51 protein-coding genes, 5 tRNA genes and 1 pseudogene (2 of these 57 running past the window's edge) are annotated in these 57,671 nt (G+C 51.3%); 25 read left to right on the forward strand and 32 right to left on the reverse strand.

What is annotated here, in order from left to right:
- Positions 1-2,578: the 5' portion of an efflux RND transporter permease subunit gene (locus U0026_RS08780; protein WP_062778261.1), read on the reverse strand. It extends 485 nt beyond the left edge of the window; only the first 2,578 of its 3,063 coding nucleotides appear in the window; the start codon lies at positions 2,576-2,578; its stop codon lies beyond the left edge, outside the window.
- Entirely contained in the window at positions 2,578-3,663 is a 1,086-nt protein-coding gene (locus tag U0026_RS08785; RefSeq protein WP_174525776.1) for an efflux RND transporter periplasmic adaptor subunit, read from the reverse strand. Before U0026_RS08785 ends, U0026_RS08780 begins: the two co-directional genes overlap by 1 nt.
- A 502-nt stretch (positions 3,664-4,165) precedes the next feature.
- Here U0026_RS08785 and U0026_RS08790 point away from each other — a divergent pair.
- The 4 genes and pseudogenes from U0026_RS08790 to U0026_RS08805 all read left to right on the forward strand — a co-directional run bounded on the left by U0026_RS08790 (position 4,166) and on the right by U0026_RS08805 (position 8,329).
- Positions 4,166-4,598, forward strand: a pseudogene (locus U0026_RS08790) (universal stress protein).
- 47 nt (positions 4,599-4,645) lie between these two features.
- Entirely contained in the window at positions 4,646-7,336 is a 2,691-nt protein-coding gene (locus tag U0026_RS08795) for a cation-transporting P-type ATPase (protein ID WP_062778259.1), read from the forward strand.
- A gap of 332 nt (positions 7,337-7,668) precedes the next feature.
- Positions 7,669-8,022 (forward strand): type II toxin-antitoxin system RelE/ParE family toxin, encoded by a 354-nt coding sequence (locus tag U0026_RS08800; protein ID WP_062778257.1) that lies wholly within the window; start codon positions 7,669-7,671, stop codon positions 8,020-8,022.
- A 4-nt stretch (positions 8,023-8,026) separates the two neighbouring features.
- Positions 8,027-8,329, forward strand: coding sequence for a helix-turn-helix domain-containing protein (locus tag U0026_RS08805; RefSeq protein WP_062778255.1), 303 nt, complete (start codon positions 8,027-8,029; stop codon positions 8,327-8,329).
- Positions 8,330-8,396: 67 nt separating this feature from the next.
- Here U0026_RS08805 and U0026_RS08810 read toward each other — a convergent pair.
- Positions 8,397-8,472 (reverse strand) — tRNA-Asn (locus U0026_RS08810).
- A gap of 6 nt (positions 8,473-8,478) precedes the next feature.
- On the opposite strand from U0026_RS08810, the gene U0026_RS22760 reads away from it, so the two are divergent.
- From U0026_RS22760 to U0026_RS08820, 3 genes are all read left to right on the forward strand, one after another.
- Positions 8,479-8,658 carry a DUF5951 family protein gene (locus tag U0026_RS22760; protein ID WP_373859632.1) on the forward strand — a complete coding sequence of 60 codons (180 nt, stop codon included), beginning with the start codon at positions 8,479-8,481 and terminating at the stop codon, positions 8,656-8,658.
- Positions 8,634-10,106 (forward strand): EmmdR/YeeO family multidrug/toxin efflux MATE transporter, encoded by a 1,473-nt coding sequence (locus tag U0026_RS08815; RefSeq protein WP_062779916.1) that lies wholly within the window; start codon positions 8,634-8,636, stop codon positions 10,104-10,106. Before U0026_RS22760 ends, U0026_RS08815 begins: the two co-directional genes overlap by 25 nt.
- A 133-nt stretch (positions 10,107-10,239) precedes the next feature.
- Positions 10,240-10,315: transfer RNA gene (locus U0026_RS08820), tRNA-Asn, on the forward strand.
- Positions 10,316-10,433: 118 nt separating this feature from the next.
- Here the strand turns inward: U0026_RS08820 and U0026_RS08825 are convergent.
- A complete protein-coding gene (locus U0026_RS08825) occupies positions 10,434-11,882 on the reverse strand; it encodes an AMP nucleosidase (RefSeq protein WP_062779814.1) in 1,449 nt (482 codons plus the stop codon).
- A gap of 193 nt (positions 11,883-12,075) precedes the next feature.
- On the opposite strand from U0026_RS08825, the gene ldtA reads away from it, so the two are divergent.
- Positions 12,076-13,008, forward strand: coding sequence for a L,D-transpeptidase (gene ldtA / locus U0026_RS08830; RefSeq protein WP_062779812.1), 933 nt, complete (start codon positions 12,076-12,078; stop codon positions 13,006-13,008).
- Between the two features lie 95 nt (positions 13,009-13,103).
- Positions 13,104-14,045: a Gfo/Idh/MocA family protein gene (locus U0026_RS08835; RefSeq protein WP_062779810.1), complete on the forward strand. Its 942-nt coding sequence runs from the start codon at positions 13,104-13,106 to the stop codon at positions 14,043-14,045.
- Positions 14,046-14,085: 40 nt separating this feature from the next.
- Here U0026_RS08835 and U0026_RS08840 read toward each other — a convergent pair whose 3' ends face one another.
- Positions 14,086-14,976 (reverse strand): DMT family transporter, encoded by an 891-nt coding sequence (locus U0026_RS08840; protein WP_062779809.1) that lies wholly within the window; start codon positions 14,974-14,976, stop codon positions 14,086-14,088.
- Positions 14,977-15,078: 102 nt separating this feature from the next.
- Here U0026_RS08840 and U0026_RS08845 point away from each other — a divergent pair, with 102 nt between their 5' ends.
- Positions 15,079-16,416, forward strand: a complete 1,338-nt coding sequence (locus U0026_RS08845; RefSeq protein ID WP_062779807.1) for an aminotransferase-like domain-containing protein — start codon at positions 15,079-15,081, stop codon at positions 16,414-16,416.
- 87 nt (positions 16,417-16,503) lie between these two features.
- Here U0026_RS08845 and U0026_RS08850 read toward each other — a convergent pair.
- Positions 16,504-16,579 (reverse strand) — tRNA-Asn (locus U0026_RS08850).
- Positions 16,580-16,883: 304 nt separating this feature from the next.
- Here U0026_RS08850 and nac point away from each other — a divergent pair.
- Both nac and cbl read left to right on the forward strand, forming a co-directional pair.
- On the forward strand, positions 16,884-17,801 hold the full coding sequence (gene nac / locus U0026_RS08855) for a nitrogen assimilation transcriptional regulator NAC (RefSeq protein WP_062779829.1): 918 nt from the start codon (positions 16,884-16,886) through the stop codon (positions 17,799-17,801).
- 102 nt (positions 17,802-17,903) lie between these two features.
- The gene (cbl, locus tag U0026_RS08860; protein WP_062779825.1) at positions 17,904-18,854 is read left to right on the forward strand and encodes an HTH-type transcriptional regulator Cbl; all 951 of its coding nucleotides are present in this window, start codon (positions 17,904-17,906) and stop codon (positions 18,852-18,854) included.
- Between the two features lie 44 nt (positions 18,855-18,898).
- On the opposite strand, the gene U0026_RS08865 is transcribed toward cbl, so the two are convergent.
- The 3 genes from U0026_RS08865 to mtfA form a co-directional block, all read right to left on the reverse strand.
- Positions 18,899-21,499, reverse strand: coding sequence for a translocation/assembly module TamB domain-containing protein (locus U0026_RS08865; protein ID WP_062779827.1), 2,601 nt, complete (start codon positions 21,497-21,499; stop codon positions 18,899-18,901).
- 369 nt (positions 21,500-21,868) lie between these two features.
- Positions 21,869-21,944: transfer RNA gene (locus tag U0026_RS08870), tRNA-Asn, on the reverse strand.
- Between the two features lie 100 nt (positions 21,945-22,044).
- The gene (gene mtfA / locus U0026_RS08875; RefSeq protein WP_073971205.1) at positions 22,045-22,842 is read right to left on the reverse strand and encodes a DgsA anti-repressor MtfA; all 798 of its coding nucleotides are present in this window, start codon (positions 22,840-22,842) and stop codon (positions 22,045-22,047) included.
- 90 nt (positions 22,843-22,932) lie between these two features.
- Between mtfA and U0026_RS08880 the strand changes: the two genes are divergently transcribed.
- A tRNA-Ser gene (locus U0026_RS08880) sits at positions 22,933-23,022 on the forward strand.
- A 423-nt stretch (positions 23,023-23,445) separates the two neighbouring features.
- The gene (locus U0026_RS08885; RefSeq protein ID WP_062778116.1) at positions 23,446-24,027 is read left to right on the forward strand and encodes an outer membrane beta-barrel protein; all 582 of its coding nucleotides are present in this window, start codon (positions 23,446-23,448) and stop codon (positions 24,025-24,027) included.
- 50 nt (positions 24,028-24,077) lie between these two features.
- Here the strand turns inward: U0026_RS08885 and U0026_RS08890 are convergent, their stop codons facing one another.
- From U0026_RS08890 to U0026_RS08915, 6 genes are all read right to left on the reverse strand, one after another.
- Positions 24,078-24,461: a YdgH/BhsA/McbA family protein gene (locus tag U0026_RS08890; RefSeq protein ID WP_062778118.1), complete on the reverse strand. Its 384-nt coding sequence runs from the start codon at positions 24,459-24,461 to the stop codon at positions 24,078-24,080.
- A gap of 155 nt (positions 24,462-24,616) precedes the next feature.
- Entirely contained in the window at positions 24,617-25,597 is a 981-nt protein-coding gene (locus U0026_RS08895; protein WP_062778120.1) for a LacI family DNA-binding transcriptional regulator, read from the reverse strand.
- A gap of 21 nt (positions 25,598-25,618) precedes the next feature.
- Positions 25,619-26,518 (reverse strand): ROK family protein, encoded by a 900-nt coding sequence (locus U0026_RS08900; protein WP_062778122.1) that lies wholly within the window; start codon positions 26,516-26,518, stop codon positions 25,619-25,621.
- A 182-nt stretch (positions 26,519-26,700) separates the two neighbouring features.
- Entirely contained in the window at positions 26,701-27,261 is a 561-nt protein-coding gene (locus tag U0026_RS08905) for an Ail/Lom family outer membrane beta-barrel protein (RefSeq protein ID WP_062778124.1), read from the reverse strand.
- Positions 27,262-27,798: 537 nt separating this feature from the next.
- On the reverse strand, positions 27,799-29,448 hold the full coding sequence (fumA, locus tag U0026_RS08910; protein ID WP_062778126.1) for a class I fumarate hydratase FumA: 1,650 nt from the start codon (positions 29,446-29,448) through the stop codon (positions 27,799-27,801).
- Positions 29,449-29,504: 56 nt separating this feature from the next.
- The gene (locus tag U0026_RS08915) at positions 29,505-31,019 is read right to left on the reverse strand and encodes an anion permease (protein WP_194841758.1); all 1,515 of its coding nucleotides are present in this window, start codon (positions 31,017-31,019) and stop codon (positions 29,505-29,507) included.
- A gap of 626 nt (positions 31,020-31,645) precedes the next feature.
- Here U0026_RS08915 and U0026_RS08920 point away from each other — a divergent pair.
- Entirely contained in the window at positions 31,646-34,450 is a 2,805-nt protein-coding gene (locus U0026_RS08920) for a flavocytochrome c (RefSeq protein WP_062778128.1), read from the forward strand.
- Between the two features lie 68 nt (positions 34,451-34,518).
- Positions 34,519-35,484 carry an FAD:protein FMN transferase gene (locus U0026_RS08925; protein WP_062778130.1) on the forward strand — a complete coding sequence of 322 codons (966 nt, stop codon included), beginning with the start codon at positions 34,519-34,521 and terminating at the stop codon, positions 35,482-35,484.
- On the opposite strand, the gene dcuR is transcribed toward U0026_RS08925, so the two are convergent.
- Positions 35,465-36,184: a two-component system response regulator DcuR gene (gene dcuR / locus U0026_RS08930; RefSeq protein ID WP_062778131.1), complete on the reverse strand. Its 720-nt coding sequence runs from the start codon at positions 36,182-36,184 to the stop codon at positions 35,465-35,467. The two genes, U0026_RS08925 and dcuR, sit on opposite strands and share 20 nt — an antisense overlap.
- Positions 36,177-37,793, reverse strand: coding sequence for a sensor histidine kinase (locus U0026_RS08935; RefSeq protein ID WP_062778133.1), 1,617 nt, complete (start codon positions 37,791-37,793; stop codon positions 36,177-36,179). The genes dcuR and U0026_RS08935 overlap by 8 nt, the downstream gene beginning before the upstream one ends.
- Before the next feature lie 166 nt (positions 37,794-37,959).
- Between U0026_RS08935 and U0026_RS08940 the strand changes: the two genes are divergently transcribed.
- Positions 37,960-38,856 carry an N-acetylmuramic acid 6-phosphate etherase gene (locus U0026_RS08940; protein ID WP_062778135.1) on the forward strand — a complete coding sequence of 299 codons (897 nt, stop codon included), beginning with the start codon at positions 37,960-37,962 and terminating at the stop codon, positions 38,854-38,856.
- Positions 38,857-38,915: 59 nt separating this feature from the next.
- On the opposite strand, the gene ompC is transcribed toward U0026_RS08940, so the two are convergent.
- The gene (ompC, locus tag U0026_RS08945; RefSeq protein WP_062778137.1) at positions 38,916-40,070 is read right to left on the reverse strand and encodes a porin OmpC; all 1,155 of its coding nucleotides are present in this window, start codon (positions 40,068-40,070) and stop codon (positions 38,916-38,918) included.
- 725 nt (positions 40,071-40,795) lie between these two features.
- Between ompC and drpB the strand changes: the two genes are divergently transcribed.
- Genes drpB through U0026_RS08965 form a run of 4 tightly spaced genes read left to right on the forward strand, consistent with a single transcriptional unit; the run spans position 40,796 to position 43,769 of the window.
- Entirely contained in the window at positions 40,796-41,077 is a 282-nt protein-coding gene (drpB, locus tag U0026_RS08950) for a cell division protein DrpB (RefSeq protein ID WP_062778138.1), read from the forward strand.
- Positions 41,078-41,121: 44 nt separating this feature from the next.
- Positions 41,122-41,832, forward strand: a complete 711-nt coding sequence (locus U0026_RS08955) for a phosphohydrolase (RefSeq protein WP_062778140.1) — start codon at positions 41,122-41,124, stop codon at positions 41,830-41,832.
- 40 nt (positions 41,833-41,872) lie between these two features.
- Positions 41,873-43,294, forward strand: coding sequence for a DNA cytosine methyltransferase (locus tag U0026_RS08960; protein ID WP_062778240.1), 1,422 nt, complete (start codon positions 41,873-41,875; stop codon positions 43,292-43,294).
- Entirely contained in the window at positions 43,275-43,769 is a 495-nt protein-coding gene (locus tag U0026_RS08965; protein WP_062778141.1) for a very short patch repair endonuclease, read from the forward strand. Before U0026_RS08960 ends, U0026_RS08965 begins: the two co-directional genes overlap by 20 nt.
- Here U0026_RS08965 and yedA read toward each other — a convergent pair.
- On the reverse strand, positions 43,744-44,655 hold the full coding sequence (gene yedA, locus U0026_RS08970; RefSeq protein ID WP_062778143.1) for a drug/metabolite exporter YedA: 912 nt from the start codon (positions 44,653-44,655) through the stop codon (positions 43,744-43,746). The genes U0026_RS08965 and yedA overlap by 26 nt on opposite strands.
- 176 nt (positions 44,656-44,831) lie before the next feature.
- On the opposite strand from yedA, the gene U0026_RS08975 reads away from it, so the two are divergent.
- From U0026_RS08975 to dgcQ, 3 genes are all read left to right on the forward strand, one after another.
- Entirely contained in the window at positions 44,832-45,743 is a 912-nt protein-coding gene (locus U0026_RS08975; RefSeq protein WP_062778145.1) for a DUF808 family protein, read from the forward strand.
- A 78-nt stretch (positions 45,744-45,821) separates the two neighbouring features.
- Complete coding sequence (locus U0026_RS08980) at positions 45,822-46,004, forward strand: YodC family protein (RefSeq protein ID WP_062778147.1); 183 nt, start codon at positions 45,822-45,824, stop codon at positions 46,002-46,004.
- 158 nt (positions 46,005-46,162) lie between these two features.
- A complete protein-coding gene (gene dgcQ, locus U0026_RS08985; protein WP_156484217.1) occupies positions 46,163-47,881 on the forward strand; it encodes a cellulose biosynthesis regulator diguanylate cyclase DgcQ in 1,719 nt (572 codons plus the stop codon).
- Positions 47,882-48,198: 317 nt separating this feature from the next.
- On the opposite strand, the gene U0026_RS08990 is transcribed toward dgcQ, so the two are convergent.
- Positions 48,199-48,405 (reverse strand): YodD family protein, encoded by a 207-nt coding sequence (locus U0026_RS08990; protein WP_228552188.1) that lies wholly within the window; start codon positions 48,403-48,405, stop codon positions 48,199-48,201.
- 173 nt (positions 48,406-48,578) lie between these two features.
- Here U0026_RS08990 and dsrB point away from each other — a divergent pair, with 173 nt between their 5' ends.
- Entirely contained in the window at positions 48,579-48,767 is a 189-nt protein-coding gene (gene dsrB / locus U0026_RS08995) for a protein DsrB (protein ID WP_062778149.1), read from the forward strand.
- Between the two features lie 51 nt (positions 48,768-48,818).
- Here the strand turns inward: dsrB and rcsA are convergent, their stop codons facing one another.
- The 12 genes from rcsA to fliH form a co-directional block, all read right to left on the reverse strand.
- Positions 48,819-49,442: a transcriptional regulator RcsA gene (gene rcsA, locus U0026_RS09000; protein ID WP_062778151.1), complete on the reverse strand. Its 624-nt coding sequence runs from the start codon at positions 49,440-49,442 to the stop codon at positions 48,819-48,821.
- 276 nt (positions 49,443-49,718) lie between these two features.
- Positions 49,719-50,513 carry a flagellar biosynthetic protein FliR gene (gene fliR, locus U0026_RS09005; protein ID WP_062778152.1) on the reverse strand — a complete coding sequence of 265 codons (795 nt, stop codon included), beginning with the start codon at positions 50,511-50,513 and terminating at the stop codon, positions 49,719-49,721.
- A gap of 6 nt (positions 50,514-50,519) precedes the next feature.
- A complete protein-coding gene (gene fliQ / locus U0026_RS09010) occupies positions 50,520-50,789 on the reverse strand; it encodes a flagellar biosynthesis protein FliQ (protein WP_062778154.1) in 270 nt (89 codons plus the stop codon).
- 9 nt (positions 50,790-50,798) lie between these two features.
- Complete coding sequence (gene fliP / locus U0026_RS09015; protein ID WP_062778156.1) at positions 50,799-51,536, reverse strand: flagellar type III secretion system pore protein FliP; 738 nt, start codon at positions 51,534-51,536, stop codon at positions 50,799-50,801.
- Positions 51,536-51,892 carry a flagellar biosynthetic protein FliO gene (gene fliO, locus U0026_RS09020; RefSeq protein WP_062778246.1) on the reverse strand — a complete coding sequence of 119 codons (357 nt, stop codon included), beginning with the start codon at positions 51,890-51,892 and terminating at the stop codon, positions 51,536-51,538. The genes fliP and fliO overlap by 1 nt, the downstream gene beginning before the upstream one ends.
- A gap of 76 nt (positions 51,893-51,968) precedes the next feature.
- Complete coding sequence (gene fliN, locus U0026_RS09025) at positions 51,969-52,385, reverse strand: flagellar motor switch protein FliN (RefSeq protein ID WP_062778157.1); 417 nt, start codon at positions 52,383-52,385, stop codon at positions 51,969-51,971.
- A complete protein-coding gene (fliM, locus tag U0026_RS09030) occupies positions 52,382-53,386 on the reverse strand; it encodes a flagellar motor switch protein FliM (RefSeq protein WP_062778159.1) in 1,005 nt (334 codons plus the stop codon). The genes fliN and fliM overlap by 4 nt, the downstream gene beginning before the upstream one ends.
- A gap of 4 nt (positions 53,387-53,390) precedes the next feature.
- Positions 53,391-53,858 carry a flagellar basal body-associated protein FliL gene (gene fliL, locus U0026_RS09035; protein ID WP_062778160.1) on the reverse strand — a complete coding sequence of 156 codons (468 nt, stop codon included), beginning with the start codon at positions 53,856-53,858 and terminating at the stop codon, positions 53,391-53,393.
- A gap of 100 nt (positions 53,859-53,958) precedes the next feature.
- Entirely contained in the window at positions 53,959-55,164 is a 1,206-nt protein-coding gene (locus U0026_RS09040) for a flagellar hook-length control protein FliK (RefSeq protein WP_062778162.1), read from the reverse strand.
- The gene (gene fliJ / locus U0026_RS09045; RefSeq protein WP_062778164.1) at positions 55,161-55,604 is read right to left on the reverse strand and encodes a flagellar export protein FliJ; all 444 of its coding nucleotides are present in this window, start codon (positions 55,602-55,604) and stop codon (positions 55,161-55,163) included. Before fliJ ends, U0026_RS09040 begins: the two co-directional genes overlap by 4 nt.
- 21 nt (positions 55,605-55,625) lie before the next feature.
- Entirely contained in the window at positions 55,626-56,996 is a 1,371-nt protein-coding gene (fliI, locus tag U0026_RS09050) for a flagellar protein export ATPase FliI (protein WP_062778165.1), read from the reverse strand.
- Positions 56,996-57,671, reverse strand: partial view of a flagellar assembly protein FliH gene (gene fliH, locus U0026_RS09055; protein WP_062778167.1) — the 3' portion only. 23 nt of this gene lie beyond the right edge of the window; the window shows 676 of its 699 coding nt (coding positions 24-699); its start codon lies beyond the right edge, outside the window; the stop codon is at positions 56,996-56,998. The genes fliI and fliH overlap by 1 nt, the downstream gene beginning before the upstream one ends.

Raw genomic sequence — 57,671 nt, forward strand, 5'->3', positions numbered from 1 at the left:
GTTGCGCTTCGCGGGAATTTTCGGCGTCGCCTCCCCATTCAATATGATAACCCTGGGGTAGGGCGAGGGCGTCGATTTGCGGCTTCACGCGGGCGAGAATATCCCCGGATGTTTGCTGGCTTAACGGATTGGGATCGGTCTGAACGGTTAGCACCCGCATGCGGTCGCGGCGCAGAATCAGCGGGTCTTCCCACTCCAGCGAGAACCCGCTAACCACATTACTCAGCGGAATATATTGTTGCCGACTCTGACTCCACACCAGGACGTTATTGAGATGATTTGCATCCTGGCGTTCACTTTCCGGTGGGCGAACAATAACCGGTAGCAGGTCGCTGCCTTCGCGATAAAGCCCGGCACGGCTACCGGAGAAATTCATCTCCAGCGCGTTGTCCACATCCTGTTTATCCACGCCCAGCTCGCGACCTAAAGCGGCAACATATTGCGGCCTGATGACTTTGCTGCGGTTCTGCCAATCATTTCTCACGCTGTCGGTGGCCGGATCGCGGCTGAGAATATCATCAACCTGGCTGGCAATCAGGCGCAGCTTATCGGGGTCTGGCCCCTTAATGCGTACCTCAATAGCGCTGTCGCCAGAAGGGCCAAACATCACCCGCTTGGTGCTGGCATTGACCTGCGGATAATGACGCGCAATATACTCGTCAACGTGGCGGGTGAGCGGGGAGATATTACGCTGGTCATCCATTCGCACCATGATTTGTGCATAGTTGCTGTATTGGCGCTGCCCGCTGTAGGTCAGAATAAAACGCATACTGCCCTGACCAATGGTCGATACCGTGGTTACCACGCCGGGCTGTCCATTGATGGTTTTTTCGATATCGCTGGTCATCTTTTCGGTCCATTGAATATCAGTACCGTAAGGCAGCCAGAGGTCGACAAAGAAAATTGGCGTATTTGACGATGGGAAGAAGTTTTGGCGTACTGAACCAAATCCCCAGACAGACGCGGCTAGCAGTGCGGCCATGACCACAAGCGTTGGTGCTTTATGCTGTAATAGCGTATTGAGCAGGCGCTGATAGAGACGATAAAACGGTTTGTTATAAGGATCGGTATCGGGACTTTTTTCCGGCGTATTGTCATTTTTGAACAGCCACCACTTAATCAACACCGGCGTGATGGTAAGCGCTGAAAACCAGCTCAACATCAGCGAAATCAATAGGACCTGGAACAGGGATTTACAGTACTCTCCGGTGGAGTCCTGCGACAACCCGATAGGTGCAAACGCCAGAATAGCGATAATCGTCGCCCCCAGCAGCGGCAGCGCCGAGCGGCGGATAATGTAATTTACGGCAGTTAAAAGCGATGAACCCTGCTGGCGGGCAATCAGCACCCCTTCGACAATCACGATAGCGTTATCGACCAGCATACTGAGAGCGATGATCAGCGCTCCCAGTGAGATACGCTGTAGCTCAATGCCCCACAGGTACATGATAAGCAACGTTCCCAGCACGTTGAGCGCCAGCGAGAAGGCGATAATAATCCCGCTGCGCACGCCCATAAAAATAAGCAGTACGCCGATAACAATGGCCAATGCCATCAGGAAGTTAACGATAAATCCATTCACCGAATGCCCGACTTCTGCGGCCTGATCGTAAAACAGATCGATATGGATCCCCGCCGGTTTTTCTGCCGACATCTGCTTGAGCTTCGCCTCCAGCGCATGTCCTACGTCGATAACGTTAACGCCTGGGATAAAGGAGACACCCATGGTGACGGCTTTTCGACCATTAGCATGGTAAATACTGGAAGGGGATTCATTTAGCCCGCGTGACAGGGTAGCGATATCACGCAGGCGCGTCGCGGCACCCGCACCTGAAGGGGTGATAATCAGGTCGGCCAGTTCATTAATATTTTCAAACTCACCGGTAGGATGCAGGCGAATGGACTCGGTTCCTGACGTTATTTCTCCCGCGCTGGAGACCACATTCAGGCGGGCCAGCAGCGTGGAGAGTTGCGTCAGCGTAATACCGCGCGCGGCCATTTTGGTCAGGGAAATATCAATATTGATCTGCTGCTGTTGCGCACCGCCAATCGCCACTTTTCCAACCCCGGGCACCAGAACCAGCTCGCGACGCAATTGTTCGGCATAGCGCACAAGCTCAGGGTTACTAAACTCGTCCCCTGATAAGGCAAAGAAAAAGCCAAACACATCGCCAAAATCGTCATTCACAAAGGGGGTAACGACACCCGGTGGAAACTGACGGGAGGCATCACCGACGCGGCGGCGCAGTTCATCCCAGATTTGTGGCAATTCATCGGAATGATGGTGCGAGGCAATATTGACGGTGATTTGTGATAAGCCGTTGGACGAAATCGAACTGACGTTATCCAGGTAGGGTAATTGCTGAAGCGCATTCTCTAGCGGCAGGGTGACTTCTTCCTCCACCTGTTGGGCAGAGGCACCGGGATAATGAGTGATGACAACTGCAGTTTTAATGGTAAAGGCGGGGTCTTCCAGCCTGCCAATATTCAACAGCGCGAAGATTCCCCCTACGCCAAGCAGAAGAATCGTCAGCCAGACGCGGATCGGGTTATCAATAAACTGGCGGGAGATGTCCATTAAAGCCCTCTCTCACGCGTCCAGATCCGTACCGGCTGCTTTGCATGCAATTCACCGACGCCAGCCGCAACTACGCGCTCCCCGGCGGTCAGTCCGCGGGTAATAATGATCCCTTCGTTGCTGACTTGCCCTACGCTGACCTTGCGGTCTTCCAGATGTAATGTGTCGCCTTCGCCGATGACGACCCACACGTGGGGCTCATTGCGTGGGCTGTTATCCGGGTTAAAAACAGCCTCAACGGGCACGACCAGCGTCTGGCTGCCCACACCGGCTGGAAGGTTGGCAAGATTAATGGTGACGGTACCGCTAACGCCTCCGACGGCGGGGAAGTCGTCTGGGCGTGGCATGGTTAAAATTACCTGCCAGGTGAGCGTATTGCTGTCACTGCTACCGGAGTGTTCTTTGTAGACGGCGTTAAATTCTCGACCGGGGAAAGCGTTAATTTTGACGACAGGCTGATATTGCGCGTTGCGGATATCCAGCGTCTTGAATAGGTTTTCCGGGAGGCTAAACACCACATCCAGCAGATCCGTGCGGGTCAATGTCACAATAGGCTGACCGGCCGAGACAACCTGATGATTGCGCACATGCACGCTCGCTAACGTCCCACCAAACGGGGCGATAAGCGTCATCTGGTTCAACTCTTCCCGGGCAATCTGCAGCGCGGCATTTGCCGAGTCGCGGCTGGCTCGCTGCACATCCATTTCGGCTTTGGATATCGCCTGGCGGCCGGAAAGTGTCTGGAAACGGTCGAACTGTCGCTGGGCCAGAGTCGCCGCCGTTTGTCTGTCATTGACGCGCTGTTGGGCTTCACGGGCGTTTAACCGGGCAAGCTGCTGCCCTTGCTTGATTGTCGCGCCCTGGCGGATGTCGAGGACTTCAATCTGGCCAGCACGTTTAAAGGAGAGGTCGGTGGCATCCCCGGATTCAATGCGTGCCGGGAAGACACGCTGCTGCGCGTTACCCGCTTCTACGGCCTGTGCGACTTTGACCATTCGTGGCTGGGGCGCGGCCTGTTCAACTTTAGGGTCACATGCCGTGAGCGTGAAGATGATGAGAGGTAAAAGACAGACGCAACGGTTCACTGTATGCCCCCAATAAATAACGGTTTTATCAATTGTCATTACCCGAGTTAAAGGGAGGCTATTCCGCCAGCGCCGAGACGACCACATAGGTAAATAAACCGATCGCAGTGCAGGCGACAATGGCAAGCATAATAAAAAAACCAAGACGTATCAGGCTATAACCGAACATTCACTTCTCCATTATCCAGGAGTGTATGACAGAAAATTAATGATAAGTGCCTGTTATTGAGCATAGTCGCAGAAAAAATAAAACGTAAATAACCAAATTTAGTGGTGTGTACAGTCATTGGACTACTGATGGCAGTTGCATCAAAAACTTATGAATAACTTTATGATAATTAAAAAGATTAACAATGAAGGGCGGATTCTGATATTCCTGTGCTACGTTTAATATCATCAACTTTATTTTCTCATACTCGGTTGTAAAGCATATCTCCTTGCGTTTTATACGTTCTCTATTTGTTCAATGACTATCATATTGGTTATAAAAAGGATGCTCGCTATGTATAAAAATATTCTTGTTCCGGTGGATGTCTACGAGACTAGCCTTGCAGACAAAGCGTTACAGCATGCGCAGTTCCTGGCGCAAAGCGCATCGGGCAGAATCCATTTACTGCATGTCATTCCCCGATTCTCGCCCGAACTGACTCGCGGCTTTATTTCAGATGCGCGAAAAATGGATGAATATATGATGAATAATTCGAAAGAAAAACTGGCTGAGTTAGTTAAAAAAAATCAATCTGTTGCCAGATGAGGTTCATCTACATATCCGCAGCGGTAATATTCGTGATGAGGTGATAAAGCTCGCCGACGAACTTTCTGCTGATGTGATTCTTGTCGGGTCGCGCAACCCTAATATTCAAACCCATTTATTAGGATCGGAGGCAGCGAGTATTGTGCGCTACGCGCATGTTCCTGTTTTTGTTGTTCGTTAATGACATGAGTGTAAAGGTGATTTCTGATTAAAGCTGAGGAAGGAACGATGAAAACAGAAAAACCTGGCCGTCCGTTTTATCAACAAACCGTTGAAGAAACCCTGATAAATATTGATTCCACCGCCGACGGACTTAACGGCTCCGACGCGACGGCAAGACTTCAACAATATGGCGAGAATGCTTTACCGCAAAAACCGGGCAAGCCCGCATGGATGCGCTTTCTGGCGCATTTTAACGATGTCCTTATCTATGTTCTGCTGGCTGCCGCTCTGCTCAAGGCGGTGATGGGGCACTGGATAGACATGACGGTGATTCTCGGGGTTGCCGTGATTAACGCCCTGATTGGTCATATTCAGGAGAGCAATGCCGAGAAATCGCTGCAAAGCATCCGTAATATGCTCTCCAGCGAGGCGGTGGTGGTCAGGCAAGGGAGCCATGAAACGGTTCCCACAACGGCGCTGGTGCCGGGGGATATCGTGGTGGTTCGCGCAGGTGATCGTATTCCTGCCGACCTGCGTGTTATTGAGGCTCACAATCTTCGCGTTGAAGAGGCGATCCTCACTGGCGAATCCACCGTCGTAGAGAAAAATACCGAGGCGTTGAGTGGAGAACTCCCCTTAGGCGACCGCTATAACCTGCTCTACTCCGGGACGACGGTGAGTTCAGGCGGTGGGAAAGGGGTTGTTGTTGCGACCGGTGGCGATACTGAACTGGGCCATATCAACCAGATGATGTCGGACATCGAGAAACATCGTACGCCGCTGATGGTGCAAATGGACAAGCTCGGTAAAACCATTTTCATCACAATTCTGGTGATGATGGCGGCATTGTTTGTATTCAGTATTCTGTTCCGGGACATGCCGGTTTCAGAACTGATGCTGTCGCTTATCAGCCTGGCCGTGGCGGCGGTTTCTGAAGGATTACCCGCCATTATCTCTATTATCCTCTCGCTCGGTGTGCAGGCGATGGCGCGTCACAAAGCCATTATTCGCAAGCTGCCAACCGTCGAAACCCTCGGGGCGATGACGGTTATTTGCTCGGATAAAACCGGCACCCTGACCATGAATGAAATGACGGTCAAAGCCGTGATTACCGCGCAGACGACCTATCGCGTCGAGGGAGACAGTTACGAACCGGTAGGCAACATTCATCCTATTGATGATCCAACACCCGTCACTGTCGCTCAGGGCTCCCTGCTGGAGCGCTACCTGCGAACGATTGACCTGTGTAATGACAGCCAGTTGATGAAAGATGAGCAGGGGCTGTGGAAAATTACCGGGGGGCCGACCGAAGGGGCGCTGAAGGTGCTGGCGGCAAAAATCCCACTACCGGCGCTCGATACCGAAATGCGCAGCAAAATTCCGTTTGATTCGCAATACAAGTACATGTCTACGTTGTATCGCCTGGGTGACGAAGAGGTCATTTTAATTACCGGTGCGCCGGACGTCCTGTTCCGGCTCTGCCAATTCCAGCAGACCGATGACGGACTACAGCCGTTCGATCAACCTTACTGGGAATCGAAAATTGAAGAATACGCCCGCGAGGGGCTGCGCATGGTGGCGGCTGCCTGGAAGCCTGCTGCGAATGGGCAACGCGAGCTGGATCATCCGGACTTACAAGATGGGGTTATTTTGCTCGGCATTGCCGGCATGATGGATCCACCGCGCCCGGAAGCCATCACCGCCATTGCCGACTGCCTACAAGCCGGTATTCGCGTGAAAATGATCACCGGCGACCACCCGCAAACGGCAATGAGCATTGGGCAGATGTTGGGTATTGGTAATGCCGGCAGCGCTATCACCGGACGCGAGCTGGAAGTGATGGACGATCAGCAACTGAGCGAGGCGGCGCAAAAATACGATATCTTTGCGCGAACGAGCCCGGAGGATAAATTCCGTCTGGTGCAGGCATTGCAAAGTAAGCAGGAAGTGGTGGGGATGACCGGGGACGGCGTGAACGATGCCCCAGCCCTTAAGCGTGCGGATGTTGGCATCGCGATGGGGATTAAAGGCACTGAGGTCACCAAGGAAGCTGCCGATATGGTGCTCACGGACGACAACTTTGCCACTATCGCCAGAGCGGTACACGAAGGACGCCGGGTTTACGACAACCTGAAAAAAACCATCCTGTTTATTATCCCTAGCAACATAGCCCAGGGGCTACTGATCATTATTGCGCTGTTAGCAGGCAACTTGATTCCCTTAACGCCAGTGCTGATCCTGTGGATGAACATGGCGACATCGGCAACACTGTCCTTTGGTCTGGCGTTTGAGGCGGGTGAAAAGAACATCATGAACCGGCCGCCACGTAAGCCGAATCTGCATGTGATGGATGGTTATGCTATCTGGCGTGTGGTGTTTGTCGGTTTGATGATTGCCATCAGTGCCTTTGTGTTAGAGGCCTGGCTGCAACCGCGCGGCTACTCGGCAGAGTTTATCCGCACCGTGCTACTGCAAACGCTGGTCACCGCGCAGTGGTTCTACATGCTGAACTGCCGCGTATCGGATGGCTTCTCACTGAGCAAGGGTTTGCTGGAGAATAAAGGGATCTGGATTGTGAGCGGCGTGCTGCTGGTCCTGCAGCTGCTGATTATCTACGCGCCGTTTATGCAGATGCTGTTTGGCACAGAATCGCTGCCGTTCCGCTATTGGGTTATCACGTTTGTTATTGGCTTTGCGATGTTCCTGATTGTTGAAGCGGAGAAAATGTTGACGCGTAGATGGCGCGCGAAAGCATAGAAGGGATGTAAAGCAAGAAGCCCGCTTAGTTTCCTAAGCGGGCTTTTAAAATATGGCTCTTCTTACCGTGAGTGCGATTTCCAGCCACTATCCGATAAGCCTGCTGGCCTGTCGCAGACTTCATTAAAGTATTTATCAGTAAACCTCGCTCCCTAACGCTTATGCGGCCTGCACCGCAACGCGATGAATCGTTTGCACATGCCTAATTTAAAAATCGGAACGTTCTTTCCACTTCCCGACAAACGCGTATGCGTTTCTTCTTACAAAACGTCATTATCCCCATTATTGGTTTGCATCTATATAGTTTGTGATCTATATTTTCAGGAGGTCCTGTGTGGACAATTAAGACTACGGATGGATTTGATAATTGGTTTAGCACGCTCTGCGCAACCGACCGGGCCAGTGTGCTGGCTTTGCTACTCGTGCTGCGGGAAAAGGGGCCGGGATTGCCCAGACCCTATGCTGATAGGATAAAAGGTTCCTGCTACAGCAATATGAAAGAGCTGCGTGTACAGAGCCAAGGCGATCCGATACGGGTATTTTTCGCCTTCGATCCTTACCGAACCGGCATTCTGCTTTGTGCTGGTAACAAGGTCGGTAATGAAAAACGTTTTTATAATCAGATGATCGCGGTTGCTGACCGGGAATTTACTGATTATCTGAATACGTTAGATGATAAGGAGTAACACAATGGGCAGAACGCTCGAACAGCTTCTTGCAGATGAAAAACCGGACGTTGTGGCCGATGCGCAGGCGATGGCGGCGGATATTCTGCTCAACATCCATCTTGCCGAACTGCGAGAGAAAGTGCAGAAAACGCAAGTGGAAATGGCCGAGGTGCTGGGAATCCGTCAACCTACAGTCGCCAGCATGGAAAAGCCTGGACGCGATATGAAACTGTCCACGCTTAAGCGCTACGTTGAAGCGACCGGTGGAAAACTACGTTTTGATGTTGAACTGCCGGATGGCTCTCACTACGGATTTGTACTGTAACCTATTGGACCAAAAGTAATAGAAAAGCAAAAAGCCCGCTTAGTTTCCTAAGCGGGCTTCTTAAATATGGCTCCTCTGACTGGACTCGAACCAGTGACATACGGATTAACAGTCCGCCGTTCTACCGACTGAACTACAGAGGAATCGGTGTGGAGTCGTATCTTAGCGGCGAAAAAATTTTTGTCAAACATCAATTATCATCATGTGTTGCAATTGCCTATTCCATCAACAATTTGTCGTCATTCCCAACAAAAATTAAGGAAAAATGTTTTGCAGGATCAGCATTTCTCCATCATCATTTGAAATGGAGTTTCAACTTTCTGATCTAAGGCCCATTTTGAACGTCACCGCCGCCCTTCGCCAGGCCGTCACAAGTACCCCCTGGTATAAAAAACGCAAAAGTTATCGAGTTCTCTTCTGGCGTGAAATCACCCCCCTTGCTGTGCCTATCTTCCTGGAAAATACCTGCGTTTTGCTAATGGGCGTATTAAGTACTTTTCTCGTAAGTTGGTTGGGGAAAGAGGCAATGGCGGGAGTAGGGCTGGCCGATAGCTTTAATATGGTCATCATGGCCTTCTTTGCGGCGGTTGACCTTGGTACCACCGTGGTGGTGGCCTTTAGTCTGGGTAAGCGCGACAGGCGTAGAGCACGCGCGGCGGCGCGGCAGTCGCTGGTAATCATGACTCTGTTTGCGATAGTGCTGGCCGCGATCATTCACTATTTCGGCGCTGAGATCATCAATATTGTCGCCGGTGATGCCAATGCAGAAGTTAAAGCGCTGGCGCTAACTTACCTTGAGCTGACGGTATTAAGTTATCCTGCGGCGGCGATTGCGCTTATTGGTAGCGGCGCGCTACGCGGGGCAGGGAACACCAAAATTCCGCTGATGATTAATGGCGGGATGAATATCCTTAATATCATTATCAGCAGCATCTTGATTTACGGGATCTTCTCCTGGGACGGGATGGGCTTTGCCGGTGCCGGGCTCGGGTTGACCATCTCCCGTTATATCGGCGCGGTGGTGACCATCATTGTGCTGATGGTCGGCTTCAACCCGGCGCTGCGTATTCCGCTGAAAAGTTACTTCAAGCCGCTCAACTTCGCCATTATCTGGGAAGTGATGGGCATTGGTATTCCCGCCAGTATTGAGTCCGTGTTGTTTAACGGCGGTAAGCTGTTGACTCAGATGTTTGTCGCCGGGATGGGTACCGAAGTCATTGCCGGTAACTTTATCGCCTTCTCGGTGGCGGCACTGATTAACCTGCCAGGAAACGCCCTCGGATCGGCCTCAACCATCATCACCGGCAGACGTCTGGGCACCGGGCAGTTGGCGCAGGCTGAACGACAGTTGCGCCATGTTTTCTGGATGTCGACCATTGTGTTGACGCTTATAGCTTGGGGCACCGCACCGTTTGCCGGACTTTTTGCCTCGTTCTACACCCAAGAACAAGATGTTAAAGAGGTGGTGAAAGTCCTGTTGTGGATGAACGCCGCCTTTATGCCTATCTGGGCGGCCTCCTGGGTGCTTCCGGCGGGCTTTAAAGGTGCTCGCGATGTTCGCTTCGCCATGTGGGTCTCTATGCTCAGCATGTGGGGGTGCCGTGTGGTGGTGGGCTATGTGCTGGGGATTGTACTGGGAATGGGCGTGGTCGGTGTCTGGATGGGGATGTTCCTCGACTGGGCAACACGTGCAACGTGCTTCTACCACCGTTTGAGAACGGGTCGCTGGGCGTGGAAGTATATGCCTGCGAAAAAAACAGACAGCGCATCGCCTTGATTGAAGGATAAATCGGCGACTGAAGATGCTTTTTAAACGAATTGCAGAATAAATCGGCAAACGAATTGTTTTGTGCCAAACAGGCTTTGACAACCACGGGGTACCCCGTTAATATTCGCCCCGTTCACACGATTCCTCTGTAGTTCAGTCGGTAGAACGGCGGACTGTTAATCCGTATGTCACTGGTTCGAGTCCAGTCAGAGGAGCCATATTTAAGAAGCCTGCTTAGGAAACTAAGCGGGCTTTTTGCTTTTCTATTTCCCTTCCTAAATCGATAAAAAAGCCTGCTGTTATACAGGCTTTGCTGTGATATTTAATGTCTTGTGCTTAGCGGAATGGCGGCTCGTTAAAGGTGCGCAGTTTACGGGAGTGCAGGCGGTCGCCCTCGGCACGCAGCAGATCAATGGCGCGAATACCAATCTGCAAGTGCTCCGAAATAGCCCCCTCATAAAAACGGTTGGCCTGTCCTGGCAGCTTAATCTCACCGTGCAGCGGTTTGTCCGACACGCACAACAGCGTGCCGTAGGGAACGCGGAAACGATAGCCTTGGGCTGCAATGGTGGCGCTTTCCATATCAATCGCCACCGCACGGCTTAAGTTGAAGCGAAGCGAAGAGGCGGAGTAGCGCAGCTCCCAGTTACGATCGTCCGTTGTGACGACGGTACCGGTGCGCAGACGCTGTTTAACTTCTTCGCCCGGCATTCCGCTGACCTGCTTGGTAGCGTCGTATAATGCGCGCTGCACTTCTGCAATGCTTGGGATTGGGATGTCCGGTGGCAATACTGCGTTCAGGACATGGTCGTCACGCAGGTAGGCATGTGCCAGAACGTAATCGCCGATCGACTGACTTTCACGCAGACCGCCGCAGTGACCAATCATCAGCCAGACGTCGGGACGCAGCACCGCCAGGTGATCGCAAATATTCTTCGCGTTGGACGGCCCTACGCCGATGTTGATCAAGGTGATCCCCTGACCGTCTTTGGTGATCAAATGCCAGGCCGGCATCTGATGTTTTTTCCACGCTAAATCAGAAATCGCCTGTTCCGGGGCTTCGGTATCGGCGGTTATCCAGATACCGCCAGCACAGGAAAGCGAGACATACGGGCTATCGGGGTCGAGGATTTGGCTACAGCCCCAGCGCACAAACTCGTCGACGTAACGGGTGTAGTTAGTAAACAGCACAAACGGCTGGAAATGCTCGACTGGCGTCCCCGTATAGTGGCGTAGACGTGCCAGGGAAAAATCTACGCGTCGCGCGTCGAAGTGTGAGAGCGGGTAAAACTCGGTGGGATGGGTCAGGCCATCAGCCGTCTCATCACCAATCTGCGACAATTCGGTCGTGGGGAAGAAACGGGTGAGATCTGCACTCATCGAACGATCAAGATTCAGGCCATCTATCACATACGGAAAAGGGATCTCGTGCTGGGAGGCGCTGACCTCAATCTGCGCATCATAATCTTCATGCAGCAGCGTCAGTTGTTCGAGCAAATAGCTGCGAAACAGCCCTGGCTGGGTAATGGTGGTGGTGTAACAGCCTGAGTGGGTAAAGCGGCCAAAAGCACGGGTTTTTTGTGCTTTATGCGCGCATCCGCTCCACGATACGGAAAGCTGGGGGTAGACAAATAATCCGTTGGCCCGCGCTTGTGCGCTGGGCAGGGAGCGGTCGTCAATGAACAGACGAATCGCGTCACGTAATGCTTTTACCGATTGATCGTACAGCGCCTGGAGTTTGTCCAGTGCTTGCTCAGGGGTCAAATTTACGCCCGTGTTACTCATCGTTCGCTCCTTGTGTCGAATCTGCAGCATTTCCCGATAGTATGCCAGCGGATGATGAAACAAAAGCGCTAGCCCGCGTCGACATAACAACTGATTAACCTTTAAGCACATTATTCTCTGGGAAGGTAATCGCAGCGTGGCGAGCGAAAAAAGCTATAATTAACCGATATCTGCCGTGAATGAGGAAAGGGAAATGAAACCTCGGGTTAACCTATTGTGTACGCTGGTGTTGGCATTTTGCAGCCACAGCGCGCTTGCTGTGACGTATCCACTCCCCCCTGAGGGAAGTCGACTGGTGGGCAGCACGCTAAATATCACGGTGCCGGAGAATAACCACCTGCCGCTGGAGGCGTTTGCCGCCCAGCATGGGCAGGGATTGAGCAATATGCTGGAGGCGAATCCTGATGTGGATGTCTTTCTGCCGAAATCTGGTTCTACGCTGGTGGTGCCACAGCAGTTGATTTTACCGAATACGGTACGACAGGGAATTGTGGTGAACGTCGCAGAGATGCGCCTGTACTACTATCCGCCGGACAGCGAGACCGTTGAAGTCCTGCCGATTGGTATTGGCGAGGCTGGGCGCGAAACGCCGCGCAATTGGGTGACTACCGTTGAACGTAAGACGGAGGGCCCCACCTGGACGCCAACGGCGAACACCCGTCGTGAGTACGCCAAACGGGGGGAAAGCCTGCCAGCATATGTCCCCGCCGGGCCAGATAATCCGATGGGACTGTACGCCATCTATATTGGTCGTCTATATGCCATTCATGGAACCAATGCTAACTTCGGTATCGGGCTACGCGTGAGCCAGGGTTGTATCCGCCTGCGTAATGACGATATTAAATACCTGTTTGATAACGTCCCAGTGGGGACGCGAGTGCAGATTATCGACCAGCCGGTGAAATACACCACAGAGCCGGACGGTAGCCGCTGGGTTGAAGTCCACGAACCGTTATCGCGCAACCGCGCAGAATATGAATCAGACAACAAAGTTCCATTGCCTATTACGCCAGCCCTGCGTAGTTTTACCGCAGGGGAAGGAGTTGATGCAGGACGTGCCAGCGCGACGCTAGAACGTCGTTCCGGTATGCCGGTGAACATCAGTACTTCACAACATGCCTTGTGAGTGTATGACTGTGTATTGCCTGGAGCCCGCTTGATGCGGGCTTTTTGCTAAGGTGTATACGCTCAGCAACACCACCGATTAAAAAGGAGTATTGAATGAGTGATGTGATTAACTGGGGCATCCTGGGTTACGCCCGAATCGCTAAAAATTCCGTGATTCCAGCCATTAACCGTGCTGAAAATGCGCGCGTTTACGCTGTCGCCTCCCGCAATAAAGCCGAGTTACCGACAGGTGAGTGGGACCAGAGCTACGACGACTATGCCACGTTGCTTGCTGATGACGCTATTCAGGCCGTCTATATTCCGCTGCCAAATTCGCTGCATAAAGAGTGGGTGATTCGCGCGCTACAAGCCGGTAAACATGTACTGTGTGAAAAACCGCTGGGGTTAACCGCCGCCGAAGCACAGGAGATGCAGCTGATCGCGGTAAAACACAACCGTCTGTTGATGGAAGCCTTTATGTACCAGTACACCGACCGGGTGCGCGTGGTCAAAGAGGCGGTAGAAAGCGGCGAGCTGGGTGACATTCGCCATATCAACGTGTCGTTCCGTTTTCTGTTAGATCGCCCCAATACCATCAAAATGCAACCCGCGCTGGGCGGCGGCTCGTTATACGATGTTGGATGTTACCCGGTAAACTTTATCGGCATGATTACCGGACGCCTGCCGGTGCAGTGTAAAGCGCTCTGTGAAACGGATCAGGGTGTCGACACGAATCTTTCTGCGCTCTTGCAGTACGACGATGGTCTCATTGCCAACATTCACTGTGGCTTCAATGCATTTGGTCGTAACTATGCAGAAATTATCGGTACTAAGGGCATGCTGTGCATTGATAAACCCTTCCTCGATGATGCCGGCACGGTTTATCTGCATACGTCGGAAGGTGTGCGGGAGCTGCCGGTCAGTGAGTCGGATCGCTACCAGGCGGAGATCCGCAATTTCTCTAGTGCCATACTGAACGAACCCTCGCGCGTCATCCCGCTGGAAGAAACGGTGCGCAATATGCAGGTGTTGGATATGATCCGCGCGGCATTGTAAAACGCTTTGCCCCGGTGGGTACGTGGTTTATCGGGGCATATTAACGAGAGAATTTGCGGGAGCCAATCACGCAGGCAATCACGCCGAGCGTTGACAGCACCATCATGGGACTTACTGTTTCATGCAGGAGTGTGGCGGACAGACCCAATCCCAGAAAAGGCTGAAGAAGCTGTAATTGGCCGACCGCAGCAATCCCACCCGTTGCCAGCCCTTTGTACCAGAAGATAAAACCAATCAACATACTGAATACGGAAACATACCCTAACGCTGCCCAGGTTGCCGCTGTCATAGGGTTAAAACTCTCCGGCAGTGTGACCACCGTGGCAAACAGCATCACCGGTAGAGAGATAATTAACGCCCAACTGATGACCTGCCAACCTCCGAGAACACGCGTTAACTTTGCTCCCTCGGCATACCCCAGGCCACAAACCGCGACCGCCGCCAGCATCAGCAGATCGCCGGTCAGCGAAACGGAGGCACTTTGTGAGAGGGCAAACCCCATAACCAGAAAACTGCCGATGAGCGAGAAGATCCAGAACGCTATTCCAGGGCGCTCAGCGCCGCGCAGAACGCCAAAGATAGCGGTTGTCAGCGGAAGCAGCCCGAGAAAAACGATAGAGTGTGCTGACGTTACGTGCTGTAGCGCCATGGCGGTCAGCAGGGGGAAACCGATAACCACGCCTAATGACACCACAACCAACGGCAGGATTTGTGAAACAAGAGGTCGTTTCTGACGAAAACCCACGATCAGCCCAACCGCCAGAATTCCTGCCAGAGAGGCTCGCGTAAAGGTCAGGAAGAAAGGATCCATATGCAGCACCGCAATGCGCGTTGCTGGCAAAGAACCGCTAAAAATCACCACACCCAGCAGTCCATTAAACCAGCCAGAAATCGAGCCTGAATCGGTCTTAGCTAATCCTGAATCCACCACACACCTCACTTATACGATAGCGTTTGTCGGTTTGAGCATTTGTTGGGCGAATGGTAATCTCAACGATCTAAGACAATCAAATAATTGTCATGGATACAATTGATGAAGGCACGATACAAAAGCATCGTAGACCGATTGGCTCATTTAATTAGAACCGGGGCGATTTCTCCTGGGACGCAGCTACCGACTCATCGGATGCTGTCGACCCAGGAACAGGTCTCGCTTGCCACCGCGACGCGGGTCTATCGTGAGCTGGAAGCCATGGGATTAGTCAGCGGCGAAACGGGACGAGGAACGTTTGTCCGGGAAATTTCGCTGCCTTACGGCCACGGCGTTGACCAACAAGCCGTCGCTACCGATGTTATCGACCTCAACTTTAACTATCCGTCTTTGCCGGGGCAGGGTGAGCATTTGCGTGATGCGCTCAGGCAGATTGCGCTGGCAGGCGATATCGAGTCGCACTTACGCTATCAGCCGCACGCCGGCAGGCTAAACGATCGAACGATTATTGCCGGGCACCTTTGTACTCGCGGATTTCAGACCACGGCGGACAGTGTGATTATCGTCAATGGTGCGCAACATGGGCTGGCTGTGACGGTGATGGGGCTATTGCATCCCGGTGACGTCGTGGCGGTAGACGCTTTAACCTATTCGGGGTTTAAAGTGCTGGCAGCGCTTTATCATCTTGAGCTTGTCGCGATACCGTCATTCGCTGACGGGCCAGACCTGGTTGCGCTCGAACAGCTTTGTCAAAAACGGCGTGTTAGGGCGGTGTACGTCATGCCGACATTACACAACCCGTTGGGTTGGGTATTAAGTCACCGCCAACGACAAACACTGGCAAACATTGCCACCGCTCATGATCTATTGATTATTGAAGATGCGGCCTACGCTTACCTTTGCCCCTCGCCGCCTCCGCCATTGGCGTGTTATGCGCCGGACCGCACGGTGTATATCACCGGGTTTTCTAAAAATGTGGCAACCGGGTTGCGAGTTGGCGTTGTGGTCTGTCCCGCCGCGTATCGGACCGCGTTGGAAAGGGCCGTACGCGCTACCACGTGGAATACGCCATCGTTGATCGCTCGTGTTATCTGCACCTGGATTGAGGACGGTACGGTTAACCGTTTTGAGACGCTAAAGCGGCGTGATGCCCGTAAACGGCAAGCGATACTGAGAGAAACGTTTGCCGGTCTTCCCTATGTCTCACACCCGAATTCCTATTTTGCCTGGCTGCCTTTGCCGGATGAATCACGCGCCGACAGACTGGCTAACGCGCTGATGGAAAATAATATCTCCGTATCAACGGCTGAACCTTTTTGTACTTCACAGACGGTCCCTCAGGCTATTCGAATTGCGCTGGGTTCGGTCACGCTTGAGCAGTTGCGCGCGGTGTTAGTGAAGGTGCGTGACGCGGTGGAATTTGAACAGTATGGAGCGTGAAAGCGGGCTGGAATGATAGCGGAGATTGAATGCTCGATTGTAGAAAGCAAAAAGCCCGCTTAGTTTCCTAAGCAGGCTTCTTAAATATGGCTCCTCTGACTGGACTCGAACCAGTGACATACGGATTAACAGTCCGCCGTTCTACCGACTGAACTACAGAGGAATCGTGTGAACGAGGCGAATATTAACGATGTCCCTCTGGCTTGTCAAAGGATGAAAGCGCTAATAAGTTCGTTTGCTGACAATTTCAGCAATTCATACGGGATTGCTGTTTTTTTAGCACATTTGCACCGTCAAAGTGCAGATATACCCCTTATGGGGCAGATCGTAATCTTCTGACAGCAGCTAAAAAGGCCTTGAGCGATAGGATTGCGGGGTTTTAGGTGGATTTTAAAAACTGGCAAGCATCTTGCAACTCCTCCGATTACTTAACGCCAGTGTGGCAGTGGATCCTTTCGGAGGCAAAAATGAACTTCAGACGACTCAAGTATTTTGTAAAAATCGTCGATATCGGCAGCCTGACTCAGGCAGCAGAAGTGTTGCATATTGCACAGCCTGCGCTGAGCCAGCAGGTCGCGACGCTGGAAGGGGAGCTTGATCAGCAACTGTTAATTCGCACCAAGCGGGGCGTTACCCCGACTGAAGCGGGTAAGGTGCTCTATACCCATGCCCGGACGATTTTACGTCAGTGTGAACAGGCTCAGCTCGCTGTGAACAATGTGGGACAGACGCTGAGCGGTACCGTGTCCATTGGCCTTGCGCCCGGCACGGCAGCATCGTCAATCACTATGCCGCTGCTCCAGGCAGTACGTAATGAGCTACCGGACGTGCTGGTCTATCTGCACGAAAATAGCGGTACCGTATTGAATGAAAAACTGCTCAATAACCAACTGGATATGGCGGTGCTTTATGACCGTGCGCCGTTGGCGGGGATTGTGAGCCAGCCGCTGCTTAAAGAAGATTTATATCTGGTGGGTACGAGTCATTGCCCAGGCCAAAGCGTCGACCTCACCACGGTTGCTGAAATGAACCTGTTCCTGCCTCGCGACTACAGCGCCGTGCGCGCCCGCGTGGATGAAGCGTTTTCGCTGCGCCGCTTAACGGCAAAAATTATTGGTGAAATTGAATCTATCTCAACGCTCACTGCGGCAATCGCCAGCGGAATGGGGGTCACTGTACTGCCAGAGTCAGCTGCACGCTCGCTGTGTAACGCGGCTAACGGTTGGATGGCGCGCATTACCACTCCTTCAATGAGTTTGCCGCTGTCGCTGAATGTTTCGGCACGTGGACAACTGACGCCAGAGGCCCAGGCGGTGAAGGAAATTTTGATCTCATTGGTTAGCCGTCCGATGCTGGATAATCGAGAATTGCAGCTGGTCAGCTAAGCTTATATTCCATTCAGATATAAGTTGCTGGTTTTTATTATTTGTTCACGAGGGCAACAGACTTTAACAATAGCGTAATGTCTGATTGATCCGGAGTGAAGCGTGAACTTCCAGCAACTCAAAATAATTCGTGAAGCGGCGCGGCAGGACTATAACCTGACCGAAGTTGCCAATATGCTTTATACCTCTCAGTCCGGTGTCAGCCGCCATATTCGCGAGCTTGAAGAAGAGTTGGGAATTGAGATTTTTATCCGCCGTGGGAAGCGTCTGCTTGGGATGACTGAGCCGGGTAAAGCATTATTGGTCATTGCTGAGCGTATTCTGAATGAGGCCAGTAACGTGCGTCGCCTGGCCGATCTGTTTACTAATGATGCTTCCGGTGTGCTGACTATTGCCACCACTCACACGCAGGCACGTTACAGTCTGCCCCCGGTGATTAAGGCATTCCGTGAAATTTTCGACGATGTTCGCCTTGAGTTGATTCAGGGGACGCCGCAGGAAATTGATGTGCTATTGCACAGCGGTGGCGCGGATATCGGTATCGCCAGCGAACGCCTTAGTAATGACGCCACGCTGGTGGCTTTTCCCTGGTTCCGTTGGCATCACAACCTACTGGTGCCCAAAGATCATCCGCTCACCCAGACAACCCCGCTCACCCTGGAAGCGATTGCCCGCTGGCCGTTAATTACCTATCGACAAGGCATTACCGGTCGCTCACGCATTGATGAGGCCTTCAGCCGGAAAGGGTTAACGCCGGATATTGTCCTGAGCGCGCAGGATTCAGACGTCATTAAAACCTACGTTGATCTGGGCCTGGGTATTGGCCTTGTGGCCGAGCAATCGGGCGACCCGCAGGAGTCTGGGAGCCTGGTACGGCTGGATACGCATCATCTTTTCGATGCGAATACCGTTTGGTTGGGACTCAAACGTGGCCAGCTTCAGCGTAACTATGTGTGGCGCTTTATTGAATTGTGTAATGCTGGATTGTCTCTTGAAGAGATTAAACGGCAGGCGATGGAGCCTGAAGAGGCGGCTCTGGATTACCAGATTTAACGCAGCGAAAAACGCTACCCACCACCGGTGGGTAGCGTTAGCGGTTATTTTGTGAATTTCACAGGATTGTTGCGGTAAGCTTTCAGCTTCGCACGCATCCAACTGCTGCTATTGCGGTTCACTGCGCTCACCACGCCGGTGGTTGCGCCACCGCCAACCTGGACGTGGAAAATACCACGTGACGGGAAGTCAGCATATTTAGGTTCCGACAGATCCCAATCATGGCGACTGAACAGCTCCTGCGGATTACGGCCCATCATGCTGGTATGAACGTCAAGGAATTCAATATTCAGCAGATTGGCGTTAATAGCCTCTACTGAGTTGCCAATTTCAGCATGCCCCATCAGATAGCTGCCGCCGGTTCCCCAGAATTGCTCATCGAGCGAGGCGACGTCTTCGGATACGCTTGCCAGACGGCTTGTTGGCATCTGCCATGGCAGGACCGGCTGACGCAGATGTCGGCTCAGGGAAGCACAGAAATCGAATGTCCGATCCCATTCGTACGGTGAGTAACAGTAACCATTTTTATAGGCACGAGCGGTAAAATCGTCGGCTTCATAGCGGTCTGCCGCCATAAAGTCAGCGCCTTTGGCGACTGCGGCAGTGCCGTCAGTACGGGTGTACTCGATATCGTCAAAAACGCCCACCAACAGAGCATACTGGGCACAAAGTTTGCCTGCCAGAGCTGGGTCGATGGTCATTTTTTTCTTAACGCCATCTTCTGGGTCGAAAACGTCGTCATAGGTGAAGTCGCTATAAACCCACTGGGAACCCCCTACGCTCCACAGGTTCAGCTGCCAGCCGAGCACAACATCCGGTGCGACAACGCGAACCAACCAGTTAACCCCTTTGATATAGCCTTTAAGGGTGTCGGTAATTGCTGCTGGAATGTCGATATTCACGCCGTGATGCGCCATGGCTTCAGCTAAGGGCTGGCGTACTGGGATCGCGTAGTCCGGCGTAAAACCGTACTTCTGACATTCGCCCAGATAATCCGGGTTAACGATAAAGCCCGCAGGTACCGAGTGCTCATCGTCCTTCATCGCTTGCGCCATTTTCAGGGCCTGGATGAAGTTAGCGAAGCTGAATTTATGGCGCAGCGGATCATCGATAATGTTTTCGACATCGCCTAACGATAAGTTACAGGTATAAGAAACCATGACGGGCAGAACGCTGTCATGGGTAATCGCTTCAACATCGCGCGCCATCTGGATAATTTTTGAGGTTGGCTCTTTGGCCGGATCCAGATAGTCAGAGGCATCGCCCATACCGTCATCGCCGGAATATTTGAACAGCGAAGAAATGCGGGCCTCGGCCATATCTTCAACGTTACTCGGCGACATATCCGCGCAACCCCCAAAGCTCAAGAAGTCAGGGAAACCTTTCACGCGTAAACTGGCGCCTTCGGTAATCGTCACCGTTAAAGTAACGGCGGACTGGCTGTCCACATTCAGTGTGGTTGAGTCGACATCAATATAATGCACGACATCATCGTGAATCAGCGTGCTGGACGCTATCTGATACGTACCCTGGGCAAGCATCACGGATTGCGTTTGGCGACCTGTTTGCATCGGCAACTGAGTGAAATGATATTGACGTGGGAGAGATTTGTCCTCAATAAGGCGCAAATCAAAAGTGGCAGCAACGGTTTTTTCAGCCTTAACGATGACAGTGAGCGCCGCTGATTGGCTCTGTGTGTCATCGTTCTGACGAATCTGTTCATGACCTAATATCACTGTATGAAGCTGATTATTCAGGGCGCCATTGATGGCATCAAACAGATAGTGAACGTTATTCAATCTAATATCATCGATGCGCACACTGAACTGGCCTACAACGGGTAACTGCTCCAGGCGCAGATTCTGGCCGGCCAATAACGTGAAATGCTGTTTTTCAACGTTATTCTCAAGGTAGGTCAGGCTCATCGCTTCATTGAACAGCGCATGGTCTGCGGCCAGGTCAATCGTAATGTCCAGCGTGGTGCTAAGTTCAGCTTGCTCGAAAGCAACAGTGAGTGAGGTGCGTTGACCTTTCGTGATGGTCAGTGTTTCAGCACTCAGATTGACTTGGGCACGTACGGTGCCATCGACCGTACGCAGTTCTGCCGCCGAAACAGCGTAGGAACCGGCATCAATATTGAAAGCGTTTGTTCCCGCAGTTGGATTGAGAACCTCGCTTTTCTCACCGCGCACTAACACCAGCTCTAATGCCGTTTCTTCTAGTCCGGCGGGGAATGTGGCGCAGGTCACCAACAGCTCACCCGTGGTCTGCGTCTCTTCATCAGCGGCAATGGTAAAGGTGTTTTTGAAGGTTTCCCATTTCGCCGCGGAATCAGATGAGACGTTTACCCCCATGTGAATATTGTCGATGGCATCATTGATGGCCCCGTTTGCGGCTGTAATGGTTAGTTTGATATCAAAAATACCGCTGGAGATTTCGCTCGACTCAATTGCCGTCTTAAGCTCGCACCATGGGTTTGTGGTGACGGTGATATCCCCTTCGGTTATTTTTCCCGGAGCGCTAAATGACAGAACCATTTTTTCCTGAATATTGATGTTGCTACCCGTTACGGATTTAAAGTTATTAATATCAAGAGTGGGATACCAGGCGTTATCCGTAAACTGAAGTGTGAAGTCCAACTGCATGTTAATTTCCTTATAACGATAATGATAGTTAGGGTATCGAGTGACAACCAACTGGCTGATTTCAAAGATATTGGTTGGATGCCAAATAGATAGTTCGTCTGGATTGATTTCAGCGCTTTTGTTATAGGGGGAATTAAATATATAGGCACATCTATTTTGAATTGCTGATGTTTATTTATGTAAGTGATAGAGCGCGAAATAAAAATGATGTGTTTTTGCAGCGTCAGTTATTGGGAACAATTATGGTGTGAGTGAGGTAATTCGAAGCTGTGATGGTGGTGAAGGGTGAAAAGGGGGGCTGTGGCCAGATTTTTTGAGACAGTAAAAAGCAAAAAGCCCGCTTAGTTTCCTAAGCAGGCTTCTTAAATATGGCTCCTCTGACTGGACTCGAACCAGTGACATACGGATTAACAGTCCGCCGTTCTACCGACTGAACTACAGAGGAATCGTGTGAACGAGGCGAATACTACTGGTACACGATAATTGTGTCAACACTAAATTTAACTTGCTGATTCAATTGGCTGGATTTAGCGCAAGCTGTTGTTTTAGTGTACTACCGAGGATTTTTCATCGTGTCTATTATTATCCCGTAACCGCTGAAGGGGATCCTGCTGGTAGAAACTACAGAAACGTTGCCACAGCGCCGGGAAGCGCGGGGCGAAAAGTTCTGGGGCGCTGAAAAAATACTCAGAGAGCACGGCAAAACATTCGGCCGGGTCGGTCGCCGCGTAGGCATCAATACTGGCGGCGTTTTCGCCGACTAAATCAATTTCGTCCTGAATGTTATTCATCGCCGCATGCAGGTCATGTTCCCATCCGGCGACTTCGCGCAGGGGAATAAAAGGTACGCCACTAGCACGATCGCCGTTGCGGGTATCAAGCTTATGTGCCACTTCATGAATGACCAGGTTAAAGCCAGAAGCATCAAACGAATCCTGAATGTCTAACCAGTTCAGAACAATTGGCCCTTGCTGCCAGCTTTGTCCGGACTGTACTACGCGCTGATTGTGTACTAGGCCGATATCATCCTCCCATTCGTCATCCACAACAAACGGCGCCGGGTAGATCAACACTTCATGGAAACCGTCGAGCCAGTCTAACCCCAGTTCCATGATTGGCAGGCAAAATAGCAGCGCAATTCGCGCTTCGGTAACCGGTTCAACGACTAAGCCTTGCAAGAATACCAACCGCTTTTGCTGCAAAAAACGTTCGCCAAGCTGCACCAGCTTAGCCTGCTCGTCGTGGGTTAAATTCGCCAATAGGGGGATCGCCAGGGCCTGAGCCCACGGTAACTCGGCTTTATCGGTAGTATCACTTGCTTTCCAGGGCCATTTAATCATCATTTTGCTCGCAAACTCGTCACTTGAACGCAATTGAATAGACTGGTTCTGTTAAAATGCCAAATAACGCGGCATGATGCCAACTATCAAAACGGAGAGATGCCGGAGCGGCTGAACGGACTAGTCTCGAAAACTAGAGTAGGGGCAACTCTACCGGGGGTTCAAATCCCCCTCTCTCCGCCACTTTCAACAACTTACATTCCCAATTCTCGTTGGCTTTCCCTATCGAAACGTTTGTAGAATATTTTCGTAACCGTATCCCGTCACTTCATTCTGTCGCCAACTGTGATATTGAACACAGGAATATTCCCGATGTGCAGTTTCTGCTCGCAAGGAGACCTGGATCACGCGTCGAATCGGTAGCCAACAGGAATGCTGTTGCTGGCGTCAACCATCAATATCACCTGATGGGCTTCAATCGCTGAAAAAAACGTGTATGCCAGCCTGATCGTGTCATTGGAAAAGAAAATATTATTTTCAGATGGATTCAAATCGAGTTATTTGTCCAAATTTAAATAACTTAGCGATTATCAATTTAACGCTTATATCTTACTGTAGAACCATTGTTTTTATTATTTCTACTAACGGTTCGACGATAGGATTAACATGAAAAAAACGCTTATTACATTAATCATTGTGAATGCTTTTACTGCGACTACCGCTTTTGCTGCTGCGGATGTTGGCAGTTGGTATGCAGGATCTAAATTTGGTTGGACACATTATTCTGATGCCAATACTCGACAGCATACAAATTTAGACCGTGATAATGTGGGTGGCGGTATATTTACCGGTTATCAGATTACCCCATGGCTGGCTGTCGAAGGAGGGTATGATTATCTGGGAAATATGCAGATTCACGGTCAGCATAATAGCTCAGGTGCTCAGATGAAAAGTCAGGGACTGCAGGTGTCGATGAAAGCCAGCTACGGTTTGACCAATGATTGGGATCTATATGGCCGTGCAGGATTAATGGGATACCGCGCAGAGTCTGATATTAAAGGCCACAATGATTTTGATACCGGTATCCGTCCGGTGCTGGCTGTGGGTTCCGAGTATGCCTTTAATGACAACTGGTCTGGCCGACTGGAATATCAATGGGTTAGTAACGTGGGTAATGAGAATCAGATTGGTATCAGTAGTGACATCAGTTCTGTGATGGCTGGCGTAAGCTATCGATTCGGTCAATAGATAACCGCACTAAAAAAAATCCCCTGTCATTTTGTATACAGGGGATTTTTTTATCCTTGCACCAGAGAAACCAGCGAACTATTTACTTTGACCAGACCATCCATGTTCTTTTCTTTTAAGTAAAGATTATTGACTAACCGTATCTGGTCTAATTTGGACAGTGTCTGATAAACCTGATGCGCCTGGCTATGATCATCAAATATATCAGCGGTTTTTACATCGAGCAGATAATCTGTTTTCAGTGTTAAGGTGAGATTATCAATGATTGACTTATTTTCCTGATGAAGTGAGGTCATCTCTGCGGGAGATGTTGTTGAAGAAATATTCTGAACGACTGGAATTTCCAATGAATCTATTTTAGTCAGCATTGGGGGCGGTGTTGAAGAACAGGCCGTGAGCAACAGAGTGAACACGCTGAAGGCAAATTTACGCATCGTATTTCCTGGGGAACAATAATTATCACGAACTTATTATCGTTTTTCTCCGCCATATGACGATGCTTTATTCATTTATTTTTAAATATCTGCCACTATTGACTCGAAATAGCGTCCTCTCCTTGACCAAATGCTGCCTGGAAAAGGCCGTCCATTTAGGCCCCAGAACTGGCGCGGATCATCAGATGAACAGGCAATAAGAGGTTGGTATCCGTTTTATTATCCAGCAGAATTTCCAGCGCTTGCTGGCCTAATCGGTCTTTATCGACTGCCAGAGTGGTTAACGCGGGCTGAGCCCAGGCCGCTGTTTCAATATCATCAAACCCCACCACCGCAATATCTTCAGGCACCCGTAGATCACGTTGAGCGCAAGCCTGTAGCACCAGGAGCGCGGTAGCATCGTTGTAGGCAAAAATAGCGTCTGGAGGTTCAGGCAGTGCAAGCAATTCATCAATCGCTTGCCGCAGCGATCGTTCCGTATCTAATTGCGGTGGGGCAATGGCTTCATACTCAGGCGGCATGAGGAGTTGAGCCTCATAGAGTGCCTTGCGATAGCCTTTCTCGCGCTGATGGATGCTGTAGTGGGAGAGGGTACTGGCGAGGAAGGCAATGCGCTTGCGCCCTTGTTCGAGCAAATGACGGGTTGCCAGATAGCCGCCCTGCATATTGTCTGGGTTGATACAGGGTAAATTCGGTGCCCAGAGATCGACCAGCACCAGCGGGAGTTTAAGCTGTTCAAGCAGCGCCAGCAGTTCGGGTTCGAAAAATCCTGCGCAGATCAGCGCATCGGGTTGATGCAGCATGACGCGATCGGCCACGGCATCACCTGGGCCGATGGACAGAAAGCTCAGTGCGATGCCCTGTTCTCGACAAGCGGACTCAAGGCTTAGAAACAACGGCGAATAGAAAGGCATTGCGCGGCTGATATTATGCTGACGATGGAGTAAAAACAGTACTCGCTTGATTTTATCGCTGCGTAAACGAGAGAAATCGTATCCCTGCTGTTCTGCAACGGCAATGATGCGTAAACGCGTCTCTTCCCGGAGGCCGGGCTGGCCTTTAAGCGCACGGGACACCGCGCCAGGGGAAACGCCGCAGGCTGCGGCGATATCTCTTATTCTGACTGTCTTTGTCATCTCTTCTTTGTCTCTTCGTCGTTAGCGTTGTGCGCCAAGCCAGGCGGCACCACGAACGCCGCTGCTGTCACCGTGCTGTGCTTGAATAATCGGTGTACAGCACCGCTTGCCAAAAACATACCGCGCAATACGCGACTGCAGGCCGGGATACAGCTGCTTAATATTCGATACGCCACCGCCTAATACAATAGCGTCAGGATCGAGCATATTGATGATCCCGGCCAGTGCGCGTGCTAGCTGATCCTGATACAGATCCCAGAGTTGTGCTGCCTGTGGATTACCTTTATTCAGCATATCAATTATTCCAGGCACCCTAACATGTTGCCCGAACTTCTGAAAATATTGCCGTTCCAGGCCACTGCCGGAGATGAAGCTTTCAATGCAGTTTATCTGTCCGCAATAACATGCGGTGGGGGCGCCGTCCCTCTCGGCTTGATAATGCGGCAGAAAATTATGCCCCCACTCCCCGGCGCAGGCATTAGGCCCGGTAATAGGTCGCTGATCCACGCAAAGACCACCACCGCAACCGGTGCCGAGTATAACGCCAAATACCACGCCATAACCTTTCCCTGCGCCGTCCATAGCTTCTGAAAGGGTAAAGCAGTTGGCATCATTCGTGACCGCGACTGGCATTACCAATTGTTCTTCGAGCTGCTGGATGAAGGGTTGTTGATTGAGTACCAGAATATTGGAGTTCTTAATCAGGCCGTCAGCATCGGCAGCTCCCGGGATCCCAAGCCCGATGGTGAGGGGGCTCTGCGTTGCCTCACGTGCGTCGGTGATGGCAGTGATGACGGCTTGAAAAAAACGCTGGTAGCTCTCTTTGGGCGTGGCATAACGCTGGCGATAAACGGTATCCCCATTTTCGTTTAACACTACGGCTTCGATTTTTGTGCCGCCAATATCTATCCCTAGTTGCATCTGTTTTCCCCACAGGTGGATAAGTTCGAAGGGGAGTGTATTACTGTTGTTTACTATACAAAATTATTTTTGGCTGAATATGTGATTTATGTAGGGAATGTTCAGCGTAATAGATGGGTTTTTGTCTAGTATAAATTTAGTTTCTCTCCCTGGGTGAGGGAGAGAAATGGAGTTTTATGCGATCAGAAACGGTAGCCGATGCCAACGTTAAAACCATTAACGCTGTATTTATCGTCGAGGTCTGCTGTCGTTCCCTCGTAGCCCACGTTGACGGTCATGTTTTCAACCGGGTTGATAATGATGCCAGCGCCATAGGCAAAAGAGGTCGATTTGTAGGATTCGCTATCGCGCATGATGTCATTGGTGCCTGCGTTTAACCATTTCACATCCGCATCGGCTTTGGTTCGTGCCGCGCCACCAAGCGCATACAGGGAAACATAGTCGTTGATACGATAAGCCGGGCCCACCATTAATGAGTAGTACTTCACATCAATATTGGTATTGACCGCATCAGAATCAACATAATAATTACGGTCTTCGCTGCCACTCATATAGGTAAATGAGCCGACAACGCTAAAAGGTGAGTCAAATTCATAGCGATACTGCAGATTAACACCGCGAATATTTTTAAAATCCTGGACGTCACTTTGTGCATAACCAATAGAAACGCTCTGGTTGTCTGCGAAAGCGACTCCACTTGATAAACTACCCATAATCAAAACTGCCAGAGATATTCTTCTCATTTTAGATAACCTTAATAAAATCAATGTATTAATTTAATAATTCATGAGGGCGGGGCGAGAAGAAGTATATCGGTATTGTATTAAATGAATAACTACCTAAATTTATGGGAAAGGTGGTGAAATATAGGTTTAGATGCGAAATATGCTTCGGAATAGTCTTATTTATTGTTTTCGTTTATGCGATTAATTAGATAGGGCGGCTGAGTAAAGCGTGATATTGCATAAATATGGATACGTTTATCCAGAGAAAAAAAGCCCCTGAAGGCTGAGGTATCCCCAGTAAATTTTTATAATTTAACAAATAGGCTAATGTATTGCTCTGACAGGGAAATTCGCACTGTTCGGTTCCCTCGCCCCTTTGGGGAGAGGGTTAGGGTGAGGGGCTGGCTGGATCTGAAAGGGAAATAAAATTCACTTTAATTACAGTGCATTAACCCTCGCCCCAGCCCTCTCCCTTAAAAAGGGAGAGGGCGCACACCGTGCCTGACCTTATTTCTGGGGATTCCTCAGCCCTGAAGGGGCTTTAAAATCGAGTGTTTATCGCAGGTGGCAGCTTGCGCACTGAGTATTTTGGATCTGCTGGAAGAAGTCATTACCCTTATCATCTACCAGGATAAATGCGGGGAAGTTTTCGACTTCAATTTTCCAGATAGCTTCCATACCCAGCTCAGGATAGGCCACGCATTCCAGGCTCTTGATGCTAGTTTGGGCCAGTACTGCTGCCGGGCCGCCGATGCTACCGAGGTAGAAACCGCCGTGTTGATGACAGGCGTCAGTGACCTGTTGGCTACGATTACCCTTCGCCAGCATCACCATGCTCGCACCCTGCGACTGGAGTAAATCGACGTATGAGTCCATACGTCCGGCGGTCGTTGGGCCTAATGAACCGGAGGCGTACCCTTCAGGTGTTTTAGCTGGGCCAGCATAATAGATTGGGTGATCTTTCACGTACTGCGGCAGCGCCTCGCCGTTATCCAGCAACTCTTTGAGTTTGGCATGAGCAATATCACGCGCCACTATAATGGTGCCATTCAGCGATAGGCGGGTGGAGACCGGATGCGCAGACAGCTGCGCCAGGATCTCGTTCATCGGCTGATTAAGGTTGATGCTGACCGCATCGCCTTCACCTTGCTGACGCAATGATTCCGGGATGTATTGCGCTGGATTATGTTCAAGCTTCTCAATCCAGATGCCGTCACGGTTAATTTTGGCTTTGATATTACGGTCGGCAGAGCAGGAAACCCCCATGCCGATTGGGCAGGATGCTCCGTGGCGCGGCAGTCGGATCACGCGAATATCGTGGGCGAAGTATTTGCCGCCAAACTGTGCGCCGAGGCCCAGATTTTGTGCCTCAACTATCAATTCCTGTTCTAACTGCACATCGCGGAATGCCTGGCCATGTTCGTTGCCTTCGGTTGGCAAACCATCGTAGTAGCGCGCAGATGCCAGCTTCACCGTTTTCAGCGTAACTTCCGCTGAGGTACCACCGATGACAAAGGCAATATGATACGGCGGGCAGGCCGCAGTCCCCAGCGTGCGCATCTTTTCAACCAGATAGTTTTTCAACTTCGCCGGGGTAATCAGTGCCTTGGTTTCCTGATACAAATAGGTTTTGTTTGCTGAGCCGCCGCCTTTAGCGACGCAGAGGAATTTATACTCATCACCGTCAACGCTATACAGGTCAATTTGTGCAGGCAAATTGGTTCCGGTATTCACCTCTTTATACATATCCAGCGCGGCGTTTTGGGAATAGCGCAGGTTGTCAGAGATATAGGTGTTGTACACGCCTTGTGACAGCGCCGCTTCATCACCACCGCCGGTCCACACACGCTGGCCTTTTTTGCCCATAATGATGGCGGTACCGGTATCCTGGCAGGTTGGCAGAACGCCTTTAGCGGCGATTTCAGAGTTGCGCAGGAACTGCAAGGCAACGTATTTATCGTTCTCGCTGGCTTGTGGGTCGCTGAGAATGGCGGCAACCTGTTGCTGGTGCGATGGACGCAGCATAAAGGCGGCATCATGAAAGGCCTGCTGCGCAAGAAGGGTTAATGCTTCTGGTGCCACCTTTAACACTTCCTGACCATCGAACTCGGATACACAGACATGTTCACGACTCAGCAGGTAGTATTCAGTATCGTCGTGGGCTAGCGGAAAGGGATTCTGGTAGAAAAACGGTTTGTTCGACATAGCTCTTCACTCCATAAAAATAAAACCGCCGGAGGTTGTCCTCCGACGGTTATGAATCAGAACATCATAGACATCCACGGGTAGCCAATGAACAGCAGAGCGGCCAGGAAGATACCGCCAAAGATGGTGCCAAGGCGCCAATAATCTTTGGTCGGCAGATAGCCGCTACCGTAGTAAATCGGGCTTGGGCCGGTGCCATAAGGGGTGATGATCCCCATGATACCCAGTGAGGTCACCATCAGCATCACGAACACATTCATGTTCATACCCGGAATAGTCGATGCAATGGTTAGCATCGCGGGCAGCAGGGCGGTGGTGTGTGCGGTGGTGCTGGCAAAGAGATAGTGAAGCAGATAGAACGCCAGCAGCAGCACGATAGTGGCGACACCCGGGGAAATTCCGCTCATCAGCATTCCGCCTTCTTTACCCAGCCAGCCGATAAAGCCGGTTGAAGAGAGGCCATCAGCCAGAGCGACCAGCGTCGCGAACCACACGAAGGTGTTCCATGCGGCTTTATTACCGGTGATATCGTTCCATTCCAGCACGCCGGTCCACAGCATCAGGCCAATGATCAATAGGGCAGCCATTGCCGGTTCAATCCAGGCGGCAGCGAAGATCCACATCATCAGCGCGCAGCATACAAAGACCAACAGCAGGATTTCGTTACGCGACAGCTTGCCCAGTTTCTCCAGCTCACGTGCGGCCCACAGCGGGACTTCATCATTCACTTTTACTTCCGGCGGGTAGAACCAGTAAGCCAGTAGCGGCATGACGAGGATCAGCAGTACACCCACCGGCAGGAAAGCGATAAACCAGGTGCCCCAGGAGATGTTAATCCCCACGATGCTTTTAACCAGTGCCAATGCCAGCAGATTTGGTGCGAGTGCTGAAAGGAACATGGAGCTGGTGATGCAAGCCGCGGTAATGGCTACCCACATGAGATAAGAGCCAATTTTACGGGCGCTTGGATCATTGGGTTTTGAGCCATAAAGCGGTGGCAGGTTGGCAATAATCGGGTAGATAGTCCCGCCGCTTCGTGCGGTATTGGACGGGGTGAAGGGGGCCAACAACAGGTCAGCCAGAGTAATGGCATAGCCCAAGGTCAGACTCCGGCGACCGAGATATTTCACCAGAATCAGCGCCAGACGACGGCCGAAGCGTGTTTTATCATAACCGGCGGCGAACATGAAGGCACCGAAGATAAGCCAGACGGTGGAGTTACCAAATCCGCTTACTGCCCACTTAAAGGAAGCCCCCGCCAGCTGGAACTTCGGCGCTGCCATCTGTTCAGGGCTAAACAGAACCCATTGACTGCACAGGGCGATAGCCACCACACCAGTCAGGCCGATAACGGCACCCGGCAGCGGCTCGAAGATAAGACCGACAATCACGCCAACGAAAATAGCGAAATAGTGCCATGCGTAAGGCGGGAGTCCATCAGGTACCGGGACAAAAAGGAGCAGCACGGCCACAATAACGGGGAGTGCCATCATCAGAAGGCGGTTTTTCTTGCCATCCTTCGGTTTGCTCACCGGGATCGGTGAGTGCGATGCCGCAGATTTATCGTTCATATTACGCTTCTATAAGTAGTTAATAATTTGGTTTGAATAATTGCCGATTTGCTTTTTTTAGTTTTTTTACTTTATTTAGATTCCAAAAGTGGATTCAGCAATTTTAAGAATGAGTCATTGACGCTATTTTATTAAGCGCCAGATTGAGAAAATGTTATATTCATATAATGCGCTTTTAGGGACTATTACAATTGATCATGATCAAGAAAGTGCGGTCGCCGTGTTATTTTCAGTCTATTTTGTATAACCCTATTAGTTTGTCGGTTATTATTGGTGTTAGGAATATATAAAACAAATAATTAACATCACCCTACAAATCCTTTAGTGGTTCAACTTGTTGATTTTAATGATATTTTATTTTTATTTAATTGCCTGTCTCACTGTTGATAAAGTTATTTTTTGACTCACCTTTGTTAAATATTTGAGAATTAAATTGAGCTTAATTAATAACACTATGGGGGTGCTGATGTTATTGAGGGGATTAAATAGTTTTATAACTAACGTAATAACTTTAGTAACTAAAATTAGCGCTATATTAATACCATGATATCGGCATAACAAATAACTCAAATACAGCCCGAACGCGAATTTTTGAATTTAATTTTTAAAGTTTGGAGTTTCCAATTATGAACAGTGATCATCGCGTATTCAGCTCCTTCACATTACCCAATGGTACTGAGCTCAAAAACCGCTTATTTATGGCGCCTATGACGACATGTGCGGGTTATTACGACGGTTCTGTCAGCAGTGAGCTGGTGGAGTACTACCGTGCGCGTGCCGGAAGTATCGGGACTATCATCGTAGAATGTTGTTTTATCGATGATTTAGGTCTGGCATTTCCCGGAGCGCTGGGGATTGATAGCGATGAAAAAATCGCGGGCCTCGCCAAAATTGCCGACGCCATCAAGTCTCAGGGTTCCAAAGCACTGCTGCAAATCTACCACGGCGGCCGGATGGTTGAACCGAAACTGATTGGTGGCCGCACGCCGGTGGGGCCAAGTGCCGTTGCTGCGCCGCGTGAAGGTGCCGCGACGCCAGTTGCGCTGACCGCTGAAGAAGTGGAAGGCATGGTGGGTAAATTTGGTGACGCTGTGCGTCGCGCGATTCAGGCAGGCTTTGATGGTGTCGAGTTGCACGGCGCAAATACTTATCTGATTCAGCAATTCTACTCACCGAACTCTAACCAGCGCGATGACGAGTGGGGCGGTAGCCGCGATAATCGCGCTAAATTCCCGCTGGCAGTGCTGGAAATCACCCATAAAATGGTACGGCAGTACGCTGATGATGCGTTCATTATCGGCTACCGTTTCTCCCCAGAAGAGATGGAAGTCCCGGGTATCCGCTTTGATGACACGCTCTATTTGCTGGAAAAACTGGCCGCACGCGGGTTGGACTATCTACACTTCTCGGTTGGCGCCACCCTGCGCCCATCGATTGTTGATATTGATGACCCGACACCGCTGATTGAAAAATATGTTGCTATGCGTTCTGACGCGTTGGCGCAGATACCGGTTATGGGTGTGGGCGGTGTGGTGAATGAAAGTGACGTCGAAACCGCGATGGCACATGGTTACGATCTGGTGGCGGTGGGCCGTGCCTGTATCGCGTACCCGGACTGGGCCGAGCGAATTGCCAATGCGCAAACGCTGGAGCTATTTATTGATAGCACTCAACGTGAAGCGCTGAACATCCCGGAACCGATGTGGCGATTCTCGCTGGTGGAGGCGATGATCCGCGATATGAGCATGACGGTATCCAAATTCAAACCGGGTGTCTTTATTGAGACCGTACAGGATGACGCAGGCGAACTGGTGATTAACGTTAGCCTGGAAACTGACCGTATTGCCGATATTGAACTGACCGGCGGTGTCGATCAGGATGTGGAGTTTGTGACCAGTTTTGAAGAGATTCGCTCGCGTATTCTCGATGCCAATACCCCGCACGTTGACGCTATCTCCGGCGCGACCAGCCAAAGTGAAGCGGTTAAAAAAGCCGTATCAAAAGCGATGGTGAAATCCAGCAAAGCGTTGCAGGTTGAAGAGGGCGGAGAGTCTTCTGTACCAAAGGCCTATGATGTTGTGATTGTGGGGAGCGGTGGTGCTGGCCTGGCGGCGGCTATTCAGGCGCATGATGATGGCGCCCGCGTGCTGATTGTGGAAAAAATGCCGACAATTGGTGGCAACACGATTAAAGCGTCAGCCGGAATGAATGCCGCTGAAACGCGCTTCCAGCGGGTTAAAGGTATTCAAGACAGTAAAGAGCTGTTTTATGAAGAAACGCTCAAAGGCGGACAAAACAAAAATAATCCGGCACTGCTACGCCGCTTTGTGGAAACAGCGCCACAGGCCATCGAATGGCTGGCTGACCGTGGCATTATGCTTAATGACATCACCACTACCGGTGGTATGAGCATTGACCGTACACACCGTCCGAAAGATGGTTCTGCCGTGGGTGGTTATTTGATAAGCGGCCTTGTTCGCAATGTCACAAAACGTGAAATTGACGTCATGCTCGATACGTCGGTAGTCGATATTGTGATGGAAAACTCAGAAGTCTCAGCTGTCCGTTTGTTAACCGAGGAAAAAGAAACCCTAACCGTGCAAACGCGTAGCATCATTATGGCTACCGGCGGTTTTAGCGCCAATAGCGAAATGGTCGTGAAATATCGTCCCGATCTGGCGGGTTTTGTGACCACTAACCACAAAGGGGCAACCGGTGGCGGTATCGCGCTGCTGGAGCATATCGGTGCGGGAACCGTTGATATGGGTGAGATTCAGATTCACCCGACGGTCGAGCAGAAAACTTCGTATCTAGTGTCTGAATCCATTCGCGGCGGCGGGGCTATTCTGGTCAGCCAGCATGGCAGTCGGTTCTTCAACGAGATGGAGACCCGCGATAAAGTATCGGCGGCGATTATTGCCCTGCCAGAACACTACGCTTACATCGTGTTTGATGAACATGTGCGGACGAAAAATAAAGCCGCGGATGAATACATCGCGAAAGGTCTAGTCACCAGCGCTAGCTCGGCCAGCGAACTGGCGGCTAAGCTGGGATTAGAAGAAGAGGCGTTCTTGTCCACGCTTTCCCGATACAACTCGGCGGTAGAAAAGCAGGATGACGAAGAGTTTGGCCGCAAAACGGCGCTGCGTGCACCGCTCAATGAGGGGCCATTCCACGCCATTCAAATTGCACCGGGTGTTCACCACACGATGGGTGGTGTCACGATTAACACCGAGACCTGTGTACTGAACGAGAAAAAACAGGTGATCCCGGGTGCCTATGCCGCGGGTGAAGTGGTTGGTGGGATCCACGGTGGAAACCGTATTGGCGGAAATGCAGTCGCTGATATCATTATCTTCGGTACGCTCGCGGGTCATCAGGCCGCTATTCGTGCGCAGCAGGTATCCTGGGCAATGCTTGAATCAGCATAATTAAGCCCCGTAGCCCGGTTAGACCTTTGTATAACCGGGCTAAACATCATCATCAAAGGGGGACGCTAATGTTAGATACGACAAGGGTTTATAGTTACTCCGCCGTCCTGATGGGCTCCCCCATCCTGCTCAAACTTTTCGATAGCGACGAAGCGCTCGCCTCGCGTGTTTTCCGCCTTATCAAACACTATGAAGACCTGTTCACCGTCAATCGTGCTCAATCTCAGGTGATGGATATCAACCATGCCGCAGGTCAACATCCAGTTCGTGTCAGCAGCCCGGTTTATGCCTTAATCAAATGCGCAAAAGCAGCGAGCATGCTACCCAATAGCGCCTTTAACCTGGCCATTGGCCCACTGGTCAAACGCTGGCGTATAGGCTTTCGGGGTGACAGCGTCCCGCCCGGTGAGGATATCGCTCATCTGCTTACACTTACCGACCCGCTGCAGGTAGTGCTTAATGATGCTGATGAGAGCGTGTATCTGGCCTTGCCGGGGATGGAAATCGATCTTGGTGCAATTGCTAAAGGTTATATTGCCGACCGTGTTCGCGACTATTTGCGCAAAGAAGGGGTAGAACAGGGGTTAATCAATCTCGGCGGGAACGTGCAAACGCTGGGAACGCCAGCAGGGAATTGGTCAATCGGCCTGAAAAAGCCATTCTCCCAAGCGGGGGCCATGGTTGGGACTCTGGAAATAGCCCATAAATCGGTGGTGACCTCAGGCGTTTATGAACGTTATTTTGAGCAAAATGGTCAGATTTATCACCATATTCTCGATCCGCGTACCGGCTATCCGCTGGATAACGAACTCGACAGCGTGACCATTGTAAGCGCTGATTCCATCGATGGGGATATCTGGACCACGCTGATGTACGGCATGGGGGTGGAGAAAGCCTGTGCCGCGCTGCGTGCACGGCCGGATATTGAAGCCATTTTTGTCACAAAATCGAAAGAGGTGATCCTATCATCGAGTCACCACTATCGATTTACACTTTTGGATAACGACTACCGGCTTATTGGCAGTACTGCTTAAGCAAACCATATTGCTCGGGCAGTAGGCGGTAGCGATAGACCGGCCGTCCGGTGGCACCGTAATGAATGCTGGTGAAAAGAATATTGACCTGCGCCAGCCAAATCAGATACTTGCGGCACGATACGCGGGAAATATTCACTGCCTGCGCCAGGTCGTCAGTTGAGAACTCACTATCCGGGTGTGCATCTATCCATTGGCACAACGTCCGTAGCGTCTGCGGCGTTAACCCTTTCGGCAGACGTTTGGTGTCCGCAGGTTCCGGTGTACCGCCGTGCAGCAAACGGTCAACATCTGCCTGCTCGTAGTAAGAGTGGCTGCCCATCAACTGTTTTTTCTCACGCCAGCTTAGTAGGGCCTCTTCAAAACGTGGAAACTGGAACGGCTTAATCAGGTAATCGACGACGCCGTAACGTAGTGATGTTTGCACCGTAGCGGCATCGGAGGCGGATGAAATCATGATCACATCAATCGCCCGCCCTGAATTGCGCACATCGGGTAGCAAATCGAGACCGTTGGCCTGCTGCATGTAGACATCCAGCAAAATGAGGTCGATAGGCTGGGCGTTATCCATCACTTTATCGCGAGCCTGTTGCAGCGTCGACGCGATCCCACAGCACGAAAAACCATCCACTCGCTCGATATAGCAACGGTTCAGATCGGCCACCATGGCATCATCATCGACTATCAAAACATTAATCACGCGCGGTTCCTCTCGAATCCCAGGGAATATGGACAAAAAATTGCGTAAAGACGCCGGGCTCTGACTCGACGGAAAGGGTACCGCCAAGATTTTCCGTTTGCTGACGGGCCAGGAAGAGCCCGACGCCACGGTTTTCGCCTTTGGTTGAAAAACCTTTATTAAAAATAGCGTCAATTTGCTCGGGGTTGATCCCCGGGCCATCATCGCTGACCTCGCCACTCAACCAGCCGTTCTGGTAATGCAGTAGCAGGCTGATCTCACCTTCGCCCTGGTTTGACATCGCGTCCAGCGCATTCTCAATCAAATTACCGAGTACTGTCACCAGCACCGCCACCTGCTCTTCGTTCGGGTTGTCCGGGATAAGACTGTCTTCAGCCAGCGTCAGGTTAATCCCTGCATCGCCAGCGCGATTGATTTTACCCAGCAAGAAACCGGCGATAATCGGTGATTTAATCTTATGTTGTAGCGTGCCGATATCGGCCTGATAGTTCTGGGCGGTTTGCAGAATATAACCTTCCAGCTTGTCATAGCGCTTCATATGCAAAAGCCCGAGGATTACATGCAGCTTATTCATAAACTCATGCGAGTGAGTGCGCAGGGCATCAACATAGTTCACCAGCCCATCCATTCGCTGCATCAGTTGGCTGACTTCAGTTTTATCGCGGAAGGTGCTGATAGCACCTATCACCCGCTTATTATTGCGTACTGGCACGGTGTTACATAACAGTAGCCGACCGTTACAGCCAATTTCCCGGTCCTCTATGGCATTGCCGCTGGTTAACACCTCTTTGAGATCGACCAGCATCGGGGCGTGCTGTACCGCACCTAAGTGAGTCGGTTCAGGAGAAAACAGAATTTCGCGGGCGGCTTGGTTAATTAATGTCACCCGACCCTTATCATCAACAGCAATCACGCCTTCCCGCAGTGATTGCAACATGGCCTGACGTTGTTCAAACAGGCTCGAAATTTCATGGGGTTCGAGGCCGAACAAAATGTTCTTCAGTACCCGAACCAGCCCCCAGATCCCGAGCGTTCCGACGATAGCGCTAAACAGAACGAACCAGATGGCGTTCCAGCGTGCGCGACTAAGTTGTTCATCAACTTTCTGTAGTGAAATACCGACAATCACCACGCCAATTTGCTGGCTGCGGTCGTTATAGATTGGGGTGAATACGCGCAACGCCTCTGCCAGGACACCGTGGTTAATCGACAGATTTTCCTCGCCTTTTAGGGCTGGTTTGAGATCGGCACCAATAAAGTGCTGGCCGATAAGGTGTGAATTGGGATGCGAATAACGCACGGCATCCATATTAGTCACCACAGCATACAGAAGACCGTTGCGTTGCTGTACCGCCGTGGCAATAGGCTGGATGATATTCTGATTCGGCGGGGCATTTAAACCGCGCTTGATCTCAGGCGAGTCTGCCAGAGTCCGCGCAATGGCAAAGGCGGTGTCTTCAACTCCGGCACGAGTGGCTTTGGTTATCTGGATAAAGTAGAAGGCATAGACCACCAGAAGCACGCAGACGATCACGCTGCACACCATCCACGTAACCAGCGTGCTGAGTTTCATCGGACGTTTGGAATCCAGAGGCTGCATGTCGCGCATAAACCTTCATTTATCAATAGCAAAAAAGCATTATCGCCGATGTCTTCTAATACTTAAAGTCATCAACGCCTTACAAAAACAAACCTCTCTTTGTGACGGTTCTCTCAGAGGTTCTTATACAAAACACTTTAGTATTGTTTAAGAACCCATAATAAGGAGTCCGTTTATGAGCAGTAAGCTTGCAGGTTCAGTCATGGAACGACGTAATTCGGCGACGACCGAGATTGACCGATTGTCCACCCGCGATTTATTAAACGTTATTAATCAGGATGATAAAAGTGTATCTGCTGCGGTTACGCCTTATCTTGACGATATTACTCGTCTGGTTGACAGCGCCGTAGCGACCTTAAATCACGGTGGGCGGGTGGTTCTTGTTGGCGCAGGGGCATCCGGGCGTAATGCGGTGATCGCTGCAAATGAATATGCGCCAGACGAGAAGTCACCGCTGGTCGGGTTAATTGCCGGTGGAGCGCTGGCCATGCTGCATGATATGAGTGATGCGGCACAGGATTACAACCGGGGTTTACTGGATCTTCAGGCCATCGGGTTCACACAAAACGATATGCTGGTGGCGCTGACTGTCGGGGGAAAAACCCCGTGGCTGTGGGGCGCGTTGCGGCATGCCTGGTCTCTGGGGGCGGCGCGCGCGGTTATCACGCGTAATCTGAGCAGTGAAGCGACGGAACTTGCTGATATTGTGATTACACCGCAAACCGGTGCGGAAGTGGTGAGTGGTTATGGGGAGCCTAAAGCGCTCGCAGCGCAGAAAATGGTGCTCTCAATGCTGACGACTGGGCTGGCTATCCGCAGCGGCAGGGTATTTAGCAACATGCGCGTTGATATCCGTCATTCCACGACACGTATGGCAGAGCGGCAGATAGCGGTTGTCATGGAGGCAAGCGGCTGTACGCGAGCGATGGCGAAAGCGGCGCTGGAAAGCTGTGACCACCAGTGTAAAACGGCGATACTGATGCTGTTAACCGGGATGGATCCATGGAAAGCACATGAACTGCTGGCGCAGAATAATGGTTTTGTGCGGCTTGCGTTGCAGGAAGCGCCGTAACGGTTTGCTGAAGAACGGTAAAAAGCCCGCATTTCGCGGGCTTTGTCTATAAGGCAGGGTTAGAACTGATAAACCAGGCCGATAGCAACGATATCATCGGTTGCAATTTGATTGTCGTTATAGAACTGCGCGTCGTCGTCCAGCAGGTTCAGGCGATAATCAATGTAGGTGGACATGTTGGTATTGAATTCGTAAGTGGCACCGATATCAATGTAATTCACCAGCGCTTTATCGGTATACCCGGTACCATAGCGACCGTTATTATCCCCCAGATCTTTACCTTTTGAGTAGACCCATGCGAGTGATGGGGTCAGGCCAAAGTCGAGTTTATACTGCGCAACCGCTTCAAAGTTCTGCGTTTTATTGGCAATACCGGCATCGTTACCATAGCGGGTCATGTTGCGCGTTTCTGCATACATCATTGCCAGATAGATGCTGTTAGCATCATATTTTGCGCCAACCGTCCAGGCATCAGCCGTGTCGCCGCCAGCATATTTGCTGTAGCGATTATTGTTGCCACCTTTCTGAACCTGTTCGTTACTACGGTCAGAAGTGGAGTAGGCTGCACCTAAGCTCAGACCAAAGTCGAGATCATAAGTGGTGGACATCGCAAAACCGTCGCCATTCTTTTTAGACAGTTTATTTCCCGCGCCATTGTTCGTGCCTTCGCCTGAACTACCGTCTTCGTTTTTACCCTGATATTGCAGAGCAAAATTCAGACCGTCGACCTCGCCGAAGAAATCGCTGTTACGATAGCTGGCGATGCCGTTGGCACGACCGGTGAAGAAGACGTCGGTTTGCGTATAGCTGTCGCCGCCGAACTCTGGCAGCATATCGGTCCAGGCTTCAATATCGTAGATGGCACCATAGTTACGGCCATAATCAAACGAACCCAGGTTGCCAAATTTTACCCCAGCATAACCCAGACGAGTCCATGCGTTTCCGCTGTCACTTTCCGGCGTGTTAGCCTGGATGTTATATTCCCAACGTCCATAACCGACCAGATCCTGGTTGATCTGCGTTTCGCCTTTGAAGCCGAAACGGGCATAGGACTGATCGCCGTCATTGCTGCCAGTTTGCGAGAAATAGTGTAACCCGACGACTTTGCCGTAGAGGTCAAGTTTATTACCGTCTTTGTTGTAAACTTCTGCTGCATTTGCTGCGCCAGCCATGAATAAGGCAGGCATTAAAAGTGCCAGAGCTTTCATTTTCATTATAATTTCCTTTGCATGATAATGCGTGTGAATATATGAGATGCATCCGTATCTCAGTTTTGGATGTTATATGGATGGTTCAATTTTCCTTAAATTATAAATGTAACAAACTTATATTAGATATTTCTAAATGTTTTATTTATAAAGTTTAAGTTATGATTCTCGTCTTCGGGCAAGCGTGCTGTGAATATCTTATTGAAATTCAATGCTTTTAATGTGAGTTATATGCGGGGGATATAATGAGTAATACATGCCTTAAAGGTAAAAAAATCCCGATCGTACTGGCATACAATCGGGAAGGTCATAAAATTAAAAATTCTTAATGCATAACAAAAGGCTAATAACGGAGAGATAATGCCACAGGAATAAATTAAAATAAAGGTCTTGAAAAAGACTTTAATTATTCACGAAGTAAATTAAATGTTTTTTACTCGCGAGTATAAATAATGGGTTTATGGGGCAATCATTATTAATGAAATGCCAATGATACTTAAATAAAAGGGAGGGGGTATATATAGTGCTGTTTTAGGTACGGTCTGGATGCCGAGCCCATCGGGCATCAGACAAAATTGCCGAAGATCAAGTAACCGGCACTTCGTGGGCTGAACCGGTAGCGGGAGACTATCCCACATTATTTTTATCGCTATAATGTGACGAAAGTCACACCATTTTTTTGGCGTGATGGTTTCGCTGTTTGTATTCGTTGTGTGATGAGAGTTTTTTTTATGGAAGAAAGGATTGAGCGCGGGCTGGGTGGCAAACTGGCACTGTGGGTATTTTACGCGTTTTGCGGTTACTTCGCCTGGGCGATGATGCACTACATTTGGGTCATTAGCGACGTGCAAAGTATCCCGGGTGCAACGATTGATGGTGAAATGGGGTCGACTAGCGGGAAATGGATTGGCGCGCTGCTTGGCTTCATTGTGCTGAGTATTGTCGGCGCATTGTTGGGGGGGATTGCATGGTACACCAGCCCACGCATGCCGGAGCATGAAGAGAGTCTGTAATTTGCTATGCTGAGGGTCGGTTAACTCACTCGGGCATTGAAGAAATGGATCTCAGCATCTGGCAGCAGGACATTGAGCTGTGGTTTGACAGACATTACAACGGCGGCGATGCGTCACATGATATCGCTCATTTCCGCCGCGTCTGGCATACCGCGCGGCGGATAGCCGAGGGCCAGGCGGTCGATTTACGCGTTATCCTCATAGCAAGCTACTTTCACGATCTGGTCAGTCTGCCGAAAAACCACCCCGACCGCAGCCGTTCCTCCTGTTTATCCGCCCAGCAGACATTATTGATTTTGCCTCGCGATTTTCCGTCCTTTCCCCCTGAATGCTACTCTGCGGTCGCACACGCGATTGAAGCTCACAGCTTTAGTGCGCAAATCCCTCCTCAAACGCTCGAAGCCAAAATTGTGCAGGACGCGGACAGACTCGAAGCGTTGGGCGCTATTGGCCTGGCGCGCGTCTTTGCGGTCGCGGGTGCGCTCAATACCGCCTTGTTTGATGCCGACGATCCGTTTGCCGATTGCCGCGCACTGGATGATAAAGCCTATGCCCTCGATCACTTCCAAACCAAACTGCTACGGTTAGCGGAAACCATGCAGACGGCAAAAGGACGTGAGATGGCACAATATAACGCTGATTTTCTGGTGCATTTTATGGCCAAACTGAGCGCGGAACTGGCAGGAGAGCCCACCTCGCTAGATGAATCCGTGCGCCAGCGATTCGCAACACTTGCGCCGGGCAAACTATGGTAATCTCTGGCTTATTTTTCTTTTTCTGTATCTGGTCAACTTTATGCAACAGCGAGTCTTAATAAACGAGGCAACGGTGAAACCTGCGCAGGATGCTCAGGCGCTGCTCCAGCATATTCTGGAGATTTACGATCTTAAGACCGTTGTCGCCGCGCTCGATGCGGTGGGGGAACAACACTGGAGCCCGGCGATTGTCAAACGCGTGGTGGCAATGTCTCGCGCCAATACTCGGTTAAGTGAAAATGAGTGTGCCCATTTGGCTGCGATGCTGCCAAAACCGCCTGCGCATCATCCGAATTACGCCTTCCGTTTTATCGATCTCTTTGCCGGTATCGGCGGCATACGTAATGGTTTTGAAGCGATTGGCGGACAGTGTGTTTTCACCAGTGAGTGGAATAAACACGCGGTACGAACCTATAAAGCTAACTGGTACTGCGACCCGCAGGCACATCAATTTAATGCCGACATTCGCGATGTGACCCTCAGCAATAACCCCGACATCAGTGACAGCGAGGCGCAGGCGCATATTCGTGACTGTATTCCGCAACATGATGTGCTGTTAGCTGGTTTTCCTTGTCAGCCATTCTCACTGGCTGGCGTGTCGAAAAAAAATGCACTGGGTCGTGCGCATGGCTTTGCTTGTGACACCCAGGGCACACTGTTTTTCGACGTGGTACGCATTATTGATGCGCGCAGACCGGCAATCTTCGTGCTGGAAAACGTTAAAAACCTGAAAAGCCATGACAATGGCAAAACCTTCCGCATCATTATGCAGACTCTGGATGAACTAGGTTATGAAGTGGCCGATGCGGCAGCCATGGGCGCTGATGATCCAAAGATCATCGACGGGCAACACTTCCTGCCACAGCATCGGGAACGCATTGTGCTGGTCGGTTTTCGCCGTGATTTAGGGCTGCATAACGGATTTACCCTGCGCGATATTCCCGCGTTGTACCCTGAGTGTCGCCCAAGTTTTGGCGAATTGCTGGAGCCTACGGTGAATCCGAAATTTATTCTGACGCCTGTGTTGTGGAAATATCTGTATCGCTACGCGCGTAAACATCAGGAAAAAGGCAATGGTTTTGGCTATGGGATGGTTGATCCTACCCGTGCTGGCAGCGTGGCGCGGACATTGTCGGCGCGTTATTACAAGGATGGCGCAGAAATCCTGATTGACCGTGGTTGGGATCGTGCTTTGGGGGAGAAGAACTTTGACGACCCGCAAAATCAGCTTCATCGACCGCGTCGCCTGACGCCGCGTGAATGTGCCCGCCTGATGGGTTTTGAATCTCCGCAGGGCTACCAATTCCGCATTCCGGTGTCTGATACGCAGGCGTATCGCCAGTTTGGCAATTCGGTCATTGTCCCGGTGTTTGCGGCGGTAGCACGTTTGCTGGAATCGCGGATTTTACAGTCTGTAGCCTTACGCCAGGCGGAGAAAAAAGATGGCGGACGTTCACGATAAGGCGACTCGCAGCAAGAATATGCGCGCTATTGGCGCGCAGAATACCGGGATTGAAAAACGAATGGCGACGCTGCTGGATAGTCTGGAATTACAGTGGATAACGCAAGATGCTAGCCTGCCGGGTCGACCTGATTTTACGTTGGGTGAATACCGCTGTGTCATTTTTACGCATGGCTGCTTTTGGCATCATCACGATTGCTATCTGTTCAAGACTCCCGCCACACGCACCGAATTCTGGCTTAATAAAATCAACAGCAATGTGAGACGGGATGCCCGTGATATGCAGCGGTTGACCGAGGAAGGCTGGCGCGTGCTGGTGGTGTGGGAATGTGCGCTACGTGGGCGGGCTAAGCTCACCGATGCGGCGCTTTGCGAGCGGTTGGAAGAGTGGGTCTGCGGCGGCGATGGCAGCGCGCAGATCGGGATTCAGGGGATCGCTCCCCTGAGCTTCACTTCTGAGTTGGACACGCTATAGCCGTTGCCTTGGCGGGAAACAGATACTTACCCAGCGTCACCAATACCACCGCCGCAATAATAATCACCAGCGCCAGCCATTCAGTGCCGGACAGACTTTCACCATTAAACTGGGTGCCTAGCAGTACCGCAACTACCGGGTTGACGTAGGCATAGCTGGTTGCCACCGCAGGCGTGACGTTGCGAATAAGATACATATAGGCGTTAATCGCAATGATTGAGCCAAAGATTGACAGGTAAGCCACCGCCAGAAAACCACTCAGATCCGGCATGGTTGTCAGTCGTTCACCGCTGAGTAGCGAGGCAATCATCAGTACTATTCCCGCTGCCAACATTTCAACTGCACCGGCCATCATCCCGGTTGGCAGCGTAATGCGAGAGCCGTAAACCGAACCAAATGCCCAGCTTAGCGAACCAATAAGGATCATGACCGCTCCCCACGGATTCCCGCTGAGGTTGCCGCCACTGTTAAGCATGACGATTCCCGCCAACCCAATAGCAATCCCCATCCATTCGATTTTACGCGTGGCAATACCGAAGAAACGGCTAAAACACAGGGTAAATAGCGGTACGGTGGCGACCATCACCGCGGCAATACCGGAAGGAACATGCTGATGCTCCGCGACCGTGACCATGCCGTTTCCCACCGCCAGCAGCAGCACACCAATAAGTGCGGCATTGAGCAGAGGCTTTCTGGCGGGTAAGCGGTGGCCGGTTGCCAGCAAATAGGCCATCAATACCAGACCCGCTGCGAGGAAACGTATGCCTGCCATCATCAGTGGTGGCCAGCTAGCCACGCCAATGCTGATGGCGAAATAGGTTGAACCCCAGATGATATACAGCGCAAACAGTGCGCCAATCAACGGTAAAAGGTGTTTAAAACGCATACTTCCTCACGGCAAAATAGCAAGCAGGCAGATAGTAAACGCCAAAACTACCTCGCTGGCGAGTGCTTTAATTCAGGGCTTGATGTTGCTTTGATGTTATAAATATGTATCTCTTACACCTTGTGCTTTTTTGCTTCATACTTTGTTATCAATAGAAAAAATGAAGGATGATTCTTGTGGCAGGAAGTAGCTTATTAACCTTATTAGATGATATCGCCACTTTGCTGGATGATATCTCGATGATGGGCAAACTGGCGGCGAAGAAAACGGCCGGTGTATTAGGTGATGACTTATCGCTTAACGCCCAACAAGTATCGGGTGTGCGGGCAAATCGAGAACTTCCCGTGGTGTGGAGCGTGGCCAAAGGGTCGATGTTCAACAAAGTGATCCTGGTGCCATTAGCTTTGCTTATCAGCGCCTTTATTCCCTGGGCCGTCACTCCGTTGTTGATGGTGGGGGGGGCATATCTTTGCTATGAGGGCGTGGAGAAGGTCGTGCATTCGCTTCATGCGCGAAAGCATAAAGGTGATGATAAGGCACGACAACAGCGCCTGGAGGCAGCTGCCCAGCAGGATCCCGCCGTTTATGAGCGCGATAAAGTAAAAGGAGCGGTACGCACTGACTTTATTTTATCTGCTGAAATAGTGGCCATTACGCTTGGGATCGTCGCAGACGCCCCTTTGTTGAATCAGGTGCTGATTTTATCCGGCATTGCCGTGCTGGTGACGGTTGGGGTTTATGGCATTGTGGCGATTATCGTTAAGCTTGATGACATGGGGTATTGGCTGGTCGAAAAACGCAACGCGTTAGCCCAAGGGGTAGGCAAAGGTCTATTGGTAATCGCACCGTGGCTGATGAAAGTTCTCTCGGTGGTGGGTACGCTGGCGATGTTTTTAGTCGGTGGCGGTATCGTGGTTCACGGTATCGGGCCGTTGCATCATGCGATTGAAACCTTCGCTACTCAGCACGGCGCGTGGGTTACGATGTTGCTGCCTACGTTCGCCAATCTAGTGCTTGGTTTTATTATCGGCGCTATCGTCCTGACTGTGGTCAATTTGATTTCCCGTCTACGCCAGGCCCGTGTATAAAAAAATGTTTTTCCAGTACGCAAACCGCTCTGGGATCGGCTAAGGTGAAACAGTTTCACCCTGATACCGGAGGCACAAATGGTCTTTTTGGTCAGTGATGAAGTTCGGCCCAAAAAAGGTGGGCCGCGCATGGTGGTAACGGGCTATTCCAGCGGGATGATTGAGTGCCGCTGGTATGATGGGTTCGGCGTTAAGCGGGAGGCATTCCGCGAAGATGAGCTGATCCCCGGGAATGTTCGTAAGCAAAAAAAAGCGTATTAATCATGTTTACGCCCGGCCTCTGCCGGGCGTTTTAGAGCTGACAGAAATCAGACTCTTTGTCGTCGCGTGAAGCAGTGGAGCACCATGAAATATCAGCAGAAGAGTTGTACAGGAACCGACGATCGTGTCGCGTTGGGCCGTAAAGTGAGGGAGGCATTGTGCATCCCTTAACGGTAAAAACGGTAGCCAGTTCTGAACGTTGGTGGGTGAAGTTGGCTCGCCGAATTCGGCCGGAACGGGTGGTGAATATCTGTTTTTTGGTGGTGCTGTTTTTTTCAACGGTGCTAACCTGGCGCGAAACCCTCGTGCTGGAAGAAGCCTACATTTCGAGTCAGCGGAATAACCTCAAAAACGTTGCCAATGATATGGAAGGGCAGATCCAGTTCAACACCGATCGTTTGCTTTTCTTCCGTAACGGTATGCAGTCTGCGCTACAAATCCCGCTGGCTTTTGAGATTCTGCGTACCGCAGAGCAAGAGTTTGAGCGCAAACGTGCCCAGCCTGAATGGCAGATCTCGCTTAATAATAATCGTACTCTCCCGCTAAACGGCGTTTCTGATACGTTCGTGGAAAATACCGCGCTTCTGTCGCGTGATAACTCGCTGCTCGGCAATGAGTTTATGGCGACGATTGAACTTGGCTATTTATTGAAACTCTCGTCCATGACTCGCCAGCATCTTTCCCGGTTTGAAACTCATATGATTTACGTTTCCCGTGCAGGATTTTATCTCAGCACCGAGGGCGAGCCGAACAGTACGATTACAGAATATTATTACAAGCAGGCAAGCAGCCCATGGTTTATGGCGCAATCACAGCGTGATAATCCAGCGCGCGGCGTGAAATGGCAGACCGTCTTTAGCCAGGGTAAAAATCCTGTGGCACAGGAAGTGGTCGCTGCTGCACCGCTGGACTTTCAGCAATATTGGTATGGCGTGCTGGCCATCCAACTGTCGGTTAATGAGATGACCCAGTTTCTTATCCAGGCGGTTGAAGGTGACGAGGAGGGTGAATATCAGCTCTACGATCGGCGTATGAATCTGATTGCCTCTTCAGAGAAAGAGCCATCACAGCAGACAAAACTGTCGCCGGAGATAAGTGCGAAGCTGGCTTACGCTTATGAACATGGCAACGATGGTAATGTGCGCGCGCTGTCGCAGTTTATCAGTTGGGAGAAGCTGCGTAATTTCGACGGTGTACTGATACGCATTCATAGTCTTGATGAAGGTATTCGGGGCGATTTTGGTAGCATCAGTATAGCGTTGACGCTGTTGTGGGTACTGTTCACCTCCATGCTGCTCATTTCGTGGGCGGTCATTCGGCGTATGGTTCGCAATATGTCCTCGCTGCAGGATTCTTTAGCGTGGCGTGCCTGGCACGACATGTTGACCCGTCTTTATAATCGTTCAGCCTTATTTGAAGGTGCGGGGAAGGCGCTGGCGGCCTGTCAACTTAATGGGCGGCCGATGTCTGTTATTCAGCTGGATCTCGACCATTTTAAAAGCATCAACGATAGGTTCGGGCATCAGGCGGGTGACCGGGTGCTAGTGCATATTGGTCGGGTGATCCTTAATAACGTTCGTAAGCACGATATTGCCGGGCGTGTGGGCGGGGAGGAGTTCTGTATTGTCCTGCCGGAAACGTCGATGGAACAGGCGGTGAAGATTGCTGAGCGAATCCGCGAGAGTATTTATGGTCGGGAAATTCTGATTGGCAAAAATCAGACCATCCGGGTGAGTGCTTCCTTAGGTGTGTGCAGCAGCGAAGAGCTCGTGCGTTATGATTTTGAGCACCTGCAATCCGTAGCTGATGGGCGCTTATACCATGCGAAAAAGAGCGGTAGAAACCAGGTTTGTGCGCACGATGTAGAAAATCAGTAGAGGGTAAATGACGCGACCTGACTTAGCATATAAGTTTCACTTATGGTTAAAATTATTAATGAGATAAATCTCAAAGATAGTCTGGCGATTTTCTGATTATTGGTTTGTAACTATATGATTTATAAGAATCATGCTGAAGAGTGGTCGAACGAGAGTTGTTTTGCCTTACTGATTCATCGGGTGAATAATTCTTGTCATCCGAATTAAACGCAGATACTGTTTCACCCACGTCAGATTTCCTGATGTAACGAATATTTCAATGCTTCTTGCCTCGGCAAGGTTGATCCCGACGCTTACGTGTCGGGATTTTTTTGCATCTAACGGCTGACTTCTGTGACGCTAAAATCATGGATATCGAGCTCGAAGGCCTCCGCCAGCTCTCGCCAGGTATGGTACTCGCGACCATCAACACTCACATGATGTGGGTCGTCCGTCGCGCGCTGAATTTCACTTTCGCTAATTTCATTGATGGCAGCCAGTAGCGCATCAACGTTTACCCCTTGCGGGCCAATCGACGTTTTCATCATCATCACCTTTTATCCCACTCCCGGTTTAAGTATACATCCTCAAAATGATATTGTTCATTTTTTGAGCAATTAAGGGCGAGTGATGGAATATCATGCAGTTACGCCCATGGGCGCTGTCAGCCGGTGATTTTTGTTCTACACTGGGCTAAACCAATCAGGAGATGACGTTTATGCAAGTTAACGATCGTGTGTCGGTGAAGACAGATGGGGGGCCGCGTCGCTCCGGTGTCGTTTTGGCGATAGAACAGTTTAGCGAAGGGACGATGTATCTGGTGGCGCTTGAAGATTATCCGCTGGGGATCTGGTTCTTTAATGAACTTGGTCATCCGGATGGGATCTTCGTTGAACAAAGCGAATGATGTTAGACATCTGGCGGTAGACATACCGCCAGGTTCCCTGTCTCCATCGTCCTAACGCATATTCACAAAGATGCCGGAAGTGACGTTCTCTGCCAGGCGAACAACATGATAGATAACCTGCTTGTTATGCGTTTTTATTTTCTTTTTAATATTACCCTTATGTGACGATACGGTTTTAGCTTTAATATTCATCTGATCTGAAATCTGAATCGTCCCCTGACCGGACATCCACATTTTCAGCATACTTGATTCCGTTCGACTTAATGACAAAGTAGGCATATCAGTTTGCTTTACTTCCGTCGTTTCTTTTTTCAGATAATTCCCCAGAATGCTATCTAATGTTTCTGGTTTTATTGATTTAGAACTAATTAACAGATTACTCCGAACCATCAAATATTCATCGAAATGAATATTGGCGATTGCCATAAAAACAATGAACAGCGTTCTGGGATGCTGATTAATGATCTGCTTGATATCCAGACTACTCTGCACATCGTGAATGAAGCAGTCCTCATTAATAAACACGACAGAGGGAAGGCGGTTGGCACAGCTTTCCGCAAGCCCGTCTACGCTATCAACATTGTCGATGTCTCGCTTCTTGACGCCCCGGCTGGCTAGATATCCCGTTAACCCTAGCCGCGTGTAACTGCATAGATCCATAATAATCGTTGACATGGCATACCCTCACTCGATGCGTAACGATAATTAACCCATTACCCTTGAACTTCATCGTTGTAAAAAAAAGCTAAATAGAAAAATAGGAAATGAAGATGATTAGGCGGCATCAACTATCCCGTAAAGTTACGTATAATTTGCCAGGAATCATCTTAAAGTAAAGTAAATGTTGTGTTATGTGAATAACCTAAAAACAAATAACCCGCACCAGCGATATGCTGGTAGATGTTTTTGGAATTCTATTTTAGGAATTTCCTCATAATAACCCGGGAGGTACTATGGAGAATTTATGCGTGGCAACTCACTGATAATATCTGCTAATAGATCAAATATCTCACTAAATAAATGCTCGCAGAAAGGTGCAATCAGTGGCATTAATGCTGCCATCAGTAGAATACCGACGGTGAGGGTAATAGGGAAACCAATCACGAATATCGATAGCTGCGGCGTCATGCGATTAAGCATACCCAGCGCCAGGTTAACGGTCAGCAATAAGGTGATGATGGGCAGGGCGAGCATCAAGCCGTTAAGGAAGATCATCCCTCCGGCACGCGTGAGCGCCAAAAACGCGTTACTGTTGATAGGCTCGCCACCAATAGGCAAGGTGTGAAAGGTGTCAACCAGCAGTGAAATCAGCCAAAGGTGGCCGTTAAAGACCAGGAATAGCAGCAGCGCCAGCATATCCATGATTCGCGCCAGTACTGGCATGTTGAGGTTGCTACCGGGGTCCACAAAAGTGGCGAACGACAATCCCATTTGCAGGCCGATAATCTCGCCGCTGGTTCGCACCGCGGCAAAGGCGAACTGCATTGTAAAACCCAGCGCAATACCGATCAGAATTTGTTGAAGTGCCAACCAAAGAGCGTTTGCCGAAAATAATGGAACCTCAACCACGGGCAGCGAGGGGGCAATCACAATGGTGATGAGCACACCCAACCCGAGTTTCACTCGCTTCGGTACCGACTTTTCGCTGAGGATGGGAGCGGTAGTAATCAGCGCCAGCACGCGTAGTAGCGGCCAGAAGTAGAGGCTTATCCAGGCGATCCACTGGTCGCTGGTCACGTGCATCATGGCGGCTTAACCGATGATATAGGGAAGGTTGCTGAACAGCGTACGCACGTAGTCCAACAGCAGATTCAGCATCCACGGTCCTGCCACAATAATGGCAATAAATACGGCAATAATTTTCGGGATAAATGACAGCGTCATTTCGTTAATCTGCGTGGCGGCCTGCAGAATACTGATAATCAGACCGGTCACCAGCGATACCAACAGCAACGGGGCGGCAAGTGCCAGCGCGACTTTCATCGCTTCGGTGCCCATCATCATGACGGATTCAGGGGTCATGGGTACTCCTTAACTGTAGAAGCTTTGCGCCAGCGAACCGACCAGCAACTGCCAACCGTCTACCAACACAAACAGCATTAACTTGAACGGCAGGGCAATCGTCGCGGGCGGCACCATCATCATCCCTAGCGCCATCAATACGCTAGCAATCACCAGGTCGATAATCAGGAACGGAATAAAAATGGTGAAGCCAATCTGGAAAGCGGTTTTCAGCTCACTGGTGACGTAAGCGGGAAGCAGAATACGCATGGGTACGGCTTCCGGCCCCTGAATCGGTGCGCTGTTAGCCAGCCGGGCAAAGAGCGCCAGGTCAGCTTCGCGGGTCTGGCGCAGCATAAATTCGCGCAGCGGCTGGGAGCCTTTGTCCAGCGCTTCCTGCATGGTGATTTTGTCTTCGCTGAACGGCTGATAGGCGTCGGTATAAATCTTATCGATAACCGGCGACATAATAAAAAAGGTGAGGAACAGCGCCAGTCCGAGCATGACCTGATTGGGCGGCGCGGATGGTGTGCCGAGTGCGCTACGCAGCAGGCCAAATACAATAATGATGCGGGTAAAGCTGGTCATCATCAGCAGAATTGCCGGGATAAACGTCAATGAAGTGATAAACACCAGCGTCTGAACCGGCAAAGACCAGCTTTGACCACCATTGGCCAGCGGCTGGCTGATTAAGCCAGGAAGTTCAGCAAATGCTGAAGGCGAGAGCATTAATAGCCCGCCCAGGGCAAGGGAATAGAGACGACGCATTAGGATCTCCCCGGGCGCTTAAGCATATTTTTCATCAGTGATGCAAATTCCGGTACGGCGGCCGGTAACGGCTTAGAATCAACGGGTGCCGGAGGTAAGGTATGCAGCAAAGTGACCTGCTGTGCGGTGACGCCCAATACCAGCCGGGCATCGTCTACGTTCACAATCACCACCCGCTCACGATTGCCCAGTGACGTGCTGGCGCTGACCGCTAGCCCATTAACCGGGCGGTTTTTCATCGCGCCCGGCATCACCCGTTTTACCACCCACGCGGCAGCAAGAATCAGCACAATAATGCCCAACAGCGCACCGCTAACCTGAATCAGCGGCGAAGTTGCTGGTTCATTGGCATGCATGACGTTGGCCGGCGCAGTGGTATGCGCCGATGCGGTAGAAGAGGTCGGATGCGTTAAGCTGGGCTGTGATTTCATTTTAACGACTCAGGCGGCGCATACGTTCAGATGGCGTAATGATGTCGGTAATACGCACACCGTATTTATCGGCGACGACTACCACTTCACCCTGAGCAATCAGATAACCGTTGATCAGAATATCAAGCGGTTCACCGGCCAGACCGTCCAGCGCCACCACTGAACCTTGCGTCAGGCGCAGCAGTTCTTTGATGGTCATTCGGGTACGTCCTAGCTCCACGGTCAGTTTGACCGGGATATCCATAATCAAGTCGATATCCTGCAATGTCCCGCTGACGTCACCGCCGCCCAGTTGCTGGAATACCGCTTCGGCGGCACTCTTGCTACTGCTGGTTGTTTGTTGCTCGTTTAGCGCTTCAGCCCACAGATCGTCCACGGATCCGCTGTTGTCATCGGGTGGAGTATTCATATCACTCATTTGGGCTGTTCCTCGTTCAGCGAATTCAATATCGGGTTGATCAAATGTTCTACGCGCAGCGCATACTGGCCGTTGACGGTACCGTACTGACTGGTCAGCACAGGTACGCCATCGACGTGAGCAATAATGCGATCGGGCTTGTCAATCGGCAGGACATCACCGGGTTTTAATTTCAGTATTTGGGATAAGCGCAGCGAAATATCGGCAAAGTTGGCCACCAGTTCCAGCTCCGAGTGCTGCACCTGGCGCACCAGATTCTCCCGCCAGTTCTGATCTTCATTGCGTGAGTTTTCCAGCGGTGGATTAACCAGCAGCTCGCGCAGCGGTTCAATCATGCTAAACGGCAGACAGATATTGAATTCGCCGGTCAGGTTACCGATTTCTACATGGAACGGCGTGTTGACCACGATATCGTTTGGCGAGGTGGTGATATTGGTGAATTTCACCTGCATTTCCGAACGCACGTACTCTACTTCCAGCGGATTAATCGCTTTCCATGCGTCGCTATAACCTTCCAGCGCCAGCTTCAACATCCGGTTAATCACGCGCTGCTCGGTGTGGGTAAACTCGCGTCCTTCGACCTTCGTCGGAAAACGACCGTCGCCCCCGAACAGGTTGTCCACGGCAATAAACACCAGGCTTGGCGAGAACACCACCAGACCGGTACCGCGCAGCGGTTTCAGGTGAATCAGGTTGAGGTTGGTCGGCACCGGTAGATTGCGGGCAAACTCGTGATAAGGCTGAATGCGAATCGCCCCCACGGTAATGTCCGGGCTACGGCGCAACAGGTTAAACAACCCCATACGGAAGTGGCGCGCAAAACGCTCGTTAATAATCTCCAGCGCTTGTAAACGCTCGCGGACAACCCGGCGCTGGGTATTAGGATCGTAGGGACGAATATCATCTTCGCCCACCGCTCGTGCCAGAGGCTCGCTGGCGTTTTCGCTGTCGCCGTTAAGCAGCGCATCAATTTCGGCCTGAGAAAGAATACTGTCGCCCATAGCGCTATCGCAGAATAAAGGCGGTATACAGAACGTCGGTGATGTCCTGTTTAGGCTGACTGGCAATCAGCGGGGTGCTCAACGTTGCTTTAATATCGGCAGCGAGCTGTTTTTTACCCTCGTCGGTGGCGAGTTTAGCGGCATCCTGACGTGATAACAGCAGCAGCATCCGGCTACGAACTTCTGGCAGGTAATCGTTCAGACGCGCGCGATCGGCTTCACTTTTCATTCGCAGCGTCACGCCAACGTAGAGCACGCGGTCGGCATCGCCCAGATTCACGGTAAAGGTGTCGAGCGGGAAAAAGACCGGGGCGGCAGGTGGTGGCGCTTCTTTCGGTGCGGCAGCGGCAGTCTTATTCTCAAATCGCCAATAGCTGTAGCCTGCGGTGGCGCAGGCGGCGAGCGTTACCAGAACCAGAAGCGGGATCCACAGGGAGCGTTTGCTCTTTTTAGTGATTGCGGTGTCAGTCATTTGATGCGGTCTTCCTGTTAGAGCTTATCAGATGATTATCCCGCCTCCCGCTCGGGTCAAAGCGCGGAAAAGACGGGAATAATCATGTTACCTCGGGCGTTTAAGCAAAGATGTCTACCGCATTGTCACCACGAGCGGCGGATTGCAGGGTGACAGGGACTGGCAAAATATCGCCATCGTCATGGTCTTCGGCGTGGCTCACATCAGCGCGCGAAGCGAATGACTGTTGCGACGACTGCTGCTGTTGCCCGGCAAAACCGTTACTGCTGATGTTGCTTTGCCCCAGTTGAATCCCGCTCTCTTCAAGCTGGCTACGCAGAACCGGCAGCGCGGCTTCCAGCGCCGCACGGACATGGCTATGCGGTGAAGCCATCTGGATCTGCGCTAAGTTATCCTCAACTTTCAAGGTGATGTGAACCTGGCCTAGTGATTCTGGATGCAGACGCAGTTCAGCCGTTTGCTGGCCCTGACGGGTAAACAGCGTGACATGCTGGCTAACATTCTGCTGCCAGTCGGGCGTGCCTAGCTGTGCATGAATATTGGCGGTGGCCGCGGCGACGGAAGTTCCCGCTGGGGTGATGAACTGGCTGGCAACGGGGGCAAGTGTTGCCGTTGGTGCCGCAGGGCTTGGTGTGCTTTCAGTGTCTGCTTTCTGCGCGTTAACCGCAAAAGCCGGAACCACCGCTGCGGCACGAGCGTCGGTTTGCGCGGCTGAAATTGGCGCGCCTTTGCTCTCCGCTAATCCATCTGCTTTACCGTTGCTACGGTTAAGCGAAGCGGTCAGCGTATTGAGTGCTTCGCCTGATTGTGCAACTGTAGCAGCAACCGTGGTCTGCGGTACGGGCTGTGCCGCAGGCATCACCGGGAGCATTGCCATCAATGCACTCAGGCTTTTCATCTCATCATCGCTGAGCTTCGCTTCACCGTCGTCATCTTTAGCGTCTTTTACGCTGCCGTTTTCTTTGCTTGCCGCCAGTTCACTTTTCAGGTGAGCGGCCAGTGAGCTCAGTAGCGTCTGGGCATCGTCAGGCGTAACGGTATTCAGGGCGGAGTCACTTGTTGTGCGCGTTGCCTCTTGCGACACCAGCCACTCGGTCAGCGATTGTCCCGGGGTTTTGATGTCACGCGGTGTTGCGGTGTCTTCACTGGCTACCAGCTTTGTTTTGACGTCGCTAAGCTCGACACCTTGCGATAAGGTTTCCGCCAGCAACGCCAGAAAATCCTCAGGGCTGCCAGCGGCTTTTGTCGTGCTGTCGGCGCCAGCAAGTTGGGTGTCGCTGACAACCAGGTTTGGCAGTGTGATCATTCGGGTTTCCTCAAGGTAGCGCGCTGGGCAAACTCATCCATTTTCTTTTGATCGAGGCGGTTTTCCGCCAACAATTCGGCTGACGCCTGTCTTTCCTGGAGCGCCTGCCATGCTTGCAGACGCTGCTTTTTCTCTCGCCAGAAGGTCAGGGCCTGCTCCACTTTTTTATTCCACTGGATGAGCTGTTGGCGGTGCTGGTCAATGGCCTTCTCCAGCGTCTGGATAAACTGCTGATAGTTCTGCCAGCGAAGGCTGGCAATCCCCTGACTCATGTCGTTGTTCAGGTTGTTCTGGTATTCAAGCTGGTAGTCCATCAACATTTTCAGCTGTTCTTCCGCTTGCTGGCAGCCACGCCGCATCTCGCCCAGCGCCAGGGCGGCGTTGTCGACATCGGTTTCTGCCAGTTCTTTCAGCGTTGCTAATGCACCGTGCTGCGCCATGTTTATGATCCTCTTGCTTCACTAAGACGTTGGGAAAATCAATTCCAGATGCTGAATTGACGATTCCCAGTCAGCTTTTTCAAGAATGCCTTGCTGTAAAAATGCTTCCAGCTGTGGCCAGAGCGTAATGGCTTTGTCGAGCATCGGGTCGCTGCCTTTGGCATAGGCGCCGACGCTAATCAGGTCACGGTTACGCTGGAAACTGGAGAGCAGCTGTTTGAAATGACGCACCCGCGCGTAATGTTCTTCCGTGATAAGTGCGGTCATGGCACGGCTGATTGAGGCTTCAATATCAATCGCCGGATAATGCCCGGCTTCCGCCAGCCGTCGTGACAGCACAATGTGACCATCAAGGATCGCACGCGCGGAGTCGGCAATCGGGTCCTGCTGGTCATCACCTTCGGTCAGTACGGTATAAAAAGCCGTAATGGAGCCGCCGCCGGTGATGCCGTTACCGGCGCGTTCAACCAGGGCGGGCAGCTTGGCGAATACCGACGGTGGGTAGCCTTTGGTCGCTGGGGGTTCGCCAATGGCCAGCGCGATTTCACGCTGCGCCATGGCATAACGGGTGAGGGAGTCCATAATCAGCAGCACGTGCTGACCCCGGTCGCGGAAATCTTCCGCCACGCGTGTGGCATACGCGGCACCCTGCATACGCAGTAAAGGTGACACGTCGGCGGGGGCGGCAATCACCACCGAACGCGCGCGCCCTTCGGTACCAAGGATGTTCTCGATAAAATCTTTCACTTCGCGGCCACGCTCGCCGATAAGCCCGACCACAATCACATCGGCGCGGGTATAACGCGCCATCATGCCGAGCAGCACGCTCTTACCGACGCCGGAACCGGCAAACAGCCCCATACGTTGACCGCGCCCAACGGTAAGCAAGGCATTGATAGGACGCACGCCGGTATCGAGCACGTGTTCAATCGGCGTTCGTTGCAGCGGGTTAAACGGTTGAGTGATCAGCGCCCCGGTCTCTGTCGTATCCGGCGCGGGAAGGCCATCGAGCGGCTTGCCGCCACCGTCCAGCACGCGGCCGAGCAGCGCTGGGCCGAGCGGTAATTGTTTGCCGCTTTGCAGACCTTCACCGGCAAGATTACGGGCGTAAACGCGCGCACCGGGTAAGATCCCTTCGACCTCTTCCAGCGGCATTAAAAACAGACGGTGACCGTTAAAACCGACCACTTCGCTTTCTACTTCCTGCATTTCTGCACCCTGCTGGCGTTCAATAATGCAGGTTGCTCCCAGCGGAAGTTGCAGGCCGGTGGCTTCCAGCACCAGACCAGTCGCGCGGATCAGGCGACCGTAACGACGCACCGCAGGAAGTTGTGCGATGCGCGCCTCAAAGTTATCCAGCGTATTTAACCAGCGGGTCAGACGGACGGTCATCAGCAGGCTCCCGGAGCCGCCAGGCGGCACAGTTCCTGCCAGCGAGTGGCAACACTGGCATCAAGGTCGCCTTCATCAGCGGAGACTTTACAGCCGCCAGGATGCAAAGTCGGGTCGCCGCGCAGCCGCCAGCCGTGCAGGTCGAGAGTCGCGCCGAGCATTTCTTCAACCCGTGGCAGATCTTCCGGGCTCACGCGCAGCTGAGGTTTGCCGGTAAACATCGGCTCCTGCTGTAATAGTGTCTGGATCTGTTTGATCAGCGCGCTGTTATCTACCCCAGTAACCTGACCGACAATTTGCCGCGCTGCTTCCAGCGCCATCTGCACTAAGCGTGACGCGATGACGCTGTCCAGCGTATCCAGCGTATGCTGGAATTCACTCGCCAACTGCTGCATACGAGCATGAATGGGTGCTTGCTCTTGCTTCGCTTGCGCCAAGCCTTGTTCAAGCCCTTGCGCCAGGCCTTCCTGATAACCCTGTTGTTGCCCAGCAGCGTGACCTTCACGCAGCCCGGCTTGATAGCCCTGTTCGTGGGCCTGAATTTGCAACTGTGCCAGCTGTTGTTGTTGCAGCTGTTCAGCGGAAATTTCTTCGGCCATTTCGTCGAGTGGGTCGACGGCGATCGGGGCGAACTCGGGCACGGATGGCGGTGCGAGATCGTCAGGCTGCCAGACT

It is taken from the genome of Kluyvera intermedia (assembly GCF_034424175.1).
Taxonomy (GTDB): Bacteria; Pseudomonadota; Gammaproteobacteria; order Enterobacterales; family Enterobacteriaceae; genus Kluyvera; species Kluyvera intermedia.

What these genes read in the sequence shown, in the direction of transcription:
- U0026_RS08865 (WP_062779827.1), bottom strand. Translation starts at nt 21,499, where the DNA reads ATGCAGTTGGACTTCACACTTCAGTTTACGGATAACGCCTGGTATCCC.
- fliR (WP_062778152.1), bottom strand. Translation starts at nt 50,513, where the DNA reads ATGATGCACGTGACCAGCGACCAGTGGATCGCCTGGATAAGCCTCTAC.
- U0026_RS09040 (WP_062778162.1), bottom strand. Translation starts at nt 55,164, where the DNA reads ATGATCACACTGCCAAACCTGGTTGTCAGCGACACCCAACTTGCTGGC.
- U0026_RS08935 (WP_062778133.1), bottom strand. Translation starts at nt 37,793, where the DNA reads ATGCGCGACATGCAGCCTCTGGATTCCAAACGTCCGATGAAACTCAGC.
- fliJ (WP_062778164.1), bottom strand. Translation starts at nt 55,604, where the DNA reads ATGGCGCAGCACGGTGCATTAGCAACGCTGAAAGAACTGGCAGAAACC.
- mtfA (WP_073971205.1), bottom strand. Translation starts at nt 22,842, where the DNA reads ATGATGATTAAATGGCCCTGGAAAGCAAGTGATACTACCGATAAAGCC.
- fliI (WP_062778165.1), bottom strand. Translation starts at nt 56,996, where the DNA reads ATGACCGTCCGTCTGACCCGCTGGTTAAATACGCTGGATAACTTTGAG.
- dsrB (WP_062778149.1), top strand. Translation starts at nt 48,579, where the DNA reads ATGCAAGTTAACGATCGTGTGTCGGTGAAGACAGATGGGGGGCCGCGT.
- fliQ (WP_062778154.1), bottom strand. Translation starts at nt 50,789, where the DNA reads ATGACCCCTGAATCCGTCATGATGATGGGCACCGAAGCGATGAAAGTC.
- U0026_RS08900 (WP_062778122.1), bottom strand. Translation starts at nt 26,518, where the DNA reads ATGCAACTAGGGATAGATATTGGCGGCACAAAAATCGAAGCCGTAGTG.
- U0026_RS08890 (WP_062778118.1), bottom strand. Translation starts at nt 24,461, where the DNA reads ATGCGTAAATTTGCCTTCAGCGTGTTCACTCTGTTGCTCACGGCCTGT.
- U0026_RS08845 (WP_062779807.1), top strand. Translation starts at nt 15,079, where the DNA reads ATGAAGGCACGATACAAAAGCATCGTAGACCGATTGGCTCATTTAATT.
- U0026_RS08915 (WP_194841758.1), bottom strand. Translation starts at nt 31,019, where the DNA reads ATGAACGATAAATCTGCGGCATCGCACTCACCGATCCCGGTGAGCAAA.
- fliM (WP_062778159.1), bottom strand. Translation starts at nt 53,386, where the DNA reads ATGGGCGACAGTATTCTTTCTCAGGCCGAAATTGATGCGCTGCTTAAC.
- U0026_RS08955 (WP_062778140.1), top strand. Translation starts at nt 41,122, where the DNA reads ATGGATCTCAGCATCTGGCAGCAGGACATTGAGCTGTGGTTTGACAGA.
- fumA (WP_062778126.1), bottom strand. Translation starts at nt 29,448, where the DNA reads ATGTCGAACAAACCGTTTTTCTACCAGAATCCCTTTCCGCTAGCCCAC.
- U0026_RS08895 (WP_062778120.1), bottom strand. Translation starts at nt 25,597, where the DNA reads ATGACAAAGACAGTCAGAATAAGAGATATCGCCGCAGCCTGCGGCGTT.
- U0026_RS08940 (WP_062778135.1), top strand. Translation starts at nt 37,960, where the DNA reads ATGAGCAGTAAGCTTGCAGGTTCAGTCATGGAACGACGTAATTCGGCG.
- U0026_RS08825 (WP_062779814.1), bottom strand. Translation starts at nt 11,882, where the DNA reads ATGAGTAACACGGGCGTAAATTTGACCCCTGAGCAAGCACTGGACAAA.
- U0026_RS08905 (WP_062778124.1), bottom strand. Translation starts at nt 27,261, where the DNA reads ATGAGAAGAATATCTCTGGCAGTTTTGATTATGGGTAGTTTATCAAGT.
- nac (WP_062779829.1), top strand. Translation starts at nt 16,884, where the DNA reads ATGAACTTCAGACGACTCAAGTATTTTGTAAAAATCGTCGATATCGGC.
- drpB (WP_062778138.1), top strand. Translation starts at nt 40,796, where the DNA reads ATGGAAGAAAGGATTGAGCGCGGGCTGGGTGGCAAACTGGCACTGTGG.
- fliL (WP_062778160.1), bottom strand. Translation starts at nt 53,858, where the DNA reads ATGACTGACACCGCAATCACTAAAAAGAGCAAACGCTCCCTGTGGATC.
- fliN (WP_062778157.1), bottom strand. Translation starts at nt 52,385, where the DNA reads ATGAGTGATATGAATACTCCACCCGATGACAACAGCGGATCCGTGGAC.
- U0026_RS08990 (WP_228552188.1), bottom strand. Translation starts at nt 48,405, where the DNA reads ATGAAAACGTCGATTGGCCCGCAAGGGGTAAACGTTGATGCGCTACTG.
- U0026_RS08965 (WP_062778141.1), top strand. Translation starts at nt 43,275, where the DNA reads ATGGCGGACGTTCACGATAAGGCGACTCGCAGCAAGAATATGCGCGCT.
- U0026_RS08805 (WP_062778255.1), top strand. Translation starts at nt 8,027, where the DNA reads ATGGGCAGAACGCTCGAACAGCTTCTTGCAGATGAAAAACCGGACGTT.
- fliO (WP_062778246.1), bottom strand. Translation starts at nt 51,892, where the DNA reads ATGCATGCCAATGAACCAGCAACTTCGCCGCTGATTCAGGTTAGCGGT.
- rcsA (WP_062778151.1), bottom strand. Translation starts at nt 49,442, where the DNA reads ATGTCAACGATTATTATGGATCTATGCAGTTACACGCGGCTAGGGTTA.
- yedA (WP_062778143.1), bottom strand. Translation starts at nt 44,655, where the DNA reads ATGCGTTTTAAACACCTTTTACCGTTGATTGGCGCACTGTTTGCGCTG.
- ldtA (WP_062779812.1), top strand. Translation starts at nt 12,076, where the DNA reads ATGAAACCTCGGGTTAACCTATTGTGTACGCTGGTGTTGGCATTTTGC.
- U0026_RS08920 (WP_062778128.1), top strand. Translation starts at nt 31,646, where the DNA reads ATGAACAGTGATCATCGCGTATTCAGCTCCTTCACATTACCCAATGGT.
- U0026_RS08885 (WP_062778116.1), top strand. Translation starts at nt 23,446, where the DNA reads ATGAAAAAAACGCTTATTACATTAATCATTGTGAATGCTTTTACTGCG.
- U0026_RS08960 (WP_062778240.1), top strand. Translation starts at nt 41,873, where the DNA reads ATGCAACAGCGAGTCTTAATAAACGAGGCAACGGTGAAACCTGCGCAG.
- U0026_RS08925 (WP_062778130.1), top strand. Translation starts at nt 34,519, where the DNA reads ATGTTAGATACGACAAGGGTTTATAGTTACTCCGCCGTCCTGATGGGC.
- ompC (WP_062778137.1), bottom strand. Translation starts at nt 40,070, where the DNA reads ATGAAAATGAAAGCTCTGGCACTTTTAATGCCTGCCTTATTCATGGCT.
- U0026_RS08980 (WP_062778147.1), top strand. Translation starts at nt 45,822, where the DNA reads ATGGTCTTTTTGGTCAGTGATGAAGTTCGGCCCAAAAAAGGTGGGCCG.
- U0026_RS08835 (WP_062779810.1), top strand. Translation starts at nt 13,104, where the DNA reads ATGAGTGATGTGATTAACTGGGGCATCCTGGGTTACGCCCGAATCGCT.
- fliP (WP_062778156.1), bottom strand. Translation starts at nt 51,536, where the DNA reads ATGCGTCGTCTCTATTCCCTTGCCCTGGGCGGGCTATTAATGCTCTCG.
- U0026_RS08795 (WP_062778259.1), top strand. Translation starts at nt 4,646, where the DNA reads ATGAAAACAGAAAAACCTGGCCGTCCGTTTTATCAACAAACCGTTGAA.
- U0026_RS08815 (WP_062779916.1), top strand. Translation starts at nt 8,634, where the DNA reads ATGGAGTTTCAACTTTCTGATCTAAGGCCCATTTTGAACGTCACCGCC.